The sequence below is a fragment of the Psychrobacter sp. 78a-MNA-CIBAN-0178 genome (assembly GCF_040309625.1).
Lineage (GTDB): Bacteria > Pseudomonadota > Gammaproteobacteria > Pseudomonadales > Moraxellaceae > Psychrobacter > Psychrobacter okhotskensis.
This window is the reverse complement of the sequence record NZ_JBEOOZ010000001.1, coordinates 288,358-346,028: the sequence shown is the minus strand read 5'-3', so window position 1 is coordinate 346,028 and position 57,671 is coordinate 288,358. Positions and strand designations below refer to the sequence as shown.

The 57,671-nt window shown below is 43.8% G+C and carries 43 protein-coding genes (1 of these 43 running past the window's edge); 20 read left to right on the top strand and 23 right to left on the bottom strand.

What is annotated here, in order from left to right:
- Positions 1-269: 269 nt before the first annotated feature.
- Entirely contained in the window at positions 270-1,130 is an 861-nt protein-coding gene (locus AAEY80_RS01475; protein ID WP_201575832.1) for a DsbC family protein, read from the bottom strand.
- 415 nt (positions 1,131-1,545) lie between these two features.
- Between AAEY80_RS01475 and AAEY80_RS01470 the strand changes: the two genes are divergently transcribed.
- The gene (locus AAEY80_RS01470) at positions 1,546-2,475 is read left to right on the top strand and encodes a DUF808 domain-containing protein (protein ID WP_201575830.1); all 930 of its coding nucleotides are present in this window, start codon (positions 1,546-1,548) and stop codon (positions 2,473-2,475) included.
- 225 nt (positions 2,476-2,700) lie between these two features.
- Here AAEY80_RS01470 and AAEY80_RS01465 read toward each other — a convergent pair whose 3' ends face one another.
- On the bottom strand, positions 2,701-7,068 hold the full coding sequence (locus AAEY80_RS01465; protein ID WP_201575821.1) for an Rne/Rng family ribonuclease: 4,368 nt from the start codon (positions 7,066-7,068) through the stop codon (positions 2,701-2,703).
- Positions 7,069-8,309: 1,241 nt separating this feature from the next.
- On the opposite strand from AAEY80_RS01465, the gene AAEY80_RS01460 reads away from it, so the two are divergent.
- Both AAEY80_RS01460 and AAEY80_RS01455 read left to right on the top strand, forming a co-directional pair.
- The gene (locus tag AAEY80_RS01460) at positions 8,310-9,320 is read left to right on the top strand and encodes an RluA family pseudouridine synthase (RefSeq protein WP_201566129.1); all 1,011 of its coding nucleotides are present in this window, start codon (positions 8,310-8,312) and stop codon (positions 9,318-9,320) included.
- A gap of 147 nt (positions 9,321-9,467) precedes the next feature.
- Complete coding sequence (locus AAEY80_RS01455; RefSeq protein ID WP_201575819.1) at positions 9,468-10,136, top strand: HAD-IA family hydrolase; 669 nt, start codon at positions 9,468-9,470, stop codon at positions 10,134-10,136.
- A 104-nt stretch (positions 10,137-10,240) separates the two neighbouring features.
- Here the strand turns inward: AAEY80_RS01455 and yihA are convergent, their stop codons facing one another.
- Positions 10,241-11,014 (bottom strand): ribosome biogenesis GTP-binding protein YihA/YsxC, encoded by a 774-nt coding sequence (gene yihA / locus AAEY80_RS01450; protein ID WP_025651710.1) that lies wholly within the window; start codon positions 11,012-11,014, stop codon positions 10,241-10,243.
- A gap of 392 nt (positions 11,015-11,406) precedes the next feature.
- Here yihA and AAEY80_RS01445 point away from each other — a divergent pair, with 392 nt between their 5' ends.
- From AAEY80_RS01445 to AAEY80_RS01430, 4 genes are all read left to right on the top strand, one after another.
- Entirely contained in the window at positions 11,407-11,742 is a 336-nt protein-coding gene (locus tag AAEY80_RS01445) for a c-type cytochrome (protein WP_101210784.1), read from the top strand.
- A gap of 361 nt (positions 11,743-12,103) precedes the next feature.
- Entirely contained in the window at positions 12,104-12,772 is a 669-nt protein-coding gene (locus AAEY80_RS01440) for a c-type cytochrome (RefSeq protein ID WP_025651708.1), read from the top strand.
- 234 nt (positions 12,773-13,006) lie between these two features.
- Positions 13,007-14,149 (top strand): hypothetical protein, encoded by a 1,143-nt coding sequence (locus tag AAEY80_RS01435; protein WP_201566131.1) that lies wholly within the window; start codon positions 13,007-13,009, stop codon positions 14,147-14,149.
- Entirely contained in the window at positions 14,068-14,529 is a 462-nt protein-coding gene (locus AAEY80_RS01430; RefSeq protein ID WP_227687553.1) for an RnfH family protein, read from the top strand. Before AAEY80_RS01435 ends, AAEY80_RS01430 begins: the two co-directional genes overlap by 82 nt.
- A gap of 85 nt (positions 14,530-14,614) precedes the next feature.
- Here the strand turns inward: AAEY80_RS01430 and AAEY80_RS01425 are convergent, their stop codons facing one another.
- Positions 14,615-15,034, bottom strand: a complete 420-nt coding sequence (locus AAEY80_RS01425; RefSeq protein WP_201566150.1) for an outer membrane protein assembly factor BamE — start codon at positions 15,032-15,034, stop codon at positions 14,615-14,617.
- A gap of 325 nt (positions 15,035-15,359) precedes the next feature.
- On the opposite strand from AAEY80_RS01425, the gene fur reads away from it, so the two are divergent.
- On the top strand, positions 15,360-15,794 hold the full coding sequence (gene fur, locus AAEY80_RS01420; RefSeq protein ID WP_025651704.1) for a ferric iron uptake transcriptional regulator: 435 nt from the start codon (positions 15,360-15,362) through the stop codon (positions 15,792-15,794).
- A gap of 101 nt (positions 15,795-15,895) precedes the next feature.
- Here fur and AAEY80_RS01415 read toward each other — a convergent pair whose 3' ends face one another.
- Both AAEY80_RS01415 and AAEY80_RS01410 read right to left on the bottom strand, forming a co-directional pair.
- Positions 15,896-17,017, bottom strand: a complete 1,122-nt coding sequence (locus AAEY80_RS01415) for a PilT/PilU family type 4a pilus ATPase (RefSeq protein ID WP_025651703.1) — start codon at positions 17,015-17,017, stop codon at positions 15,896-15,898.
- 160 nt (positions 17,018-17,177) lie between these two features.
- The gene (locus tag AAEY80_RS01410) at positions 17,178-18,233 is read right to left on the bottom strand and encodes a type IV pilus twitching motility protein PilT (protein WP_201566133.1); all 1,056 of its coding nucleotides are present in this window, start codon (positions 18,231-18,233) and stop codon (positions 17,178-17,180) included.
- Positions 18,234-18,570: 337 nt separating this feature from the next.
- Here AAEY80_RS01410 and AAEY80_RS01405 point away from each other — a divergent pair, with 337 nt between their 5' ends.
- Positions 18,571-19,290 carry a YggS family pyridoxal phosphate-dependent enzyme gene (locus AAEY80_RS01405; protein WP_101210783.1) on the top strand — a complete coding sequence of 240 codons (720 nt, stop codon included), beginning with the start codon at positions 18,571-18,573 and terminating at the stop codon, positions 19,288-19,290.
- Between the two features lie 33 nt (positions 19,291-19,323).
- Here the strand turns inward: AAEY80_RS01405 and paeA are convergent, their stop codons facing one another.
- From paeA to AAEY80_RS01390, 3 genes are all read right to left on the bottom strand, one after another.
- Entirely contained in the window at positions 19,324-20,598 is a 1,275-nt protein-coding gene (gene paeA, locus AAEY80_RS01400) for a polyamine export protein PaeA (protein ID WP_025651700.1), read from the bottom strand.
- A 195-nt stretch (positions 20,599-20,793) separates the two neighbouring features.
- Entirely contained in the window at positions 20,794-22,485 is a 1,692-nt protein-coding gene (locus AAEY80_RS01395) for an NAD+ synthase (protein WP_025651699.1), read from the bottom strand.
- 611 nt (positions 22,486-23,096) lie between these two features.
- Positions 23,097-23,243, bottom strand: coding sequence for a hypothetical protein (locus AAEY80_RS01390; protein WP_156915598.1), 147 nt, complete (start codon positions 23,241-23,243; stop codon positions 23,097-23,099).
- 58 nt (positions 23,244-23,301) lie between these two features.
- Here AAEY80_RS01390 and AAEY80_RS01385 point away from each other — a divergent pair, with 58 nt between their 5' ends.
- From AAEY80_RS01385 to epmA, 3 genes are all read left to right on the top strand, one after another.
- Positions 23,302-24,447, top strand: a complete 1,146-nt coding sequence (locus AAEY80_RS01385; RefSeq protein ID WP_025651698.1) for an AI-2E family transporter — start codon at positions 23,302-23,304, stop codon at positions 24,445-24,447.
- Between the two features lie 188 nt (positions 24,448-24,635).
- Positions 24,636-25,760, top strand: a complete 1,125-nt coding sequence (locus AAEY80_RS01380; RefSeq protein WP_201566151.1) for a 4-phosphoerythronate dehydrogenase — start codon at positions 24,636-24,638, stop codon at positions 25,758-25,760.
- Positions 25,761-25,817: 57 nt separating this feature from the next.
- Positions 25,818-26,855: an EF-P lysine aminoacylase EpmA gene (epmA, locus tag AAEY80_RS01375; protein WP_201566134.1), complete on the top strand. Its 1,038-nt coding sequence runs from the start codon at positions 25,818-25,820 to the stop codon at positions 26,853-26,855.
- A 95-nt stretch (positions 26,856-26,950) separates the two neighbouring features.
- Here the strand turns inward: epmA and AAEY80_RS01370 are convergent, their stop codons facing one another.
- From AAEY80_RS01370 to AAEY80_RS01345, 6 genes are all read right to left on the bottom strand, one after another.
- Positions 26,951-27,589: an NAD(P)H-binding protein gene (locus AAEY80_RS01370; protein WP_101210780.1), complete on the bottom strand. Its 639-nt coding sequence runs from the start codon at positions 27,587-27,589 to the stop codon at positions 26,951-26,953.
- A 203-nt stretch (positions 27,590-27,792) separates the two neighbouring features.
- Positions 27,793-28,242, bottom strand: coding sequence for a YaiI/YqxD family protein (locus AAEY80_RS01365; protein ID WP_201566135.1), 450 nt, complete (start codon positions 28,240-28,242; stop codon positions 27,793-27,795).
- Positions 28,242-29,600 carry a 5-(carboxyamino)imidazole ribonucleotide synthase gene (locus tag AAEY80_RS01360; protein WP_201566136.1) on the bottom strand — a complete coding sequence of 453 codons (1,359 nt, stop codon included), beginning with the start codon at positions 29,598-29,600 and terminating at the stop codon, positions 28,242-28,244. The genes AAEY80_RS01365 and AAEY80_RS01360 overlap by 1 nt, the downstream gene beginning before the upstream one ends.
- A gap of 219 nt (positions 29,601-29,819) precedes the next feature.
- A complete protein-coding gene (gene purE, locus AAEY80_RS01355) occupies positions 29,820-30,380 on the bottom strand; it encodes a 5-(carboxyamino)imidazole ribonucleotide mutase (protein ID WP_084212283.1) in 561 nt (186 codons plus the stop codon).
- A gap of 99 nt (positions 30,381-30,479) precedes the next feature.
- The gene (locus AAEY80_RS01350) at positions 30,480-31,445 is read right to left on the bottom strand and encodes a metallophosphoesterase (RefSeq protein WP_350587779.1); all 966 of its coding nucleotides are present in this window, start codon (positions 31,443-31,445) and stop codon (positions 30,480-30,482) included.
- A gap of 123 nt (positions 31,446-31,568) precedes the next feature.
- Entirely contained in the window at positions 31,569-32,177 is a 609-nt protein-coding gene (locus AAEY80_RS01345; RefSeq protein ID WP_025651690.1) for a rhomboid family intramembrane serine protease, read from the bottom strand.
- An 831-nt stretch (positions 32,178-33,008) separates the two neighbouring features.
- Between AAEY80_RS01345 and AAEY80_RS01340 the strand changes: the two genes are divergently transcribed.
- A complete protein-coding gene (locus AAEY80_RS01340; RefSeq protein ID WP_201566137.1) occupies positions 33,009-34,604 on the top strand; it encodes a hypothetical protein in 1,596 nt (531 codons plus the stop codon).
- A 563-nt stretch (positions 34,605-35,167) separates the two neighbouring features.
- Positions 35,168-36,766: an OmpA family protein gene (locus tag AAEY80_RS01335; protein WP_350587778.1), complete on the top strand. Its 1,599-nt coding sequence runs from the start codon at positions 35,168-35,170 to the stop codon at positions 36,764-36,766.
- Between the two features lie 281 nt (positions 36,767-37,047).
- Here AAEY80_RS01335 and nagZ read toward each other — a convergent pair whose 3' ends face one another.
- Entirely contained in the window at positions 37,048-38,130 is a 1,083-nt protein-coding gene (gene nagZ / locus AAEY80_RS01330) for a beta-N-acetylhexosaminidase (RefSeq protein WP_025651687.1), read from the bottom strand.
- A 717-nt stretch (positions 38,131-38,847) separates the two neighbouring features.
- On the opposite strand from nagZ, the gene AAEY80_RS01325 reads away from it, so the two are divergent.
- Complete coding sequence (locus tag AAEY80_RS01325; protein WP_101211756.1) at positions 38,848-41,058, top strand: carboxy terminal-processing peptidase; 2,211 nt, start codon at positions 38,848-38,850, stop codon at positions 41,056-41,058.
- A gap of 465 nt (positions 41,059-41,523) precedes the next feature.
- Here AAEY80_RS01325 and AAEY80_RS01320 read toward each other — a convergent pair whose 3' ends face one another.
- A complete protein-coding gene (locus AAEY80_RS01320; protein WP_025651686.1) occupies positions 41,524-42,009 on the bottom strand; it encodes an FKBP-type peptidyl-prolyl cis-trans isomerase in 486 nt (161 codons plus the stop codon).
- A 326-nt stretch (positions 42,010-42,335) separates the two neighbouring features.
- Between AAEY80_RS01320 and AAEY80_RS01315 the strand changes: the two genes are divergently transcribed.
- On the top strand, positions 42,336-44,345 hold the full coding sequence (locus AAEY80_RS01315; RefSeq protein WP_350587777.1) for a M61 family metallopeptidase: 2,010 nt from the start codon (positions 42,336-42,338) through the stop codon (positions 44,343-44,345).
- A gap of 146 nt (positions 44,346-44,491) precedes the next feature.
- On the opposite strand, the gene copM is transcribed toward AAEY80_RS01315, so the two are convergent.
- Both copM and AAEY80_RS01305 read right to left on the bottom strand, forming a co-directional pair.
- Positions 44,492-45,352, bottom strand: coding sequence for a CopM family metallochaperone (gene copM / locus AAEY80_RS01310; RefSeq protein ID WP_025651684.1), 861 nt, complete (start codon positions 45,350-45,352; stop codon positions 44,492-44,494).
- 606 nt (positions 45,353-45,958) lie between these two features.
- The gene (locus AAEY80_RS01305) at positions 45,959-46,573 is read right to left on the bottom strand and encodes a pseudouridine synthase (protein WP_173239109.1); all 615 of its coding nucleotides are present in this window, start codon (positions 46,571-46,573) and stop codon (positions 45,959-45,961) included.
- A 692-nt stretch (positions 46,574-47,265) separates the two neighbouring features.
- Between AAEY80_RS01305 and icd the strand changes: the two genes are divergently transcribed.
- On the top strand, positions 47,266-48,525 hold the full coding sequence (icd, locus tag AAEY80_RS01300; RefSeq protein ID WP_025651682.1) for an NADP-dependent isocitrate dehydrogenase: 1,260 nt from the start codon (positions 47,266-47,268) through the stop codon (positions 48,523-48,525).
- 332 nt (positions 48,526-48,857) lie between these two features.
- Here the strand turns inward: icd and AAEY80_RS01295 are convergent, their stop codons facing one another.
- Positions 48,858-51,077, bottom strand: a complete 2,220-nt coding sequence (locus tag AAEY80_RS01295) for an NADP-dependent isocitrate dehydrogenase (protein ID WP_201577070.1) — start codon at positions 51,075-51,077, stop codon at positions 48,858-48,860.
- A gap of 691 nt (positions 51,078-51,768) precedes the next feature.
- Between AAEY80_RS01295 and AAEY80_RS01290 the strand changes: the two genes are divergently transcribed.
- From AAEY80_RS01290 to glyA, 3 genes are all read left to right on the top strand, one after another.
- Positions 51,769-53,157, top strand: coding sequence for a GNAT family N-acetyltransferase (locus AAEY80_RS01290; protein ID WP_350587776.1), 1,389 nt, complete (start codon positions 51,769-51,771; stop codon positions 53,155-53,157).
- Positions 53,158-53,243: 86 nt separating this feature from the next.
- Complete coding sequence (locus AAEY80_RS01285) at positions 53,244-53,738, top strand: chorismate--pyruvate lyase family protein (protein ID WP_350587775.1); 495 nt, start codon at positions 53,244-53,246, stop codon at positions 53,736-53,738.
- 488 nt (positions 53,739-54,226) lie between these two features.
- Positions 54,227-55,483: a serine hydroxymethyltransferase gene (glyA, locus tag AAEY80_RS01280; protein WP_350587774.1), complete on the top strand. Its 1,257-nt coding sequence runs from the start codon at positions 54,227-54,229 to the stop codon at positions 55,481-55,483.
- A 69-nt stretch (positions 55,484-55,552) separates the two neighbouring features.
- Here the strand turns inward: glyA and AAEY80_RS01275 are convergent, their stop codons facing one another.
- The 3 genes from AAEY80_RS01275 to gltS all read right to left on the bottom strand — a co-directional run.
- Complete coding sequence (locus AAEY80_RS01275) at positions 55,553-56,608, bottom strand: DUF262 domain-containing protein (RefSeq protein ID WP_025651677.1); 1,056 nt, start codon at positions 56,606-56,608, stop codon at positions 55,553-55,555.
- On the bottom strand, positions 56,605-57,342 hold the full coding sequence (locus AAEY80_RS01270; protein ID WP_025651676.1) for an FRG domain-containing protein: 738 nt from the start codon (positions 57,340-57,342) through the stop codon (positions 56,605-56,607). The genes AAEY80_RS01275 and AAEY80_RS01270 overlap by 4 nt, the downstream gene beginning before the upstream one ends.
- Before the next feature lie 204 nt (positions 57,343-57,546).
- Positions 57,547-57,671, bottom strand: partial view of a sodium/glutamate symporter gene (gene gltS, locus AAEY80_RS01265; protein ID WP_025651675.1) — the final stretch only. 1,150 nt of this gene lie beyond the right edge of the window; the window shows 125 of its 1,275 coding nt (coding positions 1,151-1,275); its start codon lies beyond the right edge, outside the window; the stop codon is at positions 57,547-57,549.

Genomic DNA, 57,671 nt, shown 5'->3' with positions numbered 1-57,671 from the left:
TATCAGATGCGCTTACGGTACTAAACGTACGGTCTGCGCTCATCTTCCTAATGTCAGTCTTGCCATTGCTTCACTATAGTGGGATAAAAAATGCTTAGATAAAAAAGTATGTGGCTGATGTTGCCTTGCGCTTTATCGTATCATACCGACAAGCGCTTGTGACGTCTACTCAATGTCGCTGTGGTCAACAATATCAAAAATATATAACAGCTACTGAATCAATCGCTCGCGTTTAATTCAGTAGCTTACGTTCAATAGCCTGCGTTCGCTTAGATAGCACCAACTGCTTGAGCCAACTCGGCGGCTGGGAGATAACCACCTACTTGTTCGCCTGCTTCAGTAAATATCGCTGGCGTACCACGCACACCAAGTCTTGCGCCCAATGCCATATGCTCTTGCACCGGATTGCTACAGCTAGGCCCTTGGATATCTGCGCCTATTTTGGCCTGATTCATGGCAGCATTGCGATCCTCACTGCACCAAATCGCCTCCATTTTAGGCACTGATTCTTGACTACGTGGCCATGCGAGATAACGTACCTCGATACCGCGTGCATTGATGTCATTCATCTCTGAATGCAGCTTACGACAATAGCCACAGTCAGCATCGGTAAAGGCGTAGACCACAGCCTTGGTTTCACCTTTTGCAGGATAAATAATCATCTCGCTTTTATCGACGGCTGTTAGCGCTTCTTGCGCAGTACCAGCGACTAAGGCGGCGCTAATATCGACGGGGGCAGCGTCACCAACCGCAATGATTTGCCCTTGAATAATATGCTTGCCGGATTTGTCGGTAAAAAAAGCAGGCAGCCCTTCAGCGGTGACCCAATAGATATCATCCATATCAGTCGGCACGGCGGAGATGATTTTTTCTTCAATGCCAGAGGCGTTTAAGTTGGCTTGTAGTGCTTTAACCACAGCAGCGTCGCTTTCAGTCGTGATTGGGGCAGTGCTGGTTTTGGCTTGAGAGCTATTAACCACGCTAGCATTAGTACTGGTGGCATCGGCGGCATTGTTTGAGCAGCCAGCCGCGACGATGACCAATAAGGCACTCATCATGACCCGAGATAAATGGTTGCGTGAAAAATTAGCAGCAGTCAGCACGGCTTTCGAAAAAGGAGAGAAGGACATAGGGTGTTTCCTTTAGGCAGTCACGCCTAATAAAGGGTTCATAATAAAAGGGCTTTGTATGGTCTCTGACCCATCATGACGAGTAGGTCGTGTGGTAAGAAGGGCGACATTGGCTGGTTTTATCGCATTTATCAATCATAAAGGATAAGTAATCATATACGCTATATTAACATAATTTTTTTAATAACCTCTAAAGGCTATTTTTATACCCATCATAAACATAATGCATCGATGGCGGTTAAATTTGAAAAAATAAAATACATTTGTACTATTTCATATCGTCGCACCTATAGGTAGTCTACTGCTTATAATCACTTTTTATGATGACATCACTATTATGTTGCAACATTTATTTTGAAGTACTGTCATTTTGAAACATTTACTAATCTAAGCGAATTTATACTAAGGAGTGCGTATGGCAGGTGCCAGTTTGTTAACCCTACTTGATGATATCAGTGTAATACTCGATGACGTTTCGGTCATGACCAAGGTGGCCGCCAAAAAAACCGCAGGGGTGCTAGGTGATGACTTAGCCCTGAATGCGGAGCAGGTAACAGGGGTCAAAGCCAATCGCGAGTTACCAGTGGTTTGGGCCGTCGCTAAAGGTTCATTCATCAATAAGCTCATTTTAGTACCGGCCGCGTTATTAATCAGTACCATTTATCCACCCTTGGTGACGTTTTTGCTGATGTGTGGCGGGCTATTCTTAGCCTATGAAGGCGCTGAAAAGGTCATTCATAAGTTTTGGCCTCACGTCTTACCACACGACGAGGAGCAAAATGCCCGTCGGCAAGCCAATGCGGATGAAACCATCGATCTTGTTGCTTTTGAAAAAGAAAAAATCAAAGGCGCTATTCGGACAGATTTTATTTTGTCTGCTGAGATTATCGTCATTGCCTTAGGCTCAGCTGCAGGGGCAAGCTTGCTAGAAAAAAGCTTGGTACTCTCCATTATTGCGATAGCGATCACGGTTGGGGTATATGGCTTGGTTGCTGGTATCGTCAGAATGGATGATGCGGGTCTTTATCTGATGAAAAAATCAGGCAGTGTCACGCAAAAAATCGGTAAATTTTTGGTATCGGCGGCACCCAAGCTGATGAAGTTTTTAACTATCGCTGGGACATTGGCGATGTTCTTAGTCGGTGGTGGTATTCTGGTACACGGTATCGACTTTTTGCATCATGAAGTCGAAGACTTGGCGCATCTGACTGGCATATTTGAAAGTGCGACGACAATGCTGCTAAATGGTTTGGTCGGCTTGGTAGTAGGTGTGATCATGGTTGGCATTATGACGATGATTGGCAAAATACGCGGTAAGGATAAAGACGCTTCTTCTGCGCATTAAAGCGCTATAGTCAGAGCACTTTTAAATCGCTACAGTGTTACACGCCTTAGATGTACTCAGTGTACTATCTGCGGTCGGTCGCCTTGTAGCGATTCTAAAATTCCTTGCCTATACATTAAATATAATGCATATAAGCGATCAATGTTAAGACTTAAAGCAACCTATAGAATAAAAAAGCCCCAAAGTTGCTGACAACTTTGGGGCTTTTGCTTTTGGGCTCTACAATTAGCTTTCGCTGTCTGACTCACCAGACTCTAGCTTTTCAGCTTGCGTTGGCTTTTTATGGTCAGTCTTTGGCTTACGGCTGCGCGCCTTTGGTACTTTTGGCGTGGTTAAATTAAACATACCTGTTTGTGGCAATAGTTGCTCCGCCACATTCTCAATCATGTTTTTATAACTGGCAATCGTGGTTTTTGACTTAGCTGCCTGACTTTCTTCTTTAGTCAGTTGCTCCACTATAGGCTGCTCAGTTTCTGCTTGCTCAGCCTCAACATCTTTGACATCAGCAGTTTTATTGTCAATGCTATTATCATTGCCATTGCCACTGGCATTTGCCTCTTCTAGCGCTTGCTCTGCTTTTAGCAGTTGTTCGCTCTCAGCAGTGATATCGTATGTCTGCGTTTGATTGGCTAAGGCTGTCGCTTCTACCTTGTGCGCATCCACGTCGTTACCAGCTTGCTTAGACTCAGTGACTGGCTCGCTAGCGGTCATGGTTGGCTGCGCTGCTTGCTCATCAGCAATAGTGAGTACCGCTGGTTCCTGATAATCAGGATGTTGACCGCGTGGATCGTTGCTGGCACGTTTGCCAATAGCACGTGGCTCAACGGCTGTTTTGCCTTGCGCTGCCGCAAACTGACTGACCGCTTGCGTCATCGCTTCAAAGCGGGCAAGGTAATCCGCGGCTAAAGGTTGATAGCCGTAGTTGCTAAAGTCAAAGCGACGAGTGGCAAAGTCATTGTCGTCGCCTTTGTTCTCGCTTGAATCGCGTTCAACCTTAGCGCCATTAACAGCCGGTTGGGCTTGCTGCGTATGTGCTTCGATAGCAGCAATAAAGCAGCTGATGACACCATCATTTTTTAAACGACTTTCTGCATCGGTTAATGCCTTACGAACAAAGTCACCAACTGTACCACGAATGCTTGGTGCGCTTGTTACTACTTGCTCAGTTGCTTGCGGCTGCTCAGCAGATTGCGCTTGCTGACTACGAACGACACGTGGGTCATTGCTCGCTTGCCCGAACTTCTTAGCTGTCACGTAGCGTTTGGCAAACAATGCGTCATGCGTCAGCTCAAGCGCTGAGTTACTAGGGTTGCTAGTATCCGTCGCGGGCGTAGTTGCATTGCCGTCGTCAGTTTTTTGTGCGCTTGGTGCTGCTGCTACGCTAGCTGCCTCAGTAGTGACTGGCTTCTGACTATCCGCTTGACTGTCAACACTGTTTTTAGACGCTGTTTGCTCATCTACCGATGCTGTTTTGTCATTGACTTTACGGTCGTCTGTAGGTGCAGCCTGTTGCACCTGATCTGCCGTAGTGCTCACTTCTGCATCATTGCTTTTGCCAGTATTGGCTTGGGTATTGCCTTTTTGCGTCTCACTAACAGACTCATTATCCTGTTTAGCGTTACTTTTTATATCAGCGCTTTTTTCTTCAGTGATTTTTTCTTCAGCGCTTTTCACCTGAGCACTTTTCACCTGAGTACTTTTCTGACTGGTAACGTGCTGACTGGTACCGTGCTCATTCGTACCATGCTTGTCAGTATTTTTCACCGCGCTATTTTGCTGGTGGACACTTTCTTTAGCAGCGTTCTGCTGAGTATGACTATTGTCTGTAGGCTCTTTCGCTGCTTCGTCTTTCGTCGTATCGCGCGCGGAGCTTTGTTCTTCAGCTGACTGACGAGTTGTCTGTGTAGACTTGCTGTCATCTAAGGATAAGTGCACCACTTCTGGTGTCTTAAGCTCATTGGTTGCTTCATTGACCTGTAGCACTACTTCGTTAGGGTCTTGGTTTCGGCGTGTGCTTGATTGGTTCTTGCTAGCGCTGGTAGCCGTTTGCTGAGCGTTTTGCTTAACATTGTCAGCTGTTAGTGTATCGCCGCGCTCAAGCTTGCCGCGTGAGGCACGCTGAGCGTTCGACTTACGTTTAGTGCGAGTCTGCTCGTCTGCTGCCGCTGCCTCGTTACTGTCTTTTTGCTCAGTATCATCGCGATTTCCGTCGTTACGCCCGTTGTTATTACTATTACGGTTGCTATCTTGACGATTATTGCGGTTACGATCGTTAGGGCGTCTATTGCTATTGTCCTGCTGACGTTTGTCTTGGCTACTATCAGCTGACTTGTCATCAGTATTGGTTGCAGCGCTGCTATCGGCATTATTGTTGGCTACATCATCATTGCTCGTCTCGTCACGCTGCTCTTTTCTTTGATGCGGCTTAGAAGATCTTGATTTGCGCGGCTTACGTCTTCTTCTATCCTCAGCATTGTTGTCGTCACTGTCATTATCACTGTCCGTGTTGCGACGTGCTTGCTGACGGTTAGCGTTGGTATTCGACGCTTGGTTATCGCTTTTTTGGCTGCTCTCTGGTTGAGTCGTTTGCGATGTGCTCTGGGCATTGCCAGTCAACGCGCTATTATCAACTTGTCCGAAAGAGCCTAAACTTTGCCCACCATTGTTTACGAGGGCTTCGATGGCTTCTGCGGCATCACGACTACTGACACTATTGGTTGTTTGCGCCTGCGGGGCTTGTGCAAATAGATTCGACAACCATGCCACAGCTTGCGGCTGCACAGTCGTTGCAACACTAGCAGCTTGAGTGGTTACAGGCGCGGCAACGCTCGCTTTATTGTCTTGTGGTGCACGTGCTGACACAGCGTTATTGGCGTTCGTATTCGTATTATTACGACGCTCATTGCTATGACTGACGGTGCTAGTCTGCTGTTGCTCAGTTGCGCTTGGGGCAGTAGTAGGTGCGCGGTTAGCTGCTTGGCTTGTGGCGCTATTGTCTGCTACTTGACGTGGCTGGCGGGTCGGCTGCTGCTCGGGACGCTCTTTCTCAGCAGTTTGCCAGTCAACCTCGTAGCCAAGATCACTATGTTCTTGGGCTGTATCCGTAATACGCTCGTAGCTTGAAGGCGCAAAGCCATCACGGTTAAAGTGTAGCTTAAAGTTTGGTGACTCTAAATGTGCGTGCGGCAAGATGGTGATACGCGTACCACTGTCTTGCTCAAGATAAACTAAGGCATCGCGCTTTTCATTTAATAAGAAAGCGGCGATATCAGTCGGTACTTCGGCTTGCACTTCACCTTGACGCTCTTTTAGCGCAATTTGTTCAATCTGACGCATAATCGATAGTGACAGCGAGCGCAAGTCACGAATCATACCGTTGCCATGACAGCGCGGGCAGATATAACCCGTCGACTCTTCTAATGACGGACGCAGACGCTGACGGCTCATCTCCATCAGACCAAACTTAGAGATATCTCCAAATTGCACGCGCGCGCGGTCATATTTGGTGGCATCAATCAGACGTTTTTCCACTTCTTTTTGGTGCTTATTGTCATTCATGTCAATGAAATCAATGACAATTAAGCCGCCCATATCACGCAGACGCAATTGACGAGCAATCTCGTCTGCGGCTTCTAAGTTGGTATGATAAGCCGTCTCAGCGACATCTGAGCCTTTGGTCGACTTGGCTGAGTTGATATCGATAGAGACCAAGGCTTCAGTTTGATCGATAACGATTGAGCCGCCTGATGGCAGGCGCACTTCACGCTGATAGGCAGTTTCGATTTGTTTTTCGATATTAAAGCGCGAAAACATCGGCTCATAATCGGTATATTTACGCAGTTTTTCAGCTTGTTTTGGCATGACCGCATCGATGAAGCCTGCCGCTTCTATATAAGCGTTTTCGTTATCGATCCAAATCTCAGCAATGTCATCGCGTAGATAATCACGCACGGCACGAGTAACAACGCCCGCTTCTTGATGTACCAAGCGCGGTGATGGATATTTTTGGTTTTGCTCTTGGATGGCTTGCCAGATATTGAGCAGATGGTTTAAATCGTGTTGCAAATCTTCTTGAGTTTTACCAATACCAGCAGTACGAATAATGACGCTCATGCCTTTTGGCAAGTCAAGCCCGCCTAGCATGCGTTTCATATCTTCGCGCAATTTGCCCGAGATTTGACGCGAGATACCGCCGCCACGAGGGTTATTTGGCATCAATACCAGATAACGTCCGGCTAATGACACATAAGTCGATAGGGCAGCGCCTTTATTACCGCGCTCTTCTTTTTCGACTTGGACGATGAGCTCATCGCCTTCTTTAATCAATTTTTTGATATTTTCATCACGTGGATTGCCGCTAAGGTATTCGGCAGAAATCTCACGAATAGGCAAAAACCCTTGACGCTGTGAGCCATATTCGACAAACACGGCTTCAAGCGACGGCTCGACACGGGTGACGTGGCCTTTATAGATGTTAGATTTTTTTTGTTCGCGGGTACGGTTTTCTAAATCGAAATCGTAAAGATGGTTGCCTTTACATAAGGCGACACGAATTTCTTCGTTTTGAGTGGCGTTAATCAGAATGCGTTTCATACTATTATCCTATGAATACACAGGACAACGACTAATATATTGAAAAACTCTGAATGAAAAAACTTTTATGGTAAGTGGCTTTTATAACAAGCCACATTAACGATTTATTCAGACTGCCAATTGGACAGTGATCAATATAATAATAACCAAAGTAAGGAAGCGGTGGTAGCAAGGGACGCTAATATTAAGATTAGCTAAAAATACCAGATGATAGAGCAGCATTGTGCTCAGATAAAATTGAATAAATAAAAGAGCGTATTAAGTGGCACATATAAAAAAATTGCCTATTAATTCACAATGAATTGACTGCGTTTGAGCGTAGCAAACAGAGAGCTTTAAGTAGTTACTGATACAGGGTGTAAGGCTGTAATATTATCTACTGTCACACTTTAAGGGCTTGAAAACTACCGCTAAAATATCGACACCGACTGTCAACCGTTTTTATCGGCCTAGAGGCTTGGCGATTAACACCTTGCCATCGTAAGTTTTACCAAGATGATGAACATCTAAAGTGGTGAAGGGCATGTAATATACTTTGTAAGAGTCTATCGAAGCGCTTGCCACATGGTCACAATTCATTCGCTGTTCGGTTTATTCGCTAAACCGTTAAATTCAACGAACCTCTCAATATTAGCTCAAATCAAATCAATTGTTTTATCTATTATTTTAACTTATAACATCTATGTATTTTGGTGTCTGACCTTAAGAGTGCCACTGCGCTGCTGCTCAGCGGGGCGTACTTGGCAAACAGAATAGTAATCGGCGAATCGCTCGATTGGGTATATATCTTTTATATGACATCTATTATATCTGTTTGACCGCCAATATTCAGGCAGCTCTAAACTCTTAATATCGGACTACCATCACTTGCTCAATTGCGCGCGCTTGCATGATTAAAAATCAAGTCGTGGTCGTGCGTTAAATGAGTAGTTGTGTACTGCTATCGCTTGATACATGGGCGCGTTTGCTACCATGGTCAAGGCGATTATATTTGGTATAAATACCGTTTACTGGACGCTATGCCATGTGTTAATTGGCATTTTATCCTAAAAATTAGATGATGCGTGCAAAATTAGCTTGAAGTACAATGTAGGCCTCGTTACTAGCAAGTAGTAAAGATGGCGATAAGTTGTTTGAGACAATAACGATTATTGCCGCAACCTCTGCTTAATTGGCGCTCAACATGCTAAACTATAACAAATCTTTGTGTAAATACCTAACTAAAAATGACAAACTCCAAAATGACTGACGACGCAACTACCCATGAAGCTCCTGCTATCTTCAATAGCAAAACTCGCCCGCAAAGCGCCGACGATGAGATTAGTAACTTTGAAAAGGTCAATTACCTTGAAGTCACTCGCCATCAGCACGACCAGCGCTTAGATAACTTTTTATTGAACCGTCTAAAAGGTCTGCCCAAGTCGCACATCTATAAAATGATTCGCTCAGATGAGATTCGAGTTAATAATAAGCGCTGCAAAGCACACGATAGAGTGCAGCGTGAGGATGTGGTGCGTATCGCTCCTGTACAGCTGGCGACCCGTGAAAAACCCATTATCAGCACTGAATTTGCCAATAGCTTATTGGCGCGAGTGGTCTATGAAGACGATGGTCTGCTAGTGCTCAATAAGCCTTCTGGTATTGCCGTACATGGTGGCAGCGGCCTTGATTTTGGCGTTATCGAAGCCATGCGTGAAGTGACTGGTAAAAAATACCTAGAGCTGATTCATCGCATCGATAAAGATACCTCAGGTCTGCTGATGATTTCCAAGAAGCGCTCAGCGCTGAAAACCTTGCAGCAGCATCTCGTCGACAAAACCATCCAAAAGCATTATCTATGCATTGCTAAGGGTCAGCCTGCCCTGAATGAGCAACGTATCGATGCACCATTGCTACGCTATACACTGGCTAGTGGTGAGCGCCGCGTGAAAGTAGATGCGCAGGATCCTCAATCTAAAGAAAGCCAGACAGATATTATCGTGCATGGCCGTTTTATGATTGCCGGTCAGCCGGTCAGCTTAATCGAAGCGAAGCCACTAACGGGTCGTACCCATCAAATCCGGGTGCATTTGGCTCATCTGGGTCACGCTCTCCTAGGTGACGATAAGTATAACGTCCATGACAAATCTGGCGTGCATCGTCTGTGCTTGCATGCATGGCGCTTAGATATTCCGGGTTATAAGACTATTACCGCACCATTACCAGATGAGATGGCTGATTGGCTACCAGAGCAAACCAAGTTGCCTGAATAAACTTGACCGCTTTGCGCTCCATGTTAAAGTGTAGCCAGTATTAAGTGTTAACCCTAAACGTCATGCTCACTTATTGATTTGTATTAATAAGTCGGCGTGACGTTTTAGTATCTGTAATAAATGCACACCATTTACCAAGGCAAATTTATGAGTGAACAGTCTGATCATGGCTTAGCTGATAAGACGCTAGTTATTTTTGATTGGGACGGTACGTTGATGGATTCAATTGGTCTAATCGTTGAGTCTATGCATGTGGCTGGAGAGGCGCATGGCTTTCACACGACTGATCAAGCAGTCAAAGACATCATTGGTCTTAGCCTGATGAACGGTATTGAGATTTTGTATCCACAGGCAAGTAACACGCAAAAGCTGGCCATTCAGCAAAGCTACGCTGACTACTATATTCCAAATAGCCATCGCACACCGTTCTTTGCCCCTACGGAGGCCATGCTAAAGACTTTGCAACAGCAGGGTCGTAAGCTTGCCGTGGCTACTGGCAAAAAGCGGCGCGGACTGGATCGCGTATTGGATGCTTCGGCAAGTCATGATTATTTTGACATTACCCGCTGTGCTGATGAGTCAGGCTCAAAACCTGATCCACAAATGCTGACCGACATCTTGAATCATACGCAGCAGCCAATATCAGGCGCGGTATTCATCGGTGACAGTATCTATGATATTCAAATGGCAAATAAGCTGGGTATGACTAGCATTGCTGTCAACTATGGTACCGCATCCAGCGCCGAACTGGCTGCTCAGTTACCCACTTATCAGGTAGAGACACCGCAAGAATTAGCGAAACTGTTGTGCGGCTAGAATCAATGTGAACAAATACATGACAGCAAAAAAGGGTGTATCGCTATTAACGATACACCCTTTTTTTTATCAACTTTTATGAAGTACTACTAATACTCTGCTATTTACTTATCAGTTGGCAACTCATGGTTAGGCTGCTCATTATCTTCGAACATATCTTCTTCTGTAAGTGGCTCATCATCAAGCAGATTAAAAGAAGATTCAATGATTTTGTCATCACTAAGCTGGTACTCATACCAATTGCCCATTACCCCAGCCAATTCATCAAGCCCTTCTTTTCTTAAGGCAGAAAACAGTTGAATGGTGCATTTAAGACCTAACTTTTTTAGTCTTTTACGGGTATTGAGTAAGGCGTTTTTAGAAGCGCCATATTTCAATTTATCCGCTTTAGTCAGCAAAATATGGACAGGTAGATCACCTTCTTTGGCCCAAAATAGCATTTGCTCATCAAAGAATTTGAGCGGATGACGAATATCTGTCATCAACACCAAACCTGCTAGGCTTGAGCGCGATACCAGGTATTCTTCCAATTCGACCTGCCATTCTTTTTTCATCTCCAGCGGCACGGCAGCATAACCATAGCCTGGTAAATCAACCAGACGTCTGTGCTTGTCACCAATACTAAAAAAGTTAATCATCTGCGTACGCCCAGGCGTCTTGGACGAGCGCGCCAACTGCCGCTGGTTGGTCAATGCATTGATAGCCGAGGACTTACCCGCGTTTGAGCGTCCTGCAAAAGCAACCTCTAACCCGACATCAGGCGGACAAAGGCGAAACGTAGGTGCTGACGTCATAAACTCAGTTTGCTGAATTCGTTGGCGCGATTTGGTATTAAACACCGCATGTTCGGCGGCGACATCTGTAAACGGGGTACTCATAAATGGCTCATTAATCTGCAAAAAATTGGATACGGTAGTGAGAGTTGGGGGTTGGCTAATCGTTCAAGCGGCGCATCGAATAAATAAAACGCGAGTGGCTAAGGCTGATAGCAATGATCGTCTCAAATTAGTGACTATTCTATACTATTAACCGTCTTACTTATTGAAATGATGGCGATTAGTCTCATATAAACGACAGCATACCATTAAAGCGTAGTAGCGCTTAGCGAAAGTTCTTTACAGCACAATAAAGGCGTTACGAAAGCCAAACTCGATTCATGTATATTAAGTCGACATATATTGTTACAATGTTTAATGAAAAACGTTTAAGATCGTATTTAACTAAGCAAATATTAAATTAAACGTCTGAAAAACACATAAGGGGGTGTCCCATGTCTTCAATCACCACACTTTTTACCAAAACCTGCCGTCTGTTAGCAGGTAGCGGCGCAGCGCTCATCCTGACAACGGCAATGACAACCAGTGCCGGTGCTGCTGATATTGCTACGACCTATAATAACTCATGTGCGGCTTGTCACGATAGTGGCGCGTTGAATGCTATCAAAAAAGGCGACAGTGCTAAGTGGCAGCAGCTCATCCAACAAAAAGGCATGCCAGCTCTGATCAACTCAGTCAAAAGTGGTATGACACAGATGCCAGCTGGCGGACTCTGTGATAACTGTAGTAATGATGACTATCGCAAGCTGATTGACTATATGAGTAAATAGCAAAACGCATAAATAGCAGGTGCCTGACCAAAATTTTAGACGGATATAATAAAGCGCTAGGGGCATACCCCTCATGCGCTTTTTATTTTTCAGGCAGTTTTCTGTGGTAGCACCAATAGAAAAACCATTGGCTACTGTGACTGAGTAGGTATTAATTAGGGATTAAGTAGGCAAATACTATAAAGTCTTGCTATAATAATCCAAAATAAACCCTGATGTTAGTAAGTACTTTCAGACTGCTTGTAACAAGTCCATAAGATATATGCTGAACTCGCTAAATAGTAGCGCGACGTATATCAATGGGCTCGTCGATGCAACCACTCTAAATAATGCTTACGCCGAGCTAGTAGGATTTGTATCAATGAAAAAGTTAATCGCTGCTGCCAGTTTATGCGTTGCAAGTTTCAGCGTACAAGCTGCTATTGTTGTTCCCGAATATGACGTTAACGCCGGCAAGCAAATTGCAGAAACAGTCTGTGCAGCTTGTCATGGTGTTGACGGTGTCAGTGTTGTTCCTGCTCAGCCTAATTTAGGCGGCCAAAATGTTAAGTATCTCTATAAGCAGTTGGTCAATTTTAAAGCAGGCTACCGCAAAAACGGTATTATGCAGTCGCAAGTGGCGAATTTGTCGCAACAAGACTTGGCCAATGTGGCAGGCTATTATGCAAGCCAAGCACCTTGGGGTGTTGGCTTCGGTAATCCAGCGACTAACCAAGAAGCGACCAAGCTGTTTTTAGGTGGTGACAAATCTCGTGGCATTATTGGTTGTGCAGGTTGTCATGGTCCAGATGCGGCCGGTAATACTTGGGCGGCGTTTCCACGTTTAGGTGGACAACACTCGCAATATATTGCGACTCAGCTAAAACTGTTCCGTGCCGCTGGCCGCGAAGATGATATCGCAAGCGATGATCAAAAGCGTGCTAACGATGCAGCGAAAGAAGGCGAAAAGGGTATGATGCAGACAGTAGCTTCTAAGCTGTCAGATCGCGATATCCGTATTTTGGCCGACTATGTGAGCGCCGTTCACTAAGTGATATTGCTTAGCGTCGGCTATATTATAAATTGGCTGTATCATAGATAGCACCTTGCTATGGAACCGTCGCTTAGGTGTCAGCCATTATTTAGTTATTAAACCCCGATTTCGGGGTTTTTTTATAACTGCTAGTCCCTTATATTAGATAGTCCCTTATATTAAACAGACCTGTGTATTGTACAGAGGGTTATAAATTATCGTTATTCACTTTAGATCGTTTGGATTTAGATTATGATGATCCGCTATGCTTCTTATTTTATCGCCGCGTTGCTACCACTATTGTTGTTTCGCTGGTTTGCGCCTGCGTCCATTGGTGAGATTGACTTTTGGTTACTTTGGCTGTTGGCAATGCTATTGGTCTCACTGCCAGTGGTATATGCTGAGATTGCGCTCGCTTATCGTAGTGTCGATGCCCCGTTGGCAGGTATGCAGAAACTCACTCGTGAGGCTGATGCCAGTCCGTTATGGCGAAGCTTTGGTTGGTTGGCAGCCCTAGTTTCGATTATTATTGCCGCGTTAGTCATATCGGGCGCTAGCACGGGTATTGTATCAGCGCTTAGCGATATTAATAGTGCACCTGACATTCCAAGCTTTGCTATCGCTGCGGGATTGATGGTCATCGCCGTCTTATTAAGCTTACTCGGTGTTACGCCTTTACCGATTGGCTTAGGATTAATGCTCGTCGGCTTGCTGCTAGGGGTGGCGAATGGTTTGCCGAATATTGACTTTGCGATGACGGGTATCAGCTTAAGTGAATGGGCGCGCGCGGTTGCTTTAGCGCTAGTCAGTGTGGGGGCGGGTACAGGACTGTATTGGTTCGGTCAACATTTATCAACCAAGCAAGTCGTCACAGCGGTAGAGGTAGACAATATCAATGCGCAAAAGCCAGCACGCACTCGTGCCAATCAAGAATATCGGGCGACCAAGCTGGTATTGCCTATATGGATATTACAGTTATTGGTTGGCGTTGTAGCATTATTCATCAGTGGCATGGCACTACCGCCGATCGGACAACTGATTTATTGGCTAGGGGTGGTGTTTGTGGCGAGCTACTTGCTACATTATAGTGCACAGCAGTTGGCGCATAAGTTTGGACTGTTGGTTAGCTTGATGATAACTTTTGTGGTAGCGCTGGTACTAGTCCTCGTTATACCGACTACATGGCTAGTAGGTATACTGGTTATTATCAGTAGTATCACGGTATTGTTGTTGTCGATTTTCGCCGGCTGGCAGATGAAGATAAGCCATTTACGCAAGTCTCTAAACTTTGGCAATGAAGCGTTCTATAACCTATGGCGGGTAGCGATACGTCTCATTGTACCAGTGGCATTGCTATTGGCATTAATAGGCTGGGTGATGCAGTGGTTGAGCTAACGGCTGATGCGGTTGAATTTAACCATACTCGTAACAGTAATACTGTGGCCCAGTCTAAGCGGAGCGCGTTCATGACAGTATATCTGGCATATGCTGAAGAGGCGCAGCGTCAACATTATCTGACGTTGTCAGTCGCTGAGGGCACTACTTTGTATGAGGCACTCGCGCAAGCAGGCTGGTTGATGCAATTTCCAGCATTGGCAACGTGGTGTGAGGAAGTGGTACATGTGACAGCACCAGCGGCTAAGCGTTGGCATGTAGGTATCTACGCCCAAAAGCAGCCGCTAAACTATCAATTGCAGCCGTTTGACCGGATAGAAGTCTATCGCAGCTTAAGCGCTGATCCTATGTCTCAGCGCAAAAGTAAGTCTCGAGGTTAATCATTTAGCCGAACCGTTAAGCTTAAGCGTTATCAAGTCTGCCATTTTGAGACTAACAACCAATAAGCCTAAATTTACATCAGAATTATTGGGCAGGCAGGGTTTCGATACCTTCGATGCGACTGACCAAGCCGTTATCATCAAAATACACCACTAAATGTTGGCTAGCGTTTTTGACATTAGCGATGCCTTTACGTTTACCTTCTGTGCCCGCTTTATAATCGTAAATATAGTCCCAACGTTTAGGCTCTAGCGTATCTTTAATCGCTGGGCTGCCCAAAATATAAAGGACTTGGTTTTGGTTCATGCCCACTTGCAGTTTTTGTGCTTGCACTTGGGTAATCGCAGTCCCTTGTGGCAAATCAATCTTATACACACTCATTAATGAGCAGCCAGACATCACAACCGAGGCACTAAGCATACCGGTCAGGACAATCTTGCGTAATGCGCTTGCGCGGCTTAACGGACGAAAATTTAATGTCTTTATCATGGTAAGATGACTCATAAAAAATGGATTAGGTGCGGTCAAGAAGCGTTGCTGCTGGTCTTGCCGACAATCTTGGACAAATGATACGTCATTTACTTGCAATTGCCTACCACTTACGACATTATTTACCAAACACTACCTCACGTATTGGATGTTTTATATTTCAAATTCATAGACTTGCGGTGAGGTTTAACCACGCTAACCATGCTAAAAATTTTCGCAAGATAAGCCAGTTTAGGGCTATTTGAATTTTTAGTATTTAATTAATAATAATCATTGGCGATTATTTACCTCATGTTCTTTAGTTTTTATTTGCTAAGACTTAACAGTCAGAAGGGATATTATGGCTTCTTTTACCAATCAAGATTTACGTAAAGCAGGATTAAAAATAACGTTACCGCGTATCAAAATTTTAGAGTTGCTTGAGCGCGCAGAGCTGCATCATATGAGTGCAGAAGAGGTCTACAAAGCACTGATTGAGCAAGGTGAAGATGTAGGGCTAGCGACCGTCTATCGCGTACTGACCCAGTTTGAACAAGCAGGGATTGTTGAGCGCCATAACTTTGAAAACAATTTATCTGTGTTTGAGATTACCCAAGCAGAGCATCATGATCATCTGGTTTGTGACGTTTGCGGCAAGATTATTGAGTTTCATAATGAAACTATTGAAGAAGAACAAATCAAAGTCGCCGCTGAGCATGGCTTTAAGCTATCGGGTCATTCATTGGTACTATATGGCATTTGTAACAATCAAGAATGTCGCGACAGCGCAAAATAATGGCTATATGACCACTTAATAGATGCTGATATTAATGCATGCAAAAAACAGCCCTCATGATTGAGGGCTGTTTTTTTATTGACTGACTTATTTGCTACAGATTAGCTGACGTCTAAGGACAAGCTATCAGCACCTTCGTCTAAATTGGCGTTACTATTTTTGCTGCTGAGTTTGATTTTTAAGCGCAGATCATTGGGGGAGTCGGCGTGCAATATCGCTTCTTTATAAGTGATTTCGCCATGCTCATACAAGTCAAAGAGTGCTTGGTCAAAGGTTTGCATGCCGCTGTCACGCGAGCGCGTCATGACATCTTTGATTTCGTGCACTTCGCCTTTACGGATATAGTCGCTGATCAGTTGTGAGTTTAATAAAATCTCAATAGCTGCCCGTCGACCTTTACCGTCTGGGGTTGGAATCAATTGCTGGGCGATAATGGCTTGCAAGTTCAGCGACAAATCCATAAACAACTGATTGTGGCGACTGGTTTCAAAAAAGTGAATGATACGGTCAATTGCTTGGTTGGCATTGTTGGCGTGCAAAGTAGCAAATACCAAATGGCCTGTTTCTGCATATTGGATCGCATAACTCATGACCTCGCGGTTACGAATCTCACCAATCAAAATAACGTCTGGCGCTTGGCGCAAGGTGTTCTTTAGACCGGCCTCAAAGGAGTGAGTATCGATACCGACCTCCCGCTGAGTAATGATACAACCACGATGTTTGTGGACAAATTCAATCGGGTCTTCGATGGTAATAATATGACCATGAGAGTTTTGGTTACGGTGACCGATCATGGCAGCCAAGGTGGTCGATTTACCCGTACCAGTTGCGCCGACCAATAAGATAATACCGCGTTTTTTCATGGCCAGCTCTTTTAACGCTGGCGGCAGACGTAGCTCTTCGACGGTTGGGATCTTATTTTCGATTTTCCGTAAAATCATGCCTGCCATATCGCGCTGTATAAAGGCACTGACTCGAAAGCGTGCTTGCTGCGCTTCATCAGTAATGGCAAATTGACACTCATTGGTCTCTTCGAACTCTTGGCGTTGGCCTGCTGTCATCACACCTTTAACCAATTTCATGGTTTGTTCAGCGCTCAGAGGCGTCTTACCAACCGGTAGAATCTTGCCATTTATTTTCATGGAAGGCGCTACATCAGCGGTAATAAAAAGGTCGGAGCCGTTTTTATTGATCATCAACTGTAATAATTTATCAATATCCATATCGTACCTGCATTCGATGTAAATCGATTAAAAATTGTCTAATATCAATTTTTAAAGATCAGTCATCATGATCATTAAAAACAAATAAGGTGTAAAAAAATCACTGACTATTAGGGATTTTCATCAAATAGGAAGTGTCAACCAATCAGCAATACTATAACTATAAAAATGCTTCAGGCTGTTTGGCATAAGGACGAGCAACGTCTTTGCTAATCGTGCCTTTGGTCACAAGGTTCTTAAGCGTTTGATCTAGGGTAATCATGCCATCGCCAGCCCCTGTCTGGATAGCCGAGTACATCTGGGCAATTTTATTCTCACGAATCAAGTTACGAATCGCTGGCGTACCCAGCATAATTTCATGCGCGGCAATCCGTCCCCCAGTTTGGCGACGCAATAGAGTCTGTGAGATTACCGCTTGTAGCGACTCTGACAGCATGGCGCGAATCATGTCTTTTTCGGCCGCAGGGAATACGTCAATCACGCGGTCAATGGTCTTAGCCGCTGAGCTGGTATGCAGGGTACCAAAGACTAAGTGCCCCGTCTCAGCAGCTGTGAGCGCAAGTCGAATGGTCTCAAGGTCACGTAGCTCGCCGACGAGGATAACATCGGGATCTTCACGCAATGCTGAACGTAGCGCTGGCTCAAAACCCAAGGTATCACGGTGTACTTCGCGTTGGTTAATCAGACTTTTTTTAGATTCATGCACAAATTCAATCGGGTCTTCGATGGTCAAAATATGCTCTTTACGGCTCTCATTGATATAATCAATCATAGCCGCTAGGGTCGTTGACTTGCCTGAGCCTGTCGGACCTGTTACTAGCACGACGCCACGCTTGAAGTCGGAGACGCGTTTAAACACTTCACCCATACCCAAGTCTTCCATGGTCAGAACTTTGGAAGGAATGGTACGAAAGACAGCACCGGCACCGCGATTTTGGTTAAAAGCGTTAACCCGAAAACGTGCTAAGTTAGGAATTTCAAAAGAAAAATCCGTCTCATAAAACTCTTCAAAGTCAGCGCGCTGCTTATCATTCATGATGTCATAAATAAGTTGATGCACCACTTGATGTGTCATCGTTGGCATATTGATGCGCGTCATCTCACCGTCGACCCGAATCATCGCTGGCATGCCGGCTGAAATATGTAAATCCGACGCTTTATGTTTGACCGTAAAACGCAGCAGATCTTCGATGCTTAGATTGTTTTTTTCAGCCATAATCAGGCATTCCTATCAATGAATAAAGGTAAGGCAAAAAGAGCTTAGCAGCAGGTTTTAAACAATAACCTTTTCACTCATCCTATGCTAGCTCAGTTATTTGGCGATGGAGTAGGTCATGGTTGTTACTGTTACTACTATTTTTAGTAGCATATGTTAAACCATGTAACAATATCATAACAAGACTCTTGGCATTTAACCATCTACTAGGCTAAGAAAATGTAAAATTAGGCAGTCATTTATTTATTGTTTAAATTTTGCTCATGGCAAAATTTTTATAAAAGTCTTAATAACAGCCAAAACAAATAATTGAGTAATTTATCCTTGTGAGCCATATATGAAAGATGCTGAAAATAATATTGATAAGGTAAGCCTCGTTGACAATTGGCAACAGGTAAAAGAGCAGGTCGCGCAGGCAGAGCAACAAGCCAAAGACAGTGCAGTAGATGAGGTCATTTTACTTGCGGTTTCTAAAACCAAACCTGCTGACATGATTGCGGCGTTAGCCAAGCAAGGTCAGTATCACTTTGGGGAAAATTATCTACAAGAAGCTATCGAAAAAATCAGTACTTTAAAATCTCAGACGGTTGGTGACGCTATCGTTTGGCATTATATTGGCAGTATCCAGCGTAATAAGACGCGCGATATCGCTGAGCATTTTGACTGGGTACAAACGGTTGAGCGTGACATTATTGCGAAGCGTCTAAACGACCAACGTCCAAGTGAGTTGTCGCCACTAAACGTTTTGATTCAAGTCAATATTGATAATGAAGACAGCAAGTCAGGGTGTTTACCAGCCCAGTTACCAGCATTGATCAACATAATGAAAGGCTATGAGCGTTTGCAGTTGCGTGGTCTGATGATTATTCCCGCAAAAGCCAACACCGATGCTTTTGCTCGCACCAAGCAATTATTTGAAGACATTAAGCGCGATCATCCAGAATTAACTGGTTGGGATACGCTTAGCATGGGTATGAGTGATGATATGGCAGAGGCGATTGCCAATGGCTCGACCATGGTGCGCGTCGGTACCGCCATATTTGGTGCTCGAGATTAGGGCGTGTCCTCAATTCAACAGACCTTAACTACGCTAAACAACCACTTCAAGTTTGGTCACCAGCAGCTGATTGATTTTCAGCTTATCCGTGTCCAGAATCTCAAAACGATAATTGGCATATTCGATGCTATCGGTTTTCTTAGGGATTTTGCGGAGCATATACATCATAAAACCGCTGATCGTTTCATAGTTTTGGCTGTTGGGTAAATTGACGATACCCAATGAGCGAATGACATCCTCGATTGGCGTCATACCGTCGATTAACCAGGAGTTATCGGTACGTTGGACGATAGGCTGCTCCTCTAGCGTGACCAGCTCGCCCATGACAATACTCATCACATCTTTTAGGGTAATGACGCCTACCGCCAGCGCATATTCATTGACGATCACCGCAAAGTCAGCGCCCGTCGATTTAAACATCTCAAGCACTTCAAATAAAGATAAGGTATCAGGGATAAAAAGCGCCGGTTTTAATAATGCCTTATCGGTTAAGCTTACCTCTTGCTGATTCAACACTAAAGCTAAAAAACTGCGTGACTCCACATAGCCCATAATATGTTCTAAATCATCGTCAAGACAAACCAAAAATTTATTATGCGGCTGCTTAATCATCACCTCGACAATTTTTTCGGTACTGACTTTGCTGTCAAAATATACAATATTCTCGCGTGGATTCATCACTGAGGTGACGGTACGCTCTTGCATCTCAAAGATATTTTCAATCAGGTGATGCTCTTGGTGTTTGATGACACCCGCTTCCGCACCGGCATCCATCACCGCGACAATATCCTCGGATGTCATCTCATCTTTACGTACCGTAGAGATGCCTAGCAGCTTAAAGAGAAAATTCGCCGCACCATCAAACACCCATATGATAGGTTTTAAGATAAAAATCAAAAATATCATTGGTCGTACGACTTTGATGGCGATAGGTTCAGAGTTGGACATGGCGAGACGTTTTGGCATGAGGTCGGCAAACAGGACAAAAACGCTGGTGACAATGATAAATGACACCACAGAGGCGAGCGCTTCATGACCGAACAAGCGCACTAAATAGGGGCTGATGGCTGACTCGCCGATGACACCGGCCAAAATGGCCACCGCATTGAGCGCGATTTGTACCACGGTAATAAAACTGCCAGGGTGTTCTTGCATATTGAGGACATCAAGCGCGCGTACTTCGCCTTCTTTGGCCATCACTTGTAGTTTGATTTTTCGGGCGGAGGCTAGGGCCAGCTCGGAGCTAGAGACAAGGGCGCTGAGGGCAATTAGCAAAAAGATAAACACACTAGCAGTTAGCAAGCTCATGACATACTCGGATAGAAATAGGTAGGGGTAGATAAATTAAAAGTAATGGATTGAATCGTCGGAATAACAAGAAAATTTTGTGGTCAGAAACTAAAAAAAGCTGGGCAAGCACCCAGCTAATAATAAGCAATCGATTTATAAGTAAGGTCTGTCGTCATCTGACTTTCTATGTAGCAGCCAGATGACGATTACACTCTAGCCTTTTATTGACCATTTATTCACTAATGGATAACGGCGCTCACGACCAAAGGCTTTATGGCTGATTTTGGTGCCAATCGGTGCTTGGCAGCGCTTATATTCGCTATTGTCGACCATTTGGATGACTTTGGCGACCAAGTCCGCATCAAAGCCTTTATCCACGATATCTTGATAGCCCATATCTTCATCGATATAAGACATTAGGATGCCGTCTAATACGTCGTAGTCAGGCAAGCTGTCTTGATCTTTTTGGTCAGGACGTAGCTCGGCTGATGGCGGACGGGTAATCACGCGCTCAGGAATAACGGGGGTGTCCTCTAAACGGTTACGATAGCTGGCTAATTTATAAACCTGCGATTTATAGACGTCTTTTAGGACATCAAAGCCGCCTGCCATATCGCCATACAGTGTCGAGTAACCAACCGCCAGCTCTGATTTGTTGCCGGTGGTGATGACCAAATGCCCAAACTTATTAGACAGTGCCATCAATACAACGCCGCGCGCACGTGCTTGGATGTTTTCTTCGGTGGTGTCCGCAGGTGATTTATTAAAGAGTGGGGCAAGGGTATGACGAATGCCTTCGACGGCATCAAAAATTGGACAAACGGTATAAGAAACGTTGAGTCGACGGGCTTGTGCTTGTGCATCTTCGAGGCTGATTTGTGAGGTATATTCGTACGGCATCATAACCGCATAAACCTTATCCGCACCCAACGCATCGACGGCGATACAGAGGGTCAAGGCCGAATCAATACCACCTGATAGCCCAACGAGAATGCCAGAGAATCCTGAAAGATTGACATAATCACGCAAACCAACCACCAGCGCTTGATACATCTCTGATTCGCGGCTAAGGGTTAAAGGCGCTTTAGACTGGGTGTTAAACTTGCTGGTTTTGACATCTAACGTCGCCAGTAGCAACTGATTCATAAAACGCGGCGCTTCGTGGGCAACGCTACCATCAGCTTGCACGGCCATAGAGCCACCGTCAAAGACTAAATCATCTTGACCGCCAACCGCATTGACATAGATAATCGGCAGGCCATTTTCACGGCTGCGCTTGGTCAGCATGGTTTTACGATTGTCTTGTTTTTCAATTTCAAAAGGTGACGCATTTAAGCTGATGACCAGATCCGCGCCTTGCTTTTTGAGATCAGCAATAGGGCCTTTTTCCCACAAGTCTTCACAGATGAGCAGGCCAATGGTAATGCCTTTATAATCAAACAGAACTTGATTACGACCTTTGTCAAAGTAACGGCGTTCATCAAACACGCCATAGTTTGGCAATATTTGCTTATGATAAAAGCCTTTTTGATGACCGTTATGCAGGATGGCGGCTGAGTTGAAGGTACCATGGTGATCAACGTGTGGATAGCCGACGATCATGACGATGTCATCGATATCACTTAGAGTAGACAAGGCGCTTTTGATGCGACCTGACAAGCTAGGGCGTAGCAATAAATCTTGGGGTGGATAGCCTAATAGTGCGAGTTCTGGAAAGACAATCACATCAGCGCCTTGCTCACGCGCTTCTAATGCCAGCGTGCGCATTTTTGCTGCATTGGCAGTGATATCACCGACCAAAAAGTGTGATTGGGCTAAAGCAAAAGTAACGCTATCTTGGGTTTTAGTGCTCTTACTCGCCTCATTTGAGACAGTAAGGTTAGGGTTATCATTGTCTTTTGACATTGTTATTGTTCCTATGAATATAGTATTTAAAATTTGGTGAGGCAGTGTTGCTTTAAAATAAAATCAATCCGAAATTCACTCAAAACATCGCGCGTCAATCATAGTTTCTTTTACATTTTTTTTGACCCTGAGTCCTGATATCGAACTCGCATGATGCGTGCAACGCTTGTATAAGCATCAATGTAATGCTTATGTAGTAGACCCAATTTATGCCGCACTACTCTAACGATTAGATATTAATGTCGTTTAGAGAGGAAGGATAAAGAAGGGTTGTGAAAAGTGATGCGCTTTAATAATGACAAAAATAAATAAGGTCAAATTAATGTAGCGGCATTTAAAAGTTCAAAATAATTATTCTAGTATAACATCAATTGTTGTTACTAATAGAACGCGCCAGTGATTTACCTTGCTAGATAATGACTGACAAAGTGACGGCGTAGGGTACTTAGTGGTCATTATTTTTCGGTATTCATTCTGCGTACGATGATTTGGTTATTCAGGTAAGGCTTTAGTGAATCTCGTCTAAGAAAGTTGTAAGTAAAGATTACAACATAGCGTTATTTATTTGAGCCATTTTGTTGCATAATAATCGTCGGTCAGCCATCTGTTTTCTATGACATTACTGGCGTTAACTGTGTTACGGTTGTCTCGGCACAGAGCGTAATGGCCGCCAATAATTGAGCTGTAGATTTATAGCCAACCACCTTCGCTAATGGATACGATTTATGGATGTTGTCCATAAATTGCTGTTCACCCATTTATAAACTTCTCAGCAATACCGTATGAGGTTTGCTGTCCGCTTTTGGTTTATACACTATGATAGAAAACTGGACAAAAGAATTTATTATTCAGCGCTTATTGGCCATTACTTTGTTGGTCGTGTTGTTTATATTATGTTTTCAAGTGGTACAGTTTTTTATTGTACCGGCATTGTGGGCAGCGATTTTAGCGTATGTTACCTTTCCTATTTATAACTTTTTTCACCAACGAGTAAAGTTCAGTTCAAATTTTAGTGCCGCTATCATGACTGTGAGTATTACTCTCATCATCGGTGTGCCGCTGGTGGTTGGTATTTTTATCTTGCAGCAGGAAGCTTTGAGTCTTATCAGCAATTTAATCTATCGTATTAAAGTAGGGTATTTGGATGTGCCTGACTCTGTTAAGGATTTGCCGATTATCGGGCAACAAGTCAAAGATGTGCTGTGGCGCATTAATAAAAATCCTGAGGGGACGCTAGAAGCCTTTCGTATCTGGGTACAGTCTCATTTATATTACGGCAAAGTCGCCTTTGATGTGGTGTTCAGCAGTCTTGCCAAGCTTGGTATGGCACTGATGACTTTATTCTTCTTTTATCGTGATGGCACAAGCTTGGTGCGCCAAATTCGCCAAGCCTTACGCAATATCATTGGCAATCGTATCGATGGTTATATTGACTCTGTGGGTACGACCACCCGCGCTGTGGTATATGGTATTGGTCTGACCGCATTGGCGCAGGCAATCTTGGCGGGTATTGGTTATTATTTCTCTGGCGCACCAAGTCCGATTTTACTGACGATTGTCACTTTTATCATTGCCTTAATCCCATTTGGTACGCCATTTGTGTGGGGTGGGGTGTCGATTTGGTTATTAAGTCAAGGTCATACGGTAGAAGGTATTGGTTTGGCTTTATGGGGCATATTGGTCATCAGTTGGGTGGACAATCTTATCCGTCCTATCGTCATTAGTGGTGCCACCAAGATTCCTTTTATCATTATTTTTATCGGGGTGTTGGGCGGTTTAACAGCCTTTGGTTTCGTTGGTTTGTTCATCGGTCCTGTCGTATTAGCTATCGGCCTTGCGGTATGGCGTGAATGGATTTCAAATCATAAAAATGAGCTATTTGCGCCACAAGAAGAGGTGTTGATCGATAAAAATACACCATTAGCGGTTGATGAGCAAAATGAAAATAGCGGATATAGTTGATACCAAATAAAACAGAGACGGCGCATTTTAGCGCGAGACTGAAATAATTTTTTCTTGCGTGTTGTGCCTACGCCGACAGCGGTAGTAAAAAATATTTAGCGAAATAATGTCATAGATAACAAGTCACTGATAAATTATGTACTGATTGATAGAAATTTTTAATAAGGTTTAATGCGATGATAGATACGATAAACAGCATAACTATTGTGGCTGACAGTAATATCGCTAGCCTTGATGAGTTTTTTAATGCCACTGCGCTTGGACAGGCGACTGAGCAAACAGTAAATATTGTCAAAGTTGCGGGGCGCGATATCGATGCGGCATTGCTTGCTGAATTACAGCCCACTATATTGTTGATACGCTCGGTGACGCCAGTGAACGAGCAGTTATTGGCTGATAATGAAAGCGTAGAATTTGTAGGCTCGGCAACGATCGGCACCGATCATGTTGATCAAGATTATCTAGCGACGCGCAACATCACTTTTGCCAATGCTGCGGGTTGTAGCAAGCATTCGGTCGCCCAATATGTACTGACGGCTATTTTGACATTGCGTCCGCAGTATTGGCAGCTATCAACGACGTCACCAACGAGGCCATTAACCTTAGGCATCATTGGCCTTGGCAATATTGGTAGCACGCTCGCTCAGTATGCCAATGATTTGGGCTGGCAAGTATTGGGCTATGATCCGTTATTGCCCCCTTCAGAGACGAATAACGCCAGCTTGGCGCAAGTACTTAGCCAAAGCGACGTTGTCAGTTTACATGTGCCACTGACTGATAAGAGAGACTATACTCACCCGAGTGGTAGCGATTACCCAACGCGGCATCTAATCAACGCAGATGCCCTGAGTATGATGCCTGCGCATACTATGCTCATTAATAGCGCGCGCGGACCCGTCATTCATGCGCGTGATTTAGCAGCAGGTATTGAGCGTACGGGACGCCAAGCAGTGCTTGATGTGTTTGAGCATGAGCCAGAGATTGCCGAGAGTTTGTTAAGCAAGTTGGCTATCGCAACGCCACATATCGCTGGTTATACTGTAGAGGGGAAGCTGCGCGGTACCCAAATTATCTATGATGCGCTATGTGAAAAACTGGCGGTCACACCTGCACAGTCTATGCAAAAGCTGCTGCCACTGAATATGTTTTTGTGGTCTGAATTAAAAGCGCATCCAGATAAGTTGATTAAGTTTTATGACATTATGCAAGATGATGCTTCCTTGCGACGTCAGATAATTGACGGACAAGTTAATGGCGCTGATTTTGATCAACTGCGCCGTGATTATCATTTGCGCCGTGAATGGCAGTTCTAAAGTCAAAAACCTACTTATCACCCTATTTTTATTATTCATCAGTCACAGTAAATACTAATGAGCCAATCAACCCGTTCTTCTGTTAAGCCAAATACTAAGCCCAGTTACGCGCCCACCATGACCCTAGCGATGGCGCGGCAGCGTGCGCAGTTTATGTGCGATATTCGTCAGTTTTTTAATAAGCGGCAGGTGCTTGAGGTACAGACTCCGCTGTTGTCGCAAGCTGGCAATACGGATACCTTTTTGCAGTCCGTCGCTGCGCAAGTTACCTATCAAGATCGACCACGCACTTATTACCTGCATACGTCACCTGAATTTGCCATGAAGCGATTATTGGCCAGCTGGCAAATGCCTATTTATCAAATTTGCCCGGTATTTCGAGATAATGAAATAGGCGTACGCCATAATATTGAATTCACCATGTTGGAATGGTATCAGCCAAACTATAGCTTAGCCGATATGGCGACTGAGCTTGGCGAACTACTAGAAGCCCTATATGGTTATTCGATTGTGATGAATCATTACCGCTACGTTGATGCGTTTATGGACTTCGTTGGTATACATCCACTGACGGCCAGTTTGGCGACATTACAAGCAGTGGCAGAAGATAAAGGTTTAACCGGTTTTGATTTTAATAATGTAGAAAGCGGTGCAACCAATAGCGAAGAAGAAAGCCGGCAAAGCTGGTTAGATCTATTATTTAGCCACGCGGTCGAGCCAAATTTAGGGCATGATTTGCCGACTTTGATTATAGAGTATCCACCAGCAACGGCAGCATTAGCAAAAACGGCTTTAGATAAAGACGGTAATAAGGTTGCGAAGCGCTTTGAGCTATATATCAATGGTATTGAGATTGCCAACGCCTATGACGAGCTGGCAGATGGGCAGGCGTTAAGAATGCGTTTTGAGCAAGACAATCAATTACGCCAGCGCCATAATTTGCCAGTCATGCCAATCGATGAGCATCTATTGGCGGCATCTAATGACTTGATACCTTGTAGTGGCATTGCTGTGGGGTTGGATAGATTGCTTATGGTCATCACAGGAGCCGACAGAGTAGAGGACGTCATTCCGTTTCCAAGTGGTCTGGCCTGATAATTTATTAGATGGTCCATCATAAAAAAAGCGAGTAGACCGGAAGGCTTACTCGCTTTTTTCTTTAATTATAAACATGGTAGCGCTGAGCTTGATTATAATGTTGCGATAGCTTTATCGATGGCTGTCTCACCATTTTGCATGCTAAAGACTTTCTTACTTGCGCTATCAGCATTCAAAACCGCTGCTAAAGTCGATGCTACATCCGCAATCGCATTCTCGCCAGCATCAGTACCATTGATCGTAATTTTGCCAGTTCCAGCGCGTTCTTTTAGGGCAGCAGCTTGGACGATGGTGTAATCAAGAGTACTGTCGTTGACTAACCATTGGTCAGCGTAATGTTTGGCGATGTAATATTCTTTTAGATTTTCAATCGCAGGGCTTGTCCATTTGCTGGTGTCTAATGAGAACACTGTGCTAAGCATGATATAGCGATTGATACCTTTATCTTGCGCCGCTTGCATTGTTTTCACCGCACCGTGTAAATCTACTTCTAACAAGTTCTTGTTCCCGGAACCTGCTACAAAGTATATCGCCTCAACGTCATCATCAATCTGATTTTGAATATCGTCTTTATTTGCTAATAAGTCTAAATCCAATTGCGAATAATTATCTGCATCGAACAATTTCTTTTTATCACGCGTGGTACCGATCACTTGATGATCATCTGCTAATAACTGCTTAACTAAATCAGTTCCCACTCGTCCACTGGCGCCAATTACTAAAATTTTCATAGTCATTCCTATTCTTATATACGTTACTGTTGTTGTAAAAACTGTTTGTCTTAAAAGTTGACTACAGCGTAACAACAATGATGGGCACACTTCGTTATGAAGCGTGCCGATTGCATAGTGTTTGGTTATGAATGTATACGGTTTGCAAAGAGCACAGGCTAGGAGGGGGTTAAGATAGATAGCAAAGATTATGGCTATAAAAATCAGCGAACCAAACGATTAAGACCGTCGGCAAAGGCTTTTTTGTCACGGTCACCATAAGGTTTTTGTCCGCTCATTTCTTGCAGCTCTAACACGCCAGTACCGCGCATGGTATCCATAAAGTCGCGCATATTGAGCTTTTGCTTAATATTATTTTTGTCGTAGACTATGCCGCGTGTGGTCAGTACCAAGCCGCCTTTGTCCAAAATATCGTTGGCCAAAGGGATGTCACTGGTGATTGCTAAATCACCTGGCTGTATCTGTTCTACGATATAATCGTCGGCTTTATCAAATCCTGATGGCACCACGGTCATGACGAGCAGCGGTGACTTACGCAATTTAATTGGCTGATTGGCGACGAAAATAGCCATTGTTTGCGTCCGCTCAGCCGTTTTGATAATCAAGTCTTTGGCAATCAATGGCACCGAATCAGCATCCACCCAAATTTGCATTATTTCTTAACCTTCGCTGTTTTTGTCTTAACGTCTACCGCATTATCTGTTTGATCGTCATCAGTATCTACTTGAGGGTTTTCTATAGCTTTAACAGTGTCATTGCCAATAGTTGATTGGTCATTGGTCGCTTTTGGCTGATTATTCACAGGAGCAGACTTTTTGTCGAGGCCGACTTTATTGGGCAATACCGCGACGAGCTTGGCTAAGGCAGGCTCCAAATTAGCGACATCATTGGGCATCAATGTGATGTGTGCAATTTTTCGATCTTCGCGCTCAGCCTTATGATAACTATGATAATGCGCGCCATCGATAGCCAGCACTGCGCTGATATCGGGGTACTGTCCTAAAACGTTGAGCATAATCGCTGGATGAACATTGTCGGTATCACCCAATGGCAAATTAACCACGGCACGGATATGGTTTTCAAACTGACTGGTGACAGCGCCTTCAATACTCCAGTGTCCAGAATTGTGCACACGCGGCGCAATTTCATTGACGAGTACAACATCATTGCCACGCACGTCCTTGGTGACGAACAGCTCAAGTGCCATCACGCCCACATAACCCAAATGATTCATGACCGTGGTAATTGCATCGGTCGCTTGCTTGAGTAGATGGCTAGTACCAACGGCGGGCGCTTGAGTTTTGGCCAAAATACCGTGATGGTGATGGTTTTCGACCAAATCATAACAGCGCATCTGGCCGTTCTGTCCCCGTGCCGCGATAATAGAAACCTCACGGCTAAAGTGAATAAAACCTTCCGCAATGAGTGGCGCTGGCGTTGGCGTCAACTCACCTTGGCCACTGACGGCGTCTTTGAGGTCTTGCCACGCCGCTTTGATATCACTGTCTTGCTTGATGACAAATTGACCTTTACCATCATAACCACCGCGGCTGGTTTTGAGGACGATTGGCAGTCCTAGCTCGCTGCAAGCTTGCTGCAATTCAGCTTCAGAGTTAACTTCTTTAAAGGGTACGGTAGCGATCTCAAGCGCATTAAACATCTGCTTTTCTTTTAAGCGGTCTTGCGCGATATCAAGTGCAATCGGTGGCGGAAACATGCCTTGTTTGCTACCAGATTTTGATAAATTGGCCAGTTGTTCAACGGTCGCCGTCGGCGTGTTTTCAAACTCTAAGGTAAATACATCGGCGGCGGCAATAAAGGCTTCTAGTTGCTCACTATGAAAGACGCGCCCGTAAAGACTGGCAGGACAGTCAGCATTGTCTTCTAAAAAAACACACTGATAACCTAATGGCATGGCCGCTTCGGCAAGCATCATGCCAAGCTGACCACCGCCTAAAATACCGATAGTACGAATGTTTTGGGTCACAGGATAAGCGTTCGCTGTAGTCATGGCAGGCTCTTTGAATTGGAAATGGATAAAGGTTATTCGGTTTATTAAGTCTAAAATCTAATCTATTAAAATAGGAAAAGGTGCACTGTATGCACCTTGTATTTAGTAGAGCTCATCTAAGCATAAATATCAAGTTTACAACATTGATCGTTGGATTTGACGGTTAGATTTTATAGTCCAAATAATTGGTCTTGATATTTTCTAACCATTATCGCCAATCTAGTTGTTGATAATGCCCGGTGTGGGGCTGGCAAGAATGGTGTCAGTTTGTGTTTGGCGTAGCGTATCTAGCTTGCTAGCGATTACGTCGTCATGCAAGGCCAAGACCTGAATCGCCAGTAATGCTGCATTATAAGCACCTGCCGCCCCAATCGCTAAAGTACCGACAGCAACGCCTTTTGGCATCTGTACGATAGACAATAGGCTATCCCAACCGCTGAGCATCGAGGATTTTACAGGGACACCAAAGACCGGTAGCGGCGTTTGACTGGCACACATACCCGGCAGATGTGCTGCACCGCCAGCCCCAGCGATAATGACTTGTAAGCCATTGCTTTTGGCGTTTTTGGCATAGTCAAATAATCTGTCAGGTGTACGGTGTGCTGATACGACTTCACAAGCAAAAGCGATATCAAAGTCGGCGAGCAATTGCGCAGCGGCGCTCATGGTCGCCCAATCAGACTGCGAGCCCATGATGATGCCAACTTTTGGTTGACCAGCAGGAGAGGTGATTGGACTGTTTTGCTCAACAGAGTTAACACTAGCTGATAGAGTGCTCATGCTTTGATATCCTCAAAACGACCATCATACAAAAATTTTGCCGCCTTCGTAAAGCCAAGTTTACTGATTAATGCGAAAGCGAGTTGAATAGCGCTTTTATTATGACGATATCACTGGGTCTTTGTCGTGGCGATATTGCACAAAATTACCGGCTTTGAGTGGCAAAGGCTGCTCGGTATCGAGCTGATAGCATGTTAGATAACCGCTATCGACCGCTGCCGAATAATCAGTACAGACTACTTGCGGGCTCAATGGTTCAGGCGTCCCAGTTAGCCAATAATGACCGACAAATACGGGTTTATCGGTTTTAAGCGCAAAGTCGATATTTTCTGCCAATATATCCGCTGGAATTTGTGCCAATGCTGATGAAGGGGCACGCGCAACCTCATATAGTGTACGTTCGTTGAGGCCTTCAAGCCACCAACGTACCCGTACTCGTGTGCGCTCAGTTCCTTCTTTATCAACCATTACCATGCCCGCAGGTAGGGGGGTTTCCACACCTTTTAATACCCTCTCCAACGCTTCAAAAGGTTCGCTATGCTCTTGGGCAGTGGCGACAAGTGCTTCAGGCGTTAAGCAATTATCAGCAGTCAATAACGGCGTCAGTACCGCCATACTGTCTACATCCCAACAAGCATGCACAAAGCAAGCATAGTCGGTCTCAAGCCATAGGGGTATCTCATACAAGCGCTGTAGCCAATAGTGATGACGCTCTGAGCCAAACGGTACTTCTGCCAAAAAGGCCTCGTGTTGGCGCATATGTATCTCATTGTGCGAGCGTAGGTATTCCTGAGGATTATTAGGATCAAGCGTCGCGAAAGCCAAAGCATTGTATTCGTGATTGCCCATCACTGCATCGGCCACATCAGCATCTAGCATGGCAAACACGATTTCTAACGTGGCCATTTGCTGCGACCCACGGTCGATCAAATCACCGATAAACAACGCCTGATGACCTGCTGGCGGCACGAAACATTGTCCGTTATGGCGATAGCCTAGCTGGGTGAGTAGACCGACTAGCTTGTCTGCATAACCATGAATGTCACCGATAATATCTATAATCATAATTCGTTATCTAATCTTAAAATGTAAACGTATTTAACCGCTTAAGTAGAGCGATAAAGTTAATAAGGGTTTAATTATTTTCAAAAAAAATTTTTAAAAAATTGCTCTAAAAGCTAGCCTTTACTAAAAGCCTGGCGATAATAGTGCATTTAAAAAGTGTGGTAGCACTTGTGGCTCTAAAATAATAGTGGCGATTATCCCAAACGCGCCGCCCCACATATGTGCCAGATGATTGATGTTTGAGCCACCGCGTTTGTCCGCATAGATGCTATAAGCCACATAAGCGACCGCAAATAATATCGCTGGGATAGGAATGACCGCGAATAAATAGATTTTTTCCCATGGTGCCAGCAAAATAAAAGCAAACAATACGGCTGATACACCACCTGAGGCGCCAAGGCTGAGATAGCTGGCGTTATTTTTATTCTTAAGATAACTTGGAATCATCGCAACAATGATAGCCAATACGTAAAACACCACGAAACCATAACCGAACAAAAACGATTGATATAACCCTTCGATAGCACGACCGAAAAAATACAAAGTAAACATATTAAACAGCAGATGCATACTATCAGCATGGATAAAACCATGCGTCACAAAACGATCCCATTGCCCATTATTTACCGCAGGCGGATAAAAAATAAGCCGATTAAATAGCGCTTTGTTTTGCCAAGCAAGCAAGCTGACAATAACAGTAATAATAATGATAAGGGTCGTGTGGTTAAACAAAGGGTAATCCTTAGGCCGAGCCTAGTGTGTGATTGTGTAATATGGCAAGGTTAAAAGCCTAAATACTATGTATACATACTACGCCTAAATACTATGTGTAAATAATATTATGCCCAAATTGCTAATGGATAAGACGGTCAATAATAATAAGTAGTGACATGGCAATTCCCATGCCAACTCCTAATCATTACGTCAACAGCGACAAGAATAAAGCAAAAACCCATTATGTAGAGAATTGTGCTTTAATAATCATTTGTTATTAGGGTGCGTCTTCATTTCAAAAATGGTGATAAAAATAAGATAAATTGCCGTCAGACAAGAAAAATAGCGTAGATAATATCGGGATATTGACCAGCTATTTGACGATGTTTGGCAAGATTTAGCCATTTTTAGCCCATTTAGATGACTATAGAGTGAATTGAAGACATACCCTAACAATATAGCAGTGTATAAAGATGAGTAAGTAATGCTTCGTATACGGACAGTAACGGTAGCGCTAAATACGTTGATAGCAGCAGTCTATAGTGCTGCTGATATAAGTGTAAGTACAAATTATAAGCTGGGTCATACAAGCGATGTACCATAAGCACTGTCACGGATATAGCTGTTTTATAGAGTGCCATTTATAAGGCATAAGTTTGTAGAAAAAACATCAAATAAAGTGATAAGGAATGATTTATTGCTTTTATAAATATAAACTATAGTCGGTTGAAAGGAATTTAGATACAAGAAAAGCGAGTGACAGGACTGCAAATAGTAGACTGAACGAGCCTGACACTGTATCTGATTTCACTAGGATTAACTATATTAAGCCGATAGAGGCCGTCAGTCATGAGTATCATTGAACAACTAGAACAAAGCGTCACGCCCGCTGTGCTAGGCAATAATAGCAGCGTTGCCCATGTCAGTCTCCTTGAGCAGTTTTATGCGATTTTGGCCGCACGCTTGGCTTTGCCAGAGGTATATTCGCAGTTGTTGCGATCTGATCAAGTGATCGTTGCTGATAGCGTGACAGAAAGCCCTTTATTTGAGCAGCTCTGGCTCGCCCCAAATATGCGGCAGACACTCATACAAGAACTTGCCGCCACTCATCATATCGATGAGCTTGCGACCACCCAATTGCTTATAAATGCTGCGCCACTGGCTTACCGTGAACTAAAGGCACTGGCGAGTGGACAGTTTTTGCCTGCGTTTTTGCAAAAAGAGCAGCCCACCTTGCGCCAGTATTTACCCATATGGTCAGCACCAGTTATCAGCGCTGCTCAAGATATTCAGACATCTAGCAATACGCCAAATGTCATAGCATCTGCTAATACAGCAGCAATGCCAGCACCGCCAATAGAAGCGGCTACAGAGAATAGCAATAGCTCTCCAAATGCTAGTGTGCATTTAGATAAGCATAGCAATACAGATATAAATAATGCTTCTGATGCTATCCATGCTATCCATGCCAGCCCTGCTGCCCATCATTTAGCAGAAAATGGCAGCATGAAACGGGAAAAAGTTCGCACCCGTAATCAACGCAACGATCTATTGGTACGGGTATTTTTATTAATAGCCGCCATTGCTGCGTTGGGCTTTGCTGCATGGGCGCTATTGATCAAGCCCAACATGACAGCGCCAGTAGAACCTGTAGCGCCTGCGCCTGTCGTTGCCCCGCCCCCTACTGAGCCAGCACCACAGGTTTTGACGCCAGTTGAGCTAATCGTCGGGGTAGACGATAGTGGCAGTCTCTATACTTGTAGCGCAACGGTTGGCGATGAGGCGCTACAAAGCACGTTGCAACAAGCGCTTAATACAAGTTTTGGTGAGCAGGCCGGTATCTGTGAGCTGACGATACAAGCGGGCGTGGCTAAGAGTATGGCTAATATGCCAACAGAGGTATTGCCGAATATCTTGACCATGCTGAGATCAACGCCATTTGCTCGGCTACATCTGCAAAATGAGCGGGTGAGCTTGGAAGCACCAGACAGTATGCTATTACAGCGTTTGGTCACTGATATGCGTACGTTAGCGCCAGCGCTGATGATTGATAGCGCGGCACCACTGCCATTACCTAACAATGGCAGTGGCGTAGAGGATATGGCGGCTATGAATGGTCAGAACCCTCAGTTTGACTCCAGTGGCAGCGCTACAAACAATGTTAATAGTGACGCCTATAACAACAATGCAAGCAATAATGGTGCTGGAGAGTATCAAGCAAGCGATGACGATACGGACGATAGTATGATGCCTGCGCCAGCACGCAACAATCCGGTGCGCAGTAATAATGGCAGTCTCACTAATGTACCTAGTAATTTAAATAGTAACTCAAATAGCAATTCCTCTACAAACAATAGGCCGTCAGGCCCAATCTCTTTGTCTGAAGTAGAGGATATGGCGAGTAATGTTATCGTCGCTGAACCTGCACAAGTAAGAAATAAGTAGGTCAGTCGCTAAGCTTTAGTATGAGTCATACCGTAATCACAACTTTTTTTTAAATAAATAATATGAAAGATAAAATCAAATCGTTTTATTGCTATTGAAAATGACTGTTTAATAAATAATACACATACGACCTTATTTACTATTGTTATGTTAGCGATTTGTACTTCAGCGGCTTTCTAGTTACGTGTAACAACTGAAACATTACTTAATGTAGCATTTGCACAACAGCGTATTGATTGTGAAAAATACCTTAATACTTTTATAATGACGAAAGTTGAATGTAATCATCATCAATTGCGCTTGTTGCTTTTTTATAGTGACTAAACAGTGAACTAATAGTGACGAACCTTTTTTACAGCTATTTATTTTATAGTGACTTGCATGATGATTTTGCTTTTTAGATGTTTTAACGGATAGGTAAATAGTTGCTACCATCATAATTATCGACTTTGCTTTTAGTGAATTAAAAAATAAAAAAGTAAATTCTAATAATTCTGAGAAAAAATCTTAGCCCTATTCAAAAGACAAATTATATTAATAAGAATTAATGGAGGACTTATACTATGGATATTATCAGTCATTTAACGCGAACAGTCAGCCCCGCAGTATTGGGAGATGACCGTAGCCCTGCTAAACAAAATCTACTTGAGCAGTTTTATGCTATTTTTGCGGCGCGTTTGGCAGACAAAGATACGCATGAGCGTTTTGCTAACGAAAATATCGCCCGTGACGATCAAGGATTTTATGATCGGGTATGGACGGATAGCGCTCACCGTGACCAGATAGCTCGCGAGCTGGCTGGCAAACACAATGTCGATGTCACTGCATCTCGTGGTTTGATTGCGATGGCAGCACCGCTTGCTTACCATGAAATAAAAAGCTTGGCAGGAACCACACCGGTGCCACAGTTTTTGAACGACAACCTTGCTAGCTATCAACATCATATCCCTGCATGGGCAAGTGCGGTTCTGCCTGCCGGTATGATTGCCGCTGCTCCTGCAGGTGCGCGAATGTCTGATACGGTCAGTACCGCACCGCTACAACGTGAAGAAGAGAAAGAAGGCAGCTTTATGAAAGCGCTGCTGCCTATTATTGGTCTGATTATTTTAGGTGCTTTGGCGTGGGCTTTGCTGAGAGGCTGCCAAGACAACCCTGAGCCTGTCGCTACGCCTGCTGTCACCCAAGAGCAAGCGGCGGAAGGCGATGGTGCAGCGGTTGCTGCTGCTGTTGAGCCTGCCTCATTGAGCATTGCTACTGGTGAAAATAGTGAATTGTACGCTTGCCGCATGAATGTGGGTAATGAGACGCTACAGACCAATGTCATGAATGCGCTTACCAGTGCGTTTGGGGATGAAGCCAATAAGTGCCGCGCCGATGTTGATGATAATTTTGCAATAGACATGCCAGCTGCTGCGCAACTTGCCACTATCTTACCTATTGTCAAAAATGTACCAAACGCCAGTATGATTATTAAAGGTGATAACATTACTGTCAATGCACCAGATGCAGCAGCGTTGGATAAACTGGTCGCTGATTTACAAGCGGCTGCACCAGCGATGACGGTGCAAGCTGAGGGGCCACTAGATTTGCAGGGTGAAATTGATAATAGTTTAGCGGCAGCCGATGTTGCTATGTCAAACCTTGGAGACAATCCAGATCCACGTGATGTTGCCCGTGCTTTAAGTCTACAAGTAATTAACTTTGAAGTAGATAAAGCTTTTATTCCTGATGTTAATAAAGCGTTTCTTGACCGCGCTGCCAAGATTATGACAGACGTCCCAGATATGAATCTGATGATTATTGGTTATACCGATAGCCAAGCATCGGATGCTTATAATCTGAAGCTGTCTCGCGACCGTGCCGAATCTGTAAAAGAATACTTAGTCTCTCAAGGTATCGATGCGAGCAAGCTGAGCACCAAAGGCATGGGTGAAACAGATCCTATCGCTGATAACTCAACGGAACAAGGTCGCTTCCGCAACCGCCGTATTGAGTTTTTGGTCAATGATGAGACTGTCAGTGCAAATGGTGGTATGACGATCACCAACAATGCCCTTGATCCGGACTTAAACCCATTAGACAGCAACAATGATGATCTCTTGCCAGATGGTGATGATGCAAGTCGTAGGACGGTAGTAGATCCACAAGTTAATACTCAGTAGTCTTTAGACAGTTATTGATAGTAAGAAAACTATTGATATTTAAAAGTCATTAATACCAAAAAACCGCATCTAAAAAAAGATGCGGTTTTTTATTTGCTATAGATTTGGCATATATAGTCAGTGAAAAGTAATATCGAACCATCACGCACTGCTGATATCCATTTTTGTTGCTTGCTGTGCCTGCGCAGACAGAGGCGACAAAAAATTGATATCAGCAATACCGTCGCGATTTTAGGATATTTTGACTATATTTATGGATTTACTAAAAAAATGACAGGCTATTATTTATAGACAGTAGGATCTTTTGATGCCGCATGATCTGTAGATGGCTGCTCTGCCGAGGTATTAAAAAAGGTCTGAGTGACGTTCTGCTTTGCTTGCTGCCAATAGTCAAACTGCTGACAAGTCGCCTCAAGATTACCTTGCCAAACGGGTATCTGCCCGCACATGGTTTTGATACGTTTTTGATTGGGGTAGGGCAAGTTTTGCGCCGCTTCGGCCGCTTCATGAGCCGCAACTCTATCATTGCATACCAAAGCAATGTCGCAACCAGCTTCAATCGCTGCTTTGACGCGCGCGCTAACATCCCCAGCTGCTTGCGCGCCTGCCATAGATAAATCATCAGAGAATAGAACGCCATCAAATTTTAGCTCATCACGGATGATGTCTTGCAGCCAAATTTTAGAGAATCCCGCTGGCTTGTTATCTACCTGTGAAAAAATCACGTGCGCTGGCATCAACGCATCAAGCCAAGGCAGCGTTTGGGCGAACGGCTGCATGTCACTGTGCATAATCTCATCCAAACTGCGGCTGTCGATCGCTTCTGATACATGAGAATCAGGAGCGATGGCGCCGTGACCGGGGAAATGCTTACCAGTGGTTGCCATGCCAGCCGCTTTCATACCGCGCATAAACTGGGTCGCCAAAGCCGTAATGGCTTGCGGCTGCTGATGAAAGCTACGGTCACCAATCACTTGGCTAATACCGTCTGTGTCGAGTACCGGTGCGAAGCTCAGATCTATGCCCACGGCCAGCACTTCTGCTGCCATTAGATAGCCACAGTCATAAGCGCAGCTAAGCGCACGGCTAGGATCTTGATTAAATAACTCACCCAGTCGCCCCATCGCGGGCAATGGGGTAAAACCTTCACGTAATCTTGCGACGCGCCCACCTTCTTGATCAACACCGATCAAGATATCGGCGTTGTGATAGCGTATATCGTCACACATTGCGCGCACTTGCGCGGCATCCTTGACATTTCGGCCAAACAAGATGATCCCACCAACTTGGGCTTGTTTGATTAAACTCACATCTTCAGCAGTCAGTGCGGTACTATCAATATCAATCATTAAGACGCCATACATCGCGTGATCCTTATTATGTTATATCAGTCATCTACTCTAAAACCATTATTGTATCAATCAGCGTACAGTACGGTCTGCCTAACTGCACGCAATTTCCTTTGTAACAAAGGCAAATAGAATCGACTATTCAGTGTTATATTATGAGCTCAGCGCACCATCAATCAGGGTAAATAAGCGCAATAATCACTCACTATTATCGATATATTATGACAGCTATTGTGAGCTGCGCATAATCTACTGGTTAAATTGACCGAAATGAATGACCGATATCTGTCAAGCAGCGAGCAGCAGCCATCGCTAATAAATATGCTAGAAAGTTTGGTATGTACCGAGGTAAAGTGTAATATTGCTTATACAGATTGAGACAGTTGCACATTTATGCTCATGCTAGTATTGATTGATTTTTTGCAAGACGTTGGCAGTATTTTGTTCAACGATCAATATGATAAAGCAGTCATTTTATTAAGTAGCAATATCATTAGGTAATACCAATGCTGAAGTAGGTAATGCCAATGCTGAAGTCTTATAAAGTATCTTGCTTAGAAATCGTCAAATTCATAACAAGGTTAATGCAATATAAAGTGAATGCCATAAAGATGGTTTGTGAAAAGCAGCGCTGTAAGAGAATAACTAAATTTGATGCATAGGGAATGACCAAGCAAATTCTTTCGATGAAAATTAATAATACTTTTAACTTAAAATAACTAGGTAGATATGATGAAAAAACAACCAGCACAGTGGTTACTCAGTGCAGCGTCAGTGGGCATCGCCGGTCTTATTCTTACTCAGAGCTACGGTACCGCAGTGGCAGATACCAACACTGAAGGTTTCGTCCAGACACCTGAACAAAAAGTCACTACTCGTCAGGTCGCCGCCTTGCTGGATCGCAGCCATTATCTCAATCAGTCTCTCGATAGCAAAACAGGCAGCGAAATTCTGTCTATGTATATTGATAGCCTTGATCCAAACCATACCTTGTTTTTGCAATCTGATGTTGATGAGCTAAAGAAAAAATATGCCGCCGAGTTCGGTGATCGCCTCAAACGTGGTGATTTGTCTGCAGGGGTAGAGGTATTCGAGCGCTATCGTAAACGCTCAAACGAATATTTTGCCATGGCAAGCAAAATGCTAAAGACGGATCTGGATTTGACCAGCGATGAGACCATCGTCCTTGACCGCGAAAAGCTTAGCCATTTTAAGACCAAAAAAGAACAGCGTGATTATTGGGCGCGTCAGCTGAAGTTTCAGCTGATGAGTATCACTTTGGGTCAAGAAGATGAAAAAGCCAAAGAGCAAGTTTTCTTAAATAATCCAGACATCACTCGTGGTCAGGATTTGATCCGTAATGATGAGCGCACGCCCAGTGAGATTTTGCTCAATCGTTTGTCACGTCAACAAGAGCAGTTTAAGCGTCTCAAAGATGACGAAATCATGGAGACTATCTTAAACACAGCGATGCTCACTTATGATCCGCACAGCAATTATTATGCACCTATTCAAGCGACAGAGTTGCAGATTCAATCCAGTCTACAGTTAGAAGGCATTGGTGTTTCTATCCGGCCAGATCGTAAAAACCCAGACTATACACGCATCGTGACCTTGGTAGATGGTGGGCCAGCGGCAAAAACGGGACAGATTAAGCCCAATGACTTGATTATTGGTATCGCCAAAGACGGCAAAAACATGACCGATGTAGTCGGTTGGTCGACGCGTGAAATCGTCAGTCTCATTCGTGGTAAGCGCGGTACTTCAGTCACGCTCAAGCTACGTCAGGCCAGCGCACCAGAAGCCAGCGCCCGTACCGTCACTGTGGTGCGCGATATTATTCAGCAAGAAGAATCAGGCGTTACCCAGCGCGTCGTAGAAGTACAGCGTCCGAATATCGATAAAACACCCAAGCGTATTGGTGTCCTTGAGATACCAAGCTTTTATTTGAACTATCAGGCGCGCCGTAACGGTGAAGATTATCGTAGTGTCAGTATCGATACCGAAAAAGCGCTCAAAGAATTAAATAAAGAAAACATCGATGGCCTCGTGGTTGATTTACGCAACAACCCTGGTGGCTCGTTAGATGAAGTGGCCAAAATGCTCGGCTTCTTTATTAAGAGTGGTCCACTGGTCCAAATCCGTGACAATCGCGGCAACATCCAAGTATACCGTGACGACGATGGTGGCGAACAACTCTATGACGGCAAGATGGTGGTCATTACTAACTTAGCGTCTGCCTCTGCAAGTGAGATTTTTGCTGCCGCCATTCAAGATTATGGCCGTGGTTTGGTGGTTGGCAGTACCACAACTGGCAAAGGCTCTGCCCAGATTCAGCTGGACAATTTAGCCTTGGGTTCAGCGACCTTAACCCAACGTAAATTCTATCGTATCACCGGCGGCAGTACGCAGAATAAAGGCGTAGTCCCCGATGTCGAATTGGTTAATATCTATGACGATGCTACCTTTGGCGAGCGGGCACAGAAAAAAGCGTTGCCTTGGGATACCATCAAAACCGCGCCTTATAAGCCTGAAGGTAAATTCACTAGCGATACGTTAGCGACGCTGAACCAGCAGTCTACAATTCGTCAGCAAAAGGATCCACAGTTTATTTACTTATCTGCGTTAAATGACATTCGCGATATGGATGATGAGAAAAAGCCTGTCAATCTCGATATCAATAGCCGCCGTGCCAAAATGCAGCTGATCGAAAAGCGTTCATTAGAAGCGGAGAATAAACGCCTCATCGCTACAGGTGAGCGTCCGTATGCCAACTGGAATACTTATCAGGCGGCGATGGATGCGAAGTTTGAAGAGCGTAGTCAAATGAAAGCCAATGAGCGTCCAGAGCTACCTGAAGACGAAGCTTTTATCAATGAAGCGGCTTATATTATGCTCAGTGCTGATTCAAAAGCAACGGTCAGCCCTGAAGAGAGTCTATAGCAGCCGTATATGAGCGAACCATAAAAGCGGTCATATAAATATCTATGTAAGCATATGCTTACATAGATTGACGCTTCGACCTCTTACTAACCTTGGGTCAATCTGCGATTATAACTGTACGGCACGATTGAACGAAACAGTTCATTGATACTAGGGATTGGTATCTTAAAGATCGCATCAGGGATAGATGGTTTGCTAATTAGGGATAATAAGGCTGGATGCCTGCTAGTTATAGGATGCCTCGGGATTAGGTATCATGTAGCGTTAACATGGATGGTTGGTGATAAAAGCCGCATAGCGCTCGTCGTTATGCGGCTTTGTTACGTTTGGGATAAAGTATTTTTATAGATAAGCCGTAAAACATAAAAAAAGGCCAGTAGACGTATCTACTGACCTTTTACAATAAACGACAAGCTTCATCGTACTCGCTTATCGTTTAAATGTTTTCTAATACTCAAATAGAGATTAGTGCTCAACGCCGCCTGCGCCATGGACATGGCCGTGGTTTAGTTCGTCTTCAGTCGCTGCACGTACTTCTTGAATTTCAACATCAAAAGTCAAACGCTTACCAGCTAGTGGATGGTTGGCATCAACGACCACTTCGTCATCATTTACTTCAGTAACCGTCACCAACATTACTTGGCCACCGGCTTCTGACTGGAATTGCATACCAGGCTGGATGTCATCAACGCCTTGGAAGTTATCGCGTGGCACATGCTGTACCGCTTGCTCTTGGTATTCGCCGTAGCCATCAGCAGGCTCAACGACAGCGTTTACTGTTTCGCCAGCAGATTTGCCTTCTAGTTGTTTTTCTAGGCCTGGGATGATGTTGCTGTGACCATGTAGATAAGCAAGTGGCTGACCTTCTGGTGATTGGTCAAGCACGTTGCCTTCGTCGTCTTTTAGTGTGTAATTGAATTTGACGGCAGTGTCTTTTGCGATAGTAGTCATAAATTATCCTAAATATATCTGTGTAAAAAATTAAATACGGTTGCAATAAACCTAAAAAAGCCAATCGGCAAGCCAGATAGCCACGTCATTAGTCAATTATCATCAGTTTATTAAAGTAACTTTAGCAGTTAGCATCTTTAATTGCGATGGCTCACATAACTTTCAAGGGAAAAGTGATAAAAAATGCAAATTAATATCATAATTTATGAAAATAAACGTTGTTTTCTATCATTTACAGAGTAGCGTGCTTGTTTTTTCTGGTTTGCCCGTTGCGTTTTCGGTTAAGGACTTCTACCATAACGATAAAAATAAAGATGAGAAAGACGATGAATTCATTTACCAATAAAGCTGATATCAATAGTTCTAACACCGACACTCCCAATAATAAGTCAATAAGTACGACTTCAATCAGTGAGAATGCTGAAATCGTAGCCGATAGTAGTTATCGATTCGATTTTGAGCGTTTTTATGAGCACTTAGTAGATGTGTCGCTTACCTTTACAGCAAACGTAGACTCACCAAAGCTGTGGTTGCCAGCATGGATACCGGGTAGCTATCTGATGCGCGAGTTTGCCCGCAATATTACCGCAGTACATTACCAAATCACTGACGACAATAATAAGAGCGTTGAGATACAGCGCGCGGTAAAGACAGACAAAAATACCTGGCAATTACCAAAAGTTAAAGCAGGGCAGACCGTAGACGTCCATTATGAAGTCTACTGTTATGACTTGTCTGTGCGCACCGCCTACGTCGATCAGCAGCGCTTATATGGGAACTTTACTTCTTTAGCGCTAGCGGTAGATGGGCAAGAGCAGACGCCTATACAAGTAAGCTTGATAGTGCCAGCCACATTTTTTGCGGATAAACAAGAAAGCCGTGTGCTCTTAGCTTGTGGTCTTGAATCTACCCATTTACGACTTGATGGGCAGCAGTGCTTTGCACTACAGGCAAACAGCTATCACGAGCTGATTGATTATCCTTTTGAAATCGCTGAACAGGATAAATTTGACTTTATTGTCCAAGACCATGCACATCAGACCCTACCTCACCGTTTTTATCTGTCGGGTAAGCATAATGCCAATATGGGTAGAATACAGCAAGACGTCACCCACATTTGTCAGACGTATCTAGATTGGCTGGGTGATGCACCCTTCAACGACTATACGTTTATGACTTTTGCCAGTGGGCAAGACTACGGAGGTCTTGAACACATCAATTCGACCAGCCTGATTACCCCGCGTCGCGACTTGCCCAGTATTGACGAACCCAAAGTACCCAGCAGCGATTATCAGCGTTTTTTAGGCTTGTGCAGCCACGAGTACTTTCATGCGTGGTGGGTCAAAACCGTACGCCCCGATGTCATGTTGGATGTAGATTTGCGCCGCGAAGCTTTTACACCGCTGCTTTGGGTATTCGAAGGTTTTACCTCTTATATCGATGATTTTATGTTGCAAGCGTCAGGGGTGATTGATAAACCAAGTTATCTCAAATTACTGGCTGAACAAATCAATCGCTACTATCAAACGCCTGGACGCGCCTATCAAAGTGTCGCTGAGTCGAGTTTTGATGCATGGATTAAATTATATCGTAATGATGAAAACACAGGTAATGCCGGTATTAGTTACTACAATAAAGGCGCATTGGTGGCGCTTTGTTTAGATTTAACTTTACTCGAAAAGAGCAACGGTCGTTATCGGTTATTTGATGTGGTCAAGGCTTTTTATAACCAAGCAACGCAGAATGACAACCGACGGATTGGTATCAGCAGTGCCGATATGGGCAAAGTTGTCGGGCAATTTATGGCGCTTACTGACTGGCAAGAGTTTGAGCGCCGCTATGTCAATGGGGTGGAAGAATTACCCATTGAAGCATTATTAACGGCAAACGGCATAAAAATACATGTTAATAGCAAAGAAACTGCCGATAAGCATGTGCCTTGGGGTATGCGCTGTAGTGAGACGCCAGCTGGACTGAAGGTCAATCGCGTGACGCGTGACAGTGTGGCTGCCAACGCTGGTATATCGGCGCATGATGTCATCATCGCTATTGACGGTATCAAGGCAGACACCAAGCAATTAGCGTCGCTTATTAAAGCAGAGCGTGAGGTTGAATGTTACCTGTTTCGTCGCGATGAGTTGATGTGCGTCAGCGTACTACCTAAAGCGGTGCTTAATAGTGCAAAACAGCAGAGCATAGACGACAAAACCTTTCCGCACAAAGTAAGCTTGTACTTAGCAAAGACAGAGTCATTATCAGACGATAGTAGTGACCATTCAACCGTACAGCCAAGCTGGCAGGTATGGCTTGATGTCATGGCACGTCAACAAGCGTAAATAGAGCAGTTTTAACATACTTTGAACCGTAGCTATGATTCAATATGTCCGAGTAAAAACAAAAACCCCTGCTAAGCATTTATGATTAGCAGGGGTTTGATGTGATAGCTTGTACATTTATCGGTACCGATTGAACCATAGTCAATTTAGATAGCAGGTTGCTCAGCAGGTGCTTTAGTGGATGCCTCATTTTTAACAGTAGCGTCATTGCCAACAGTATCGTTACTAACAGCGTTGTTATTAACCTCGGCGGTTTTGTTAGCGGCAATCCAGTTTTGCATGCGTTCAATTTCAGACTGCTGGGCATCGATGATATCTTGAGCCAATTTGCGCATCTCGGCATCAGTACCGTACTTGAGCTGTATTTTTGCCATGTCTACAGCGCCCATGTGATGGGGCAACATACCTCGTGCAAACGCCATATCAGGGACAGGGTCAGCGATACCTAGCATCATGTCATCATGCATTGCATCCATGCTCTTGGCATAAGCTTGCTGCATCGCTTGAGTATTAGGCTTGGGTTTAGCTGCATCGGGATGGCCAGCGAGCCATTTATTCATAATGTCTATTTCAGCTTGCTGCGCCGTTATGATTTCTTGCGCCAGCTCTCGCATGGCGGCGTCAGTACCATACTTTAGCTCGATTTTTGCCATGTCTAGGGCGCCGCGATGATGTCCCAGCATACCTTTCGCAAAGGCAGTATCAGCATCGTTATAGACCATGCCGATCATCATCTCATCATGCATTCTCGTCATTGACTTGGTGTAGTCTTGGAGGATATCCGTCATTTGCATCTCATCCGCCATTGCATCGCCACCTGTCATATCGTGACCTGCGTGAGCATCCATGTCCATGCCTTCATGATTCGCAGGCATCTCAGTCGATGGTGTCGCCACTTTTTCTGTAGGCATCCCCTCATCGTTCTCGGTTGCTGGCTGACAAGCGCTCAGTATAAGTGCCGCAGCAATGCTGGTGGCGAACAAGGCGAAACGACGCGAAGGAATCATGACATATCCTTAAAAGAGATAAGAGGAACAATAAATAGAGGCAAAGTCAAAGTACGCCACTAATATGGCACTAAGGCAGTGAAGTGCTGAATCTTAGCAGATAAACCTTACCAGTTCGAGACGCTATGTTTAACAGGTCGTAATATATTTGCTCGATTTCATGACTGAGCTCTCTCAAGCAGATACGTGTGTCGATTTATCCATTATCTTATTTATATTATCTGTTGTTGCTATCTATACTCGAACACGTGATAGTTGGTAGATATTATTCATAAAAGTGATAATTAATGTTAGGGTCTGTTGAACATTCAAATATTAGGACTGCTGATCGCTAAAATCGCATCAAACCTTTTATCAAATCAGGCGTAAACCGACGATAATGTCGAGACCTTAGCTAGGTTTACAACAATGTTTGGGGTGATTTTAGTATCAGCCTTTCAGGGCAGGGCTATTTTTTACCAATACATGGCGAAATTGTCTAACCTAGAACGACTAGTCGTCAAAAATTTCACTGCGTATTGTCTAAAAAAATAGACGCTGCCAGTACCACATTTGAATGTTCAACAGACCCTCATAATACCGACATCAACATGATGTTAGGTTCGATTAATTATGAACACCCAATTCTCGCAGTTTTGCACTGTCTAAATGGATACGCACAAACTCACCAACTGCCAGTTCTCCCAATTCAAAGCCTGCCACTGACCAACGAATAAGACGCAGACAAGGCAAGCCAACATGCGCCGTCATGCGTCTGACTTGACGATTCTTACCCTCATAAATCGTCAGCATCAACCATGATGTGGGTATGCTTTTACGCTCACGAATAGGCGGGTCACGTTGCCAAAGTGGCATCGGTAAATCCTCTTCACTAAGCTGTTTGATGTCGGCAGGCAGAGTTTTACCATCTTTAAGAATCACGCCTTGTCGAAGCTTATCACGTTGCTCGGCAGTAGGAGTACCTTCAACTTGTACTAAATAAGTCTTACCTTGTTTACGTCCAGCATTGGCTTTTGGTGGATGAGTAATGGCTTTATTAACCCTGCCATCACTCGTCAAAATCAGTAACCCTTCAGATATCGCATCTAATCTGCCAGCAACGCGCAAAGACTTATCCGTGAAATATTCCGATAGGGTGGTGTGGTCGTTGTTGCTGTCATCACGGAACTGACTTTGCACACCGTAAGGCTTATTAAACAGAATGAGACTGGTGGTCGACATAAAATAGCATTTCCTAAGTAAAGATATTGATAAAGCATGAAAGGTAAGAATTAGACCGATTATGAAGCGGCTGATAACTTAATTAACGCTATTGTAATCAAAAAAGAACACACAACAAATAATGTATTAACTTATCAGCCATAGCCTATGAAGGTGCGCTTTTATGTCTACAGTAAAACCATGTTATAATAGTGGTATTTATAATATTGATACTTGCACATGAGTTATGCGCTAGAAAAATTGTTGCGCAGCCCTTTATCTTAGTACAATGATTAGGATAGCACATCAGATTTGTACAGTTACCTAGGCTTGTAAATTATCAATAATTATTAAGTTTATATAAAGTATTTTTGTTATTTTACTTATTTTCATAATTTTTTTGCTGATGTTATTGTTAACTGGCTTTTCTTTTCATTGCTCAGTCTATGGCTATGATTAAAATTTTTTTCAATTTTTTATGTTAAAGCATTGAGTGCCATAATGTGAGTTCAGAATGGATTTGCAAAATGCCCACATTTAAGAGCCGTAAATATAAGATCGTAAGTACTTGATTTTTTCTCGCTTAGCTAAAGACGTGAATTACGTATAACTATAACCACGCATAACCATAATAAAGTAGCGCAAGCATAACGGAGCGCCTAGAGTACCAATGAAACTTGCGACATCCAACATACAACCAAGGAGTTTTATCCATGTCATATGATAAGGTTATCGTACCTAGAGACGGCGAAAAAGTAACCGTCAACGCTGATTTATCGTTGAATGTCCCCAATCATCCTATTATTCCCTTCATTGAAGGCGATGGAATTGGGGTAGATATCACTCCGGTCATGGTCAAGGTGGTTGATGCTGCAGTTGATAAAGCTTACCATGGCAAAAAGTCCATCATTTGGATGGAAGCGTATTTGGGCGAAAAAGCGGCCAAAATCTATGATGGTGACTACCTGCCAAGCGAAACGCTAGAGATCTTAAAAGATTACGTGATCAGTATCAAAGGGCCATTAACCACGCCAGTAGGCGGCGGCTTCCGCTCATTAAACGTCGCTGTGCGTCAAGAGCTTGACCTCTATGTATGCCAACGTCCCGTTCGCTGGTTTGAAGGCGTGCCAAGCCCCGTGCAGCATCCTGAGCTGACGGATATGGTGATATTCCGCGAAAACTCAGAAGATATCTATGCCGGTATCGAGTGGAAAGCGGGCAGTGATGACGCTAAGAAAATCATCAAGTTCTTAAAAGAAGAGATGGGCGTGACGAAGATTCGTTTCGACGATGACTGCGGCATTGGCATCAAACCTGTATCCAAAGAAGGCTCGCAGCGTCTAGTGCGTAAAGCCATTCAACACGCTATCGATAACGATTTGCCGAGTGTGACTTTAGTGCACAAAGGCAATATCATGAAGTTCACCGAAGGCGCGTTTAAAGACTGGGGCTATGAATTAGCCGCAGAGCGCTTCGATGCAGAGTTGTTAGATGGTGGCCCTTGGATGACGATGAAAAACCCAAAAACGGGTAATGACATCATTATCAAAGACGTCATCGCTGATGCCTTTTTGCAGCAAATTCTGATGCGTCCTGCCGATTATTCTGTCGTCGCCACGCTTAACCTAAACGGTGATTACATCTCTGATGCCCTAGCGGCTGAAGTGGGCGGTATCGGTATTGCACCGGGTGCCAACAAAGGCGGCGCAATCGCTGTCTATGAAGCGACTCATGGTACTGCGCCTAAATATGCTGGTCAGAACAAAGTAAACCCCGGCTCGTTGATTCTATCGGCTGAGATGATGTTACGTGACATGGGCTGGACAGAAGCCGCTGACCTCATTATCAATGGTATTCAAGGCGCTATCGCTAATAAAACGGTCACTTATGACTTTGAGCGTTTGATGCCTGATGCTATTTTGCTCAGCACTTCTGAGTTTGGTAAAGCAATCATTAAGCACATGGATGCCTAGTCATCGCTTTATGATGAGCTAAAAGCAATTTAATATAAGCTGTTGAAAAAGCCATTTACAATCATGTAGGTGGCTTTTTTATGGTGATTTTTTTATGCTGATGTTATAACTATGGTCAAGGAATTTTAGAATCGCTACGATACTGCTGATATCAATTTTTTGTCGCCTCTGTCTGCACAGACCCTATATAAGCACTATTACCTTTTTATCTACAGACAATAAAAAACACCCCACAACTCTATCGAGCTGCGGGGTGTTTTATTGTTTTTAACTGACGCTAGCTGCAAAAGTATAAAGAAGTAACGTTACTTAAGGCTAGCCAGTTAAATCTATTACAACGATGCCAACGCTTCATTAAATAAGGTGCTTGGACGCATGACTTTTTCAGCCAATGCTTCATCTGCGAAGTAGTAGCCTTTGATGTCTACCGCTTTGCCTTGAGCATCATTAAACTGTTTAATAATGGCGTCTTCATTGCTCTCAAGCTTTTGCGCTAGCGGGGCGAATTGCGCTTTAAGATCTGCATCTTGGTCTTGTGTGGCCAGCTCCTGAGCCCAGTACATCGCCAGATAGAAATGGCTACCACGGTTATCTAACTCACCGGTTTTACGTGACGGTGATTTGTCATTTAGCAGCAACGTTTCAGTGGCTCTATCGAGCGTATCTGCTAAGATTTGCGCTTTAGCATTGTTATCGTTTTTGGCCAAATGCTCCAATGACTCCGTCAAGGCTAAAAATTCACCCAATGAATCCCAACGTAAATGGTTTTCTTCTACCAGCTGCTCAACGTGCTTGGGTGCAGAACCACCAGCGCCAGTTTCGAACAAACCGCCGCCTTTCATTAATGGTACGACTGATAGCATCTTAGCACTGGTTCCTAACTCGAGAATTGGGAATAAGTCAGTGAGATAATCTCGTAGAATATTACCTGTGGCAGAGATAGTATCCAGACCGCGAGCGACGCGCTCTAAGGTATAACGCATGGCGCGCACCTGTGACATGATTTCAATGTGCAGACCGTCAGTATCATGGTCTTTCAAATACATGTTAACTTTTTTGATTAGCTCGTTCTCGTGCGGACGGTACGGGTCTAACCAAAAGATGACGGGAGTATCTGACTCACGCGCACGGCGAACGGCAAGTTTCACCCAATCTTGGATAGGCTCATCTTTGACTTGACACATGCGCCAGATATCGCCTTTTTCTACATCTTTTTCAAGCAATACTTCATCGGTATCAATATCTACAATACGGGCGATACCGGTAGCGCTAGACTCAAAGGTTTTGTCATGTGAGCCATATTCTTCTGCTTTTTGTGCCATGAGGCCTACGTTAGGAACCGTACCCATGGTGGTTGGATCAAAGTTACCATGCCATTTGCAGAAGTTGATCATTTCTTGATAAATACGGGCGAAGGTAGACTCTGGCATGACGGCTTTACAATCATATAGTTTGCCATCAGCGCCCCACATTTTACCACCGTTACGAATCATCGCAGGCATTGACGCATCGACAATAATGTCACTTGGCGAATGGAAGTTGGTGATACCTTTTGAAGAGTCAACCATCGCTAGACGTGGGCGATGCTCTTGGCAGGCATGCAAGTCTTGCTCGATCTCTTCACGTTTAGAGGATGGCAGAGTAGAGATTTTGTCGTATAGATCAGCCATACCATTGTTGACGTTAATGCCTAATTCATCAAAAAAAGCACCGTGCTTGTCAAATGCATCTTTATAATAAATTCTAACCGCATGTCCAAAAACGATAGGGTGCGAAACCTTCATCATAGTGGCTTTTACGTGCAGTGAAAACAAGATACCAGCTTCGCGGCAGTCTTCCATTTCTTGCTCATAAAACTCTAGTAGCGATTTTTTGCTCATGACCATCAGGTCAATGACTTCTTTATCAAGCAACGCAATTTTTGGCTTCAATACTTTCGTTGTACCATCCTCAAGTAACAGCTCCATACGCACGTTACGGGCTTTATCTAAAGTTATCGACTGTTCGCCATCATAAAAATCACCGCTGTGCATGTGTGATACGTGGGTACTTGACCATTGCTTCCACTCGCCCATAGAATGCGGATGCTTGCGCGCAAAGTTCTTAACGGCTTTCGGCGCACGGCGATCTGAGTTGCCTTCGCGCAGTACAGGGTTGACCGAACTGCCTAGACTTTTACCATAGCGCTGACGAATTTCTTGTTCTTCGTCGGTTTTTGGATCTTCTGGAAAGTCAGGGATAGCAAAGCCTTTGCTTTGTAGTTCTTTGATACAGGCTTTTAGCTGCTGAACAGAGGCACTGATATTTGGCAGTTTGATAATGTTGGTGTCAGGATCTTGCGTCAATCGACCAAGCTCAGCTAGATTATTAGGAACGCGCTGCTCTTCACTTAAATACTCTGGAAATTCAGCCAACACACGCGCGGCAACAGAGATATCAGTGGTTTCCACCTCAACCCCTGCGGTTTGGGTAAAGGCTTTGACAATAGGTAAGAAGGACAAGGTTGCTAGCGCTGGGGCTTCATCAGTTTTTGTATAAATAATTTTTGACATTATAGTAGTGTATCCCTTTAGGCTGTAGTTAATATTAATGCTTAAATCAATGGGTGCTTCTATAGAGACTCTCTGCGATAGTGGGCCATGCTTGGAGCAAATGTAACATGAGTAATCTTTTGGAGAGCCTCAAGGCAACTTAAAAATTTCTGTCGCTAACTGTGGTGAATCAAAACTAAAAATAGTACGTTGAGACAGTATTGTGATTCTCTACACAAAACTGGCTGACTAACAGCAGATTATAGTTGACCCACTATAGATCCAAGGCGATGTCAATCTCGCATAATGAACCAATTGTACTATTTTTATTCATATCTCATGTATACAAATTATATTAAGCTAATAATAGCCTTATTCTACCAGTCATGAGCGTTGATATCATCTTTTCTATACAATTACCGTTCTTTAAACCCTGTTTTTTGAGTCATCAGGTAACAGCAATTAATAGATATATCGTTCACCCTATCATTCATAAAAATAGTGTGCTCATTAGCTGAAAGCGCTCAATTAAAAATAGTACGGCTAGTTTCGTAAAGTCATCTACATTCGTGTGGCTGGCTTTTTTTATGCTATTTTGATATTAAGGCGTGCTACGTAATTTTCAAGAAATATGGCTATTTTTGCAAATTGTGACAGCAAAAGCGCTGATATTTGGTAGGCTAAACCCTTAAGAAAAAACAGTGTGGGTACTATGACTTTACAATATGCGCTACTCAGTGATACCAGTTGGCAGAGCCAAGCACAGTGGCAAGCGCCAGATACTCCTTTTATGTCATTTGATTTTTGGCAAGCGCTTAGTGATACTGGCGCAATTGGTGAGCGAGCAGGCTGGCTATCTATTTATATCTTGGTACATCGGGTAGAGGGTACTCAGAATGATGCTGTAGCAGAATCGGCTAAGTTGACAGAGGCAGCACTGGCAGACATAACGCATCCGGTAGCCGTCATGCCCGTGTTCATAAAAGGTCATCATCAAGGTGAGTTTGTATTTGACCATTCGTGGGCACAAGCTTATGCTCAATACGGTCTCGATTATTACCCACGTCTGGTGACAAGTGTCCCTTACACCCCGATTACCGGACAGCGCTTGTGGTTAGCAGAAGGCGAGAGCTTAACTGCAGACATTATAAAGACGGCGATTGCTGGCGTTGATGATGTCGCCCAGCAAGTAGGCGCGTCGGGCTGGCATGGATTGTTTGTCACAGATGAGCTGTCCTCGCTTGCTATCAACTCTATGCCGACTAAGATTGATATAGAAAAAGCGCTCGCCGCCCAAAAGAATGACTTAGCGAGCAAGCCTATTGGCTCGCCTATCGCTACGCCTACTACGACTATCATTGAAATGCCGATACTTGAGCGTCAAGGTTGTCAGTTTTTATGGCAAAATAAAAACCTTAGCCAAGACAGCCAGCTATTTATGGATTTTGAAGGATTCTTGGCGACATTAAAAGCCAAAAAACGCAAGACTATTCGGGCTGAGCGTCGCAAGGTCAGCGAGCAAGGCATTAGCTGTCAGCGTAAGTGTGGTAACGACATCACGGATGAAGACTGGCAAGCGTTCTATCATTGTTATGTGATGACTTATGCGGTACGTGGGCAAAAGCCATATTTGACCCTTGATTTTTTTATGGCGCTAGCCGACAGCATGCCTGAGCACATCATGTTGGCGCAAGCCATGGATGCCGATGGTGAAATCATCGCGAGTAGCTTATTCTTATACGATAAAGCGGACAGCGACAATGTTGATGATAATGCTACCTTGTACGGCCGCTATTGGGGCGCGCTCGGTGAGTATGATAGCTTGCACTTTGAGCTTTGTTATTATCAAGGGCTTGAGTTTGCTATCGAGCAAGGCTTAAGGTATTTTGATCCGGGCACGCAAGGGGAGCATAAGCTGGTTCGCGGTTTTATTCCAACGACGACGCACTCGCTGCACCGTATCTATGACCCACGTTTTGTGCCAGCGATTGCAGATTTCTGTCGCAAAGACCGACTATATATGGCGCAGTATCGTCAGCAAGCCTTTGACGCACTACCATTTAATGCCGATAATATGCCTCAGTTTGATGCCAATAAGTGATATTAATAAGTGATTGGCTTAACGTGCCCAGTAATAGCGAATTTGCAACCTTCCTCTATCTATATGTCCAACATTAGCTGTTAATTATGTCTAACAATCAATTGTCTTGTCTTGCCCATTTATCAGCTCCTACTGAGCTCTTGCCATGGCTCAATGCTGAAGGTTCTCTGACCGCGATGCTTGAGGTAAAGGCGGGTCAGCCGCTACGTGTCGAGCGTAGCTTTGAAGGTTATCGCTCATTGTCATTGGCACAAAAACGACAGTTAGGTGTACGAGGCGCTATGCTAAATCGTCCGATGCTGGCATGGGTACGCGAGGCGCAGCTATATGGTAATGGTGAGCAACCATGGGTCGAGGCACAGAGTATCTTTCCGTTACCCAGTCTCAAAGGGCGCGCCCGTCGTCTGCAACAGTTAAAAGGCACGCCCATCGGATATGTGTTGTTTAAGCGCAGTCGCACATTGCCCAATCAACGTTCTATCGAAAAAACGGCAGAGGGCTGGCAGCGGCAGACGCTGTATGATTGGTATGGGCGCAAAATACTGATTAGCGAAACGTTTTTAGCTTCATTTTTAAAATGAGCACACTCGTAGTATATAGTCAGACCAATATGAAAAAGATACAGCGGGACTGGGATAAGTTTTTTGCAGCCTCTGTCGGCGCAGGCACAGCAAGCCAGAAAAATTTATACCAGTTTCGCGTTATTAAACAATGTGTCAGTTTTATTTAGTATCGACTATAAGTTAGGATATTAATAAAAATATTGTTTTAACCGTATGGGTGAGCCGCCAGTAAATACTTTATTTTATTGGCTATTTATCTGCGTGATATAGCCATTTAAATTGCTCAGCTTGCTGTGAGGTTTTTTTGCGCTCGCAGTACAAATTTTCATGTTACACTTAATCTTTAGCGATGATATCGATGCATTTATATGTCGAATTTATTGCCTATAATGGACGAGTTAATAACAAGGCCAATTGCCTTTGCTTGCCTATTTTACCTCCTTTTACTACTCGCTTCTTTTTCATAAACACTACCATTAACGATAGCCACTACCTAGGACATCACTATGTTTAAAGATATTTCTATCAAAGAGTTTGATCCAGTACTTGCTGAAGCCATGGCCGCAGAAAGCGTTCGTCAAGAAAATCACATCGAGCTTATCGCTTCAGAAAACTATTGCTCGCAAGCAGTGATGGAAGCACAAGGCACTGACCTGACCAACAAATACGCTGAAGGCTATCCTGGTAAGCGTTATTACGGTGGTTGCGAGCACGTCGATGTGGTTGAGCAATTGGCCATCGACCGTGCAAAAGAATTGTTTGGCGCAGAATACGTCAACGTCCAGCCGCATTCTGGTAGCCAAGCAAACTCGGCTGTTTTCTTAGCATTATTAGACGCCAATGACACCGTGCTTGGCATGAGCCTAGACGCAGGTGGTCACTTGACGCACGGCGCGCACATTAACTTCTCAGGCCTGAACTACAACGCCGTACAGTACGGTTTGGTCGAAGGCACTGGCCTTATCGATTATGACGAAGTTGAGCGTTTGGCAAAAGAGCATAAGCCAAAGATGATTATTGCTGGTTTTTCAGCGTATTCACAAGTGGTCGATTGGGCGCGTTTCCGTGAAATCGCGGACGAAGTCGGCGCTTATTTACTCGTAGACATGGCACACGTGGCTGGTCTTATCGCTGGTGGCGTTTATCCGAGTCCAGTACCGTTCGCTGATGTCGTGACAACTACGACGCACAAAACCCTACGTGGCCCGCGTTCAGGTATGATCTTGGCTCGTGATGAAGTACTTGCCAAAAAGCTTAACTCTGCCGTATTCCCAGGCAACCAAGGCGGCCCGTTGATGCACGTTATCGCGGCAAAAGCGGTTTGCTTTAAAGAAGCGTTAGAAGATAACTTTAAAACCTATCAGCAGCAAGTGGTCAAAAACGCCCAAGCAATGGCAAAAGTTATCCAAGAGCGCGGTTATGAAATTATCTCTGGTGGTACTGAAAACCATCTAATGCTTATTAGCCTAGTTAAGCAAGAGATGACGGGTAAAGAAGCGGACAAATGGCTTGGCCATGCGCATATCACTGTGAATAAAAACGCTGTACCAAACGATCCAAAATCGCCGTTCGTGACGTCTGGTATCCGTATCGGTACGCCAGCGATTACCACTCGTGGCTTCAACGAAGCGCAAGCAAGTGATTTGGCAGGTTGGATTTGTGATGTGTTAGATAGCCGCGGTGATGAAGCCGTCGCTACTGAAGTACGCGGTAAAGTAGAAGCGATCTGTAAAGAATTGCCAGTTTATGCTAAAAATCAGTAAGTATTAATTATCGAATTTTAAGTTTCAAATGAAAAAACCGCTTAGCTGCATAGCTAGGCGGTTTTTTTGTTAATCAAGATTGAGATATTCGGAGAGTATTCTCAACCTTTCTCTAATGTTTGAAACATCATTGGTACCATGCTGAGAAAGCCTGTCATATTCAAGTAAATCATAGTCAGCATCTTCATATTTTATTTCTGCAAGCTTTCTATTATCTTTGACTGATTTATCAAACTCATAGAGTTCAACTCTTCGAATGTCTTTACCTAATTGAATGGATTTTTTAAACAGTAAGTAATAAACAACCATAATACCTTGAGTTCTCAGCAAGTCATCTTTATCAGAAAAAACAGTGTTCATATTTTCTAAGACACTTGTTACGTTAGCTTGGAAACAAGAAACCTCATCATATCTTTCTTTATAGTTTTTGACCATACTATCTAGATATACTTTTTTAGTATCAATTAATTTATTGTGTTCATGACTTGAAGTTTCAACAAGTAGAAATCTTGCAGAGACTTCCATGTGTTGATACCGTGAATTTCTGAATTTAACCTTTTTAATAAATAATGGATGTTGTGAGATTTCACGAATGGCCGATACCATAGCTCCCCCAAACGCATTTCTTTTTTCAGCAGAATTCAAGGGCACAGCTTCATTAAGTCTAGAAAACATATCTTCAATTAAGTCAATATCATCAGAGCTAACACCTATTATAGGTAGAACGAAAGAATCAAATTTTATTTTTATTTTTGGATGTTTTTGCGCTATATCTTGATAGGTCATTCCAGCTAATTTTAGACTTTCATCATCTTGATACTCAAAGTCATCAGATAATGGAAAACCATTATCCATAAACCACCAAATAGTTTCTAACCGCTGTCTACCATCAATAATAGAGTATTGTTTCCCTGTTTCTTTTTTTTCTTCTCTAGTGAATTTATGAAAATATATTTTAGGTATATCGTAATCATTAAGAATCGAGTCAATCAAAAGCTTTTTCTTCTCGAGAGTCCAAACGCTTCCGTTTCTTTGATACTCTGGTGATATTTCAATCTCATCTTTTTCAGAAAAAACTCTTAAAATTGTAGTGTTTTGCAGAGGGCTTGTTTCAATATAACTCATTTCATCTTATCCTTAAGTAATAGTCCAATACTAGAAAGCTCTGGGAAAAGAGAAAATCTATTAAAGCTTAATAGCTCTAACTCTTTTTTTAATCTCAACTTACTCTCTTTAGGTATCTTATATTTGAAAATTTGTTGGTTAATGTCGCAGTAATCTTCAAGTGGCTTATCTTTTAAATGATGAATAGTGAAAACGCCTTGTTGAGCTTGAATTCTAGCATTATTTCTAGTAGCTATTGTCGCAATAGGATTCATCTGTATACGAGAGTTTCTTAAGCTTTGGATTCCATAGTTTGTAAGATGAACATCATCAAAAGATGGAATATAATACTTATTTTCATCCTCAATATTTGCAAGTTTATTTAACTCGATGGGCTTAAGCATCCAAAGAGTACCATCACTGAGTAAGTGGTCTTCTTCAGATATTGCGAAATATAGAGAAGCTAAAGCACTTTCAGACCAATCTAGCAATCTAGTCTGCACTCCGTAATGCTGCATTAAAAACATCCAATCAAAATCGCTCTTAGGACTCGTATCTATAAGCATTGATGCGGATTGTTTAAACCTAGTTAGTAGTATTTCTTCGCTTATTTTCTTACTGCTACGAAATATTCCAGGTAGTAACTTCCAATCAAAGCAAGCCTCACCTCTAAACCATACATCTTCATCGTAATCACCAATATCTTGGTTTAAGTTTTCAATTAAGCTGCCAATTGATGTAATTTCTTTTTCCATGTTTTTTCCAGATTTCTATAAAACTTTGTTTAGATTCAATGCTCTGTTATCAGTATATCCTATAAGCTTTGAGTGTTAACAAAAATATTACTTCAGTGAAGGTAAAACTAGATCTAAGGAAGCCTGAATAACCAATAAAAAGGCTGGGCTACGATAGCGTAGCCCAGCCTTATTCAGGTTAATTCGACTTTATTGCTTATAAAATTACATAAACGGCAACTTGGTAAATATCTGCAAGATCGTCGCGTTGACGATATCAACGAAGAAAGCACCAACCATCGGCACAATTAAGAACGCTTTAGGCGAGGCCAAGTAGCGATCCGTTACCG

Coding starts and splice junctions, on each gene's coding strand:
- AAEY80_RS01475 (WP_201575832.1), bottom strand. CDS start 1,130: ATGTCCTTCTCTCCTTTTTCGAAAGCCGTGCTGACTGCTGCTAATTTT.
- AAEY80_RS01470 (WP_201575830.1), top strand. CDS start 1,546: ATGGCAGGTGCCAGTTTGTTAACCCTACTTGATGATATCAGTGTAATA.
- AAEY80_RS01465 (WP_201575821.1), bottom strand. CDS start 7,068: ATGAAACGCATTCTGATTAACGCCACTCAAAACGAAGAAATTCGTGTC.
- AAEY80_RS01460 (WP_201566129.1), top strand. CDS start 8,310: ATGACTGACGACGCAACTACCCATGAAGCTCCTGCTATCTTCAATAGC.
- AAEY80_RS01455 (WP_201575819.1), top strand. CDS start 9,468: ATGAGTGAACAGTCTGATCATGGCTTAGCTGATAAGACGCTAGTTATT.
- yihA (WP_025651710.1), bottom strand. CDS start 11,014: ATGAGTACCCCGTTTACAGATGTCGCCGCCGAACATGCGGTGTTTAAT.
- AAEY80_RS01445 (WP_101210784.1), top strand. CDS start 11,407: ATGTCTTCAATCACCACACTTTTTACCAAAACCTGCCGTCTGTTAGCA.
- AAEY80_RS01440 (WP_025651708.1), top strand. CDS start 12,104: ATGAAAAAGTTAATCGCTGCTGCCAGTTTATGCGTTGCAAGTTTCAGC.
- AAEY80_RS01435 (WP_201566131.1), top strand. CDS start 13,007: ATGATGATCCGCTATGCTTCTTATTTTATCGCCGCGTTGCTACCACTA.
- AAEY80_RS01430 (WP_227687553.1), top strand. CDS start 14,068: ATGGCGGGTAGCGATACGTCTCATTGTACCAGTGGCATTGCTATTGGC.
- AAEY80_RS01425 (WP_201566150.1), bottom strand. CDS start 15,034: ATGAGTCATCTTACCATGATAAAGACATTAAATTTTCGTCCGTTAAGC.
- fur (WP_025651704.1), top strand. CDS start 15,360: ATGGCTTCTTTTACCAATCAAGATTTACGTAAAGCAGGATTAAAAATA.
- AAEY80_RS01415 (WP_025651703.1), bottom strand. CDS start 17,017: ATGGATATTGATAAATTATTACAGTTGATGATCAATAAAAACGGCTCC.
- AAEY80_RS01410 (WP_201566133.1), bottom strand. CDS start 18,233: ATGGCTGAAAAAAACAATCTAAGCATCGAAGATCTGCTGCGTTTTACG.
- AAEY80_RS01405 (WP_101210783.1), top strand. CDS start 18,571: ATGAAAGATGCTGAAAATAATATTGATAAGGTAAGCCTCGTTGACAAT.
- paeA (WP_025651700.1), bottom strand. CDS start 20,598: ATGAGCTTGCTAACTGCTAGTGTGTTTATCTTTTTGCTAATTGCCCTC.
- AAEY80_RS01395 (WP_025651699.1), bottom strand. CDS start 22,485: ATGTCAAAAGACAATGATAACCCTAACCTTACTGTCTCAAATGAGGCG.
- AAEY80_RS01390 (WP_156915598.1), bottom strand. CDS start 23,243: ATGGGTGAACAGCAATTTATGGACAACATCCATAAATCGTATCCATTA.
- AAEY80_RS01385 (WP_025651698.1), top strand. CDS start 23,302: ATGATAGAAAACTGGACAAAAGAATTTATTATTCAGCGCTTATTGGCC.
- epmA (WP_201566134.1), top strand. CDS start 25,818: ATGAGCCAATCAACCCGTTCTTCTGTTAAGCCAAATACTAAGCCCAGT.
- AAEY80_RS01370 (WP_101210780.1), bottom strand. CDS start 27,589: ATGAAAATTTTAGTAATTGGCGCCAGTGGACGAGTGGGAACTGATTTA.
- AAEY80_RS01365 (WP_201566135.1), bottom strand. CDS start 28,242: ATGCAAATTTGGGTGGATGCTGATTCGGTGCCATTGATTGCCAAAGAC.
- AAEY80_RS01360 (WP_201566136.1), bottom strand. CDS start 29,600: ATGACTACAGCGAACGCTTATCCTGTGACCCAAAACATTCGTACTATC.
- purE (WP_084212283.1), bottom strand. CDS start 30,380: ATGAGCACTCTATCAGCTAGTGTTAACTCTGTTGAGCAAAACAGTCCA.
- AAEY80_RS01350 (WP_350587779.1), bottom strand. CDS start 31,445: ATGATTATAGATATTATCGGTGACATTCATGGTTATGCAGACAAGCTA.
- AAEY80_RS01340 (WP_201566137.1), top strand. CDS start 33,009: ATGAGTATCATTGAACAACTAGAACAAAGCGTCACGCCCGCTGTGCTA.
- AAEY80_RS01335 (WP_350587778.1), top strand. CDS start 35,168: ATGGATATTATCAGTCATTTAACGCGAACAGTCAGCCCCGCAGTATTG.
- nagZ (WP_025651687.1), bottom strand. CDS start 38,130: ATGTATGGCGTCTTAATGATTGATATTGATAGTACCGCACTGACTGCT.
- AAEY80_RS01325 (WP_101211756.1), top strand. CDS start 38,848: ATGAAAAAACAACCAGCACAGTGGTTACTCAGTGCAGCGTCAGTGGGC.
- AAEY80_RS01320 (WP_025651686.1), bottom strand. CDS start 42,009: ATGACTACTATCGCAAAAGACACTGCCGTCAAATTCAATTACACACTA.
- AAEY80_RS01315 (WP_350587777.1), top strand. CDS start 42,336: ATGAATTCATTTACCAATAAAGCTGATATCAATAGTTCTAACACCGAC.
- copM (WP_025651684.1), bottom strand. CDS start 45,352: ATGATTCCTTCGCGTCGTTTCGCCTTGTTCGCCACCAGCATTGCTGCG.
- AAEY80_RS01305 (WP_173239109.1), bottom strand. CDS start 46,573: ATGTCGACCACCAGTCTCATTCTGTTTAATAAGCCTTACGGTGTGCAA.
- icd (WP_025651682.1), top strand. CDS start 47,266: ATGTCATATGATAAGGTTATCGTACCTAGAGACGGCGAAAAAGTAACC.
- AAEY80_RS01295 (WP_201577070.1), bottom strand. CDS start 51,077: ATGTCAAAAATTATTTATACAAAAACTGATGAAGCCCCAGCGCTAGCA.
- AAEY80_RS01290 (WP_350587776.1), top strand. CDS start 51,769: ATGACTTTACAATATGCGCTACTCAGTGATACCAGTTGGCAGAGCCAA.
- AAEY80_RS01285 (WP_350587775.1), top strand. CDS start 53,244: ATGTCTAACAATCAATTGTCTTGTCTTGCCCATTTATCAGCTCCTACT.
- glyA (WP_350587774.1), top strand. CDS start 54,227: ATGTTTAAAGATATTTCTATCAAAGAGTTTGATCCAGTACTTGCTGAA.
- AAEY80_RS01275 (WP_025651677.1), bottom strand. CDS start 56,608: ATGAGTTATATTGAAACAAGCCCTCTGCAAAACACTACAATTTTAAGA.
- AAEY80_RS01270 (WP_025651676.1), bottom strand. CDS start 57,342: ATGGAAAAAGAAATTACATCAATTGGCAGCTTAATTGAAAACTTAAAC.